Origin of the sequence: Hymenobacter sp. DG25A (genome assembly GCF_001280305.1) — a bacterium.
Lineage (GTDB): Bacteria > Bacteroidota > Bacteroidia > Cytophagales > Hymenobacteraceae > Hymenobacter.
This window is the reverse complement of record NZ_CP012623.1, coordinates 749,729-807,399: the sequence shown is the minus strand read 5'-3', so window position 1 is coordinate 807,399 and position 57,671 is coordinate 749,729. Positions and strand designations below refer to the sequence as shown.

The 57,671-nt window shown below is 55.8% G+C and carries 40 protein-coding genes, 3 tRNA genes and 3 rRNA genes (2 of these 46 running past the window's edge); 13 read left to right on the top strand and 33 right to left on the bottom strand.

Annotated features, from left to right (window positions below; translation table 11 throughout):
* Positions 1–1,364, top strand: partial view of a DEAD/DEAH box helicase gene (locus tag AM218_RS03360; protein ID WP_071843841.1) — the 3' portion only. The gene continues 232 nt to the left of window position 1, outside the view; the window shows 1,364 of its 1,596 coding nt (coding positions 233–1,596); the start codon falls outside the window, past its left edge; its stop codon occupies positions 1,362–1,364.
* Between the two features lie 74 nt (positions 1,365–1,438).
* Here AM218_RS03360 and AM218_RS03355 read toward each other — a convergent pair whose 3' ends face one another.
* From AM218_RS03355 to AM218_RS03280, 16 genes are all read right to left on the bottom strand, one after another.
* Complete coding sequence (locus AM218_RS03355) at positions 1,439–2,701, bottom strand: sugar MFS transporter (protein ID WP_054411846.1); 1,263 nt, start codon at positions 2,699–2,701, stop codon at positions 1,439–1,441.
* A gap of 118 nt (positions 2,702–2,819) precedes the next feature.
* The gene (locus AM218_RS03350; protein WP_054411844.1) at positions 2,820–4,265 is read right to left on the bottom strand and encodes a T9SS type A sorting domain-containing protein; all 1,446 of its coding nucleotides are present in this window, start codon (positions 4,263–4,265) and stop codon (positions 2,820–2,822) included.
* Positions 4,266–4,446: 181 nt separating this feature from the next.
* Positions 4,447–5,343, bottom strand: a complete 897-nt coding sequence (locus AM218_RS03345) for a glycoside hydrolase family 16 protein (protein WP_054411842.1) — start codon at positions 5,341–5,343, stop codon at positions 4,447–4,449.
* An 8-nt stretch (positions 5,344–5,351) separates the two neighbouring features.
* Positions 5,352–6,170, bottom strand: coding sequence for a sugar-binding protein (locus AM218_RS03340; protein WP_054411840.1), 819 nt, complete (start codon positions 6,168–6,170; stop codon positions 5,352–5,354).
* Between the two features lie 13 nt (positions 6,171–6,183).
* The gene (locus AM218_RS03335; protein WP_054411839.1) at positions 6,184–7,059 is read right to left on the bottom strand and encodes a glycoside hydrolase family 16 protein; all 876 of its coding nucleotides are present in this window, start codon (positions 7,057–7,059) and stop codon (positions 6,184–6,186) included.
* A 28-nt stretch (positions 7,060–7,087) separates the two neighbouring features.
* Positions 7,088–8,359 (bottom strand): PKD domain-containing protein, encoded by a 1,272-nt coding sequence (locus AM218_RS03330; RefSeq protein WP_082318044.1) that lies wholly within the window; start codon positions 8,357–8,359, stop codon positions 7,088–7,090.
* A gap of 16 nt (positions 8,360–8,375) precedes the next feature.
* Entirely contained in the window at positions 8,376–9,869 is a 1,494-nt protein-coding gene (locus tag AM218_RS03325; RefSeq protein WP_071843683.1) for a RagB/SusD family nutrient uptake outer membrane protein, read from the bottom strand.
* Positions 9,870–9,929: 60 nt separating this feature from the next.
* The gene (locus AM218_RS03320; RefSeq protein ID WP_054411836.1) at positions 9,930–13,067 is read right to left on the bottom strand and encodes a SusC/RagA family TonB-linked outer membrane protein; all 3,138 of its coding nucleotides are present in this window, start codon (positions 13,065–13,067) and stop codon (positions 9,930–9,932) included.
* A gap of 72 nt (positions 13,068–13,139) precedes the next feature.
* Positions 13,140–15,425: a beta-glucosidase family protein gene (locus tag AM218_RS03315; RefSeq protein WP_197274009.1), complete on the bottom strand. Its 2,286-nt coding sequence runs from the start codon at positions 15,423–15,425 to the stop codon at positions 13,140–13,142.
* A gap of 478 nt (positions 15,426–15,903) precedes the next feature.
* Positions 15,904–17,880, bottom strand: a complete 1,977-nt coding sequence (locus AM218_RS03310) for a 7TM diverse intracellular signaling domain-containing protein (protein WP_054411834.1) — start codon at positions 17,878–17,880, stop codon at positions 15,904–15,906.
* A 33-nt stretch (positions 17,881–17,913) separates the two neighbouring features.
* Positions 17,914–19,779: a cellulase family glycosylhydrolase gene (locus AM218_RS03305; RefSeq protein WP_082318042.1), complete on the bottom strand. Its 1,866-nt coding sequence runs from the start codon at positions 19,777–19,779 to the stop codon at positions 17,914–17,916.
* Positions 19,780–20,202: 423 nt separating this feature from the next.
* Positions 20,203–21,126, bottom strand: a complete 924-nt coding sequence (locus AM218_RS03300) for a 1,4-dihydroxy-2-naphthoate polyprenyltransferase (protein WP_054411831.1) — start codon at positions 21,124–21,126, stop codon at positions 20,203–20,205.
* Positions 21,127–21,257: 131 nt separating this feature from the next.
* Positions 21,258–21,848, bottom strand: a complete 591-nt coding sequence (locus tag AM218_RS03295; protein ID WP_054411830.1) for a glutathione peroxidase — start codon at positions 21,846–21,848, stop codon at positions 21,258–21,260.
* A gap of 119 nt (positions 21,849–21,967) precedes the next feature.
* The gene (locus tag AM218_RS03290) at positions 21,968–22,549 is read right to left on the bottom strand and encodes an LOG family protein (protein WP_054411829.1); all 582 of its coding nucleotides are present in this window, start codon (positions 22,547–22,549) and stop codon (positions 21,968–21,970) included.
* A gap of 69 nt (positions 22,550–22,618) precedes the next feature.
* Entirely contained in the window at positions 22,619–24,412 is a 1,794-nt protein-coding gene (gene argS, locus AM218_RS03285; protein WP_054411827.1) for an arginine--tRNA ligase, read from the bottom strand.
* 263 nt (positions 24,413–24,675) lie between these two features.
* A complete protein-coding gene (locus AM218_RS03280) occupies positions 24,676–25,650 on the bottom strand; it encodes an arginase (protein ID WP_054411825.1) in 975 nt (324 codons plus the stop codon).
* Between the two features lie 304 nt (positions 25,651–25,954).
* On the opposite strand from AM218_RS03280, the gene AM218_RS03275 reads away from it, so the two are divergent.
* Positions 25,955–27,355 (top strand): type III PLP-dependent enzyme domain-containing protein, encoded by a 1,401-nt coding sequence (locus AM218_RS03275; RefSeq protein ID WP_054411823.1) that lies wholly within the window; start codon positions 25,955–25,957, stop codon positions 27,353–27,355.
* Between the two features lie 91 nt (positions 27,356–27,446).
* Positions 27,447–27,599, top strand: a complete 153-nt coding sequence (locus AM218_RS16680) for a hypothetical protein (RefSeq protein ID WP_157547499.1) — start codon at positions 27,447–27,449, stop codon at positions 27,597–27,599.
* 432 nt (positions 27,600–28,031) lie between these two features.
* Here the strand turns inward: AM218_RS16680 and AM218_RS03270 are convergent, their stop codons facing one another.
* Positions 28,032–28,568, bottom strand: a complete 537-nt coding sequence (locus AM218_RS03270) for a D-glycero-alpha-D-manno-heptose-1,7-bisphosphate 7-phosphatase (protein WP_231717535.1) — start codon at positions 28,566–28,568, stop codon at positions 28,032–28,034.
* A 73-nt stretch (positions 28,569–28,641) separates the two neighbouring features.
* On the opposite strand from AM218_RS03270, the gene hemG reads away from it, so the two are divergent.
* Genes hemG through AM218_RS03255 form a run of 3 tightly spaced genes read left to right on the top strand, consistent with a single transcriptional unit; the run spans position 28,642 to position 31,815 of the window.
* Positions 28,642–29,979, top strand: coding sequence for a protoporphyrinogen oxidase (gene hemG, locus AM218_RS03265; protein ID WP_054411821.1), 1,338 nt, complete (start codon positions 28,642–28,644; stop codon positions 29,977–29,979).
* Positions 29,980–29,998: 19 nt separating this feature from the next.
* Positions 29,999–30,790 (top strand): polyprenol monophosphomannose synthase, encoded by a 792-nt coding sequence (locus tag AM218_RS03260; RefSeq protein ID WP_054415246.1) that lies wholly within the window; start codon positions 29,999–30,001, stop codon positions 30,788–30,790.
* 56 nt (positions 30,791–30,846) lie between these two features.
* The gene (locus AM218_RS03255) at positions 30,847–31,815 is read left to right on the top strand and encodes a TerC family protein (protein ID WP_054411819.1); all 969 of its coding nucleotides are present in this window, start codon (positions 30,847–30,849) and stop codon (positions 31,813–31,815) included.
* A gap of 73 nt (positions 31,816–31,888) precedes the next feature.
* Here the strand turns inward: AM218_RS03255 and AM218_RS03250 are convergent, their stop codons facing one another.
* Positions 31,889–34,018 carry a biosynthetic peptidoglycan transglycosylase gene (locus tag AM218_RS03250; RefSeq protein WP_157547498.1) on the bottom strand — a complete coding sequence of 710 codons (2,130 nt, stop codon included), beginning with the start codon at positions 34,016–34,018 and terminating at the stop codon, positions 31,889–31,891.
* Between the two features lie 157 nt (positions 34,019–34,175).
* On the opposite strand from AM218_RS03250, the gene purB reads away from it, so the two are divergent.
* Positions 34,176–35,540, top strand: coding sequence for an adenylosuccinate lyase (gene purB / locus AM218_RS03245; RefSeq protein ID WP_054411817.1), 1,365 nt, complete (start codon positions 34,176–34,178; stop codon positions 35,538–35,540).
* A 60-nt stretch (positions 35,541–35,600) separates the two neighbouring features.
* Positions 35,601–36,689 carry a glycosyltransferase family 9 protein gene (locus AM218_RS03240; protein WP_054411815.1) on the top strand — a complete coding sequence of 363 codons (1,089 nt, stop codon included), beginning with the start codon at positions 35,601–35,603 and terminating at the stop codon, positions 36,687–36,689.
* A 14-nt stretch (positions 36,690–36,703) separates the two neighbouring features.
* Here the strand turns inward: AM218_RS03240 and AM218_RS03235 are convergent, their stop codons facing one another.
* The 15 genes from AM218_RS03235 to AM218_RS03170 all read right to left on the bottom strand — a co-directional run bounded on the left by AM218_RS03235 (position 36,704) and on the right by AM218_RS03170 (position 53,100).
* A complete protein-coding gene (locus AM218_RS03235; RefSeq protein ID WP_054411813.1) occupies positions 36,704–37,840 on the bottom strand; it encodes a glycosyltransferase in 1,137 nt (378 codons plus the stop codon).
* Positions 37,841–37,880: 40 nt separating this feature from the next.
* The gene (locus AM218_RS03230) at positions 37,881–38,867 is read right to left on the bottom strand and encodes a glycosyltransferase family 2 protein (protein WP_054411812.1); all 987 of its coding nucleotides are present in this window, start codon (positions 38,865–38,867) and stop codon (positions 37,881–37,883) included.
* Complete coding sequence (locus AM218_RS03225; RefSeq protein ID WP_054411810.1) at positions 38,860–39,387, bottom strand: DUF4199 domain-containing protein; 528 nt, start codon at positions 39,385–39,387, stop codon at positions 38,860–38,862. The genes AM218_RS03230 and AM218_RS03225 overlap by 8 nt, the downstream gene beginning before the upstream one ends.
* Positions 39,388–39,432: 45 nt before the next feature.
* Entirely contained in the window at positions 39,433–39,966 is a 534-nt protein-coding gene (locus AM218_RS03220) for a DUF4199 domain-containing protein (protein ID WP_197274008.1), read from the bottom strand.
* Positions 39,967–40,016: 50 nt separating this feature from the next.
* Entirely contained in the window at positions 40,017–42,083 is a 2,067-nt protein-coding gene (locus tag AM218_RS03215) for a BatA domain-containing protein (RefSeq protein ID WP_071843681.1), read from the bottom strand.
* A gap of 289 nt (positions 42,084–42,372) precedes the next feature.
* Positions 42,373–42,484, bottom strand: a 5S ribosomal RNA gene (rrf, locus tag AM218_RS03210).
* A gap of 81 nt (positions 42,485–42,565) precedes the next feature.
* A 23S ribosomal RNA gene (locus AM218_RS03205) occupies positions 42,566–45,470 on the bottom strand.
* A gap of 198 nt (positions 45,471–45,668) precedes the next feature.
* A tRNA-Ala gene (locus tag AM218_RS03200) sits at positions 45,669–45,745 on the bottom strand.
* 37 nt (positions 45,746–45,782) lie between these two features.
* Positions 45,783–45,856: transfer RNA gene (locus tag AM218_RS03195), tRNA-Ile, on the bottom strand.
* 107 nt (positions 45,857–45,963) lie between these two features.
* Positions 45,964–47,478: ribosomal RNA gene (locus AM218_RS03190) — 16S ribosomal RNA — on the bottom strand.
* Together the 16S, 23S and 5S rRNA genes with 2 tRNA genes alongside form the textbook arrangement of a ribosomal RNA operon.
* Positions 47,479–47,796: 318 nt before the next feature.
* Positions 47,797–48,123: a hypothetical protein gene (locus tag AM218_RS16675; RefSeq protein WP_157547497.1), complete on the bottom strand. Its 327-nt coding sequence runs from the start codon at positions 48,121–48,123 to the stop codon at positions 47,797–47,799.
* Positions 48,124–48,665: 542 nt separating this feature from the next.
* The gene (locus tag AM218_RS03185) at positions 48,666–49,937 is read right to left on the bottom strand and encodes an adenylosuccinate synthase (RefSeq protein ID WP_054411804.1); all 1,272 of its coding nucleotides are present in this window, start codon (positions 49,935–49,937) and stop codon (positions 48,666–48,668) included.
* A complete protein-coding gene (locus tag AM218_RS03180; RefSeq protein ID WP_054411802.1) occupies positions 49,937–50,284 on the bottom strand; it encodes an STAS domain-containing protein in 348 nt (115 codons plus the stop codon). Before AM218_RS03180 ends, AM218_RS03185 begins: the two co-directional genes overlap by 1 nt.
* Positions 50,281–50,754 (bottom strand): Fur family transcriptional regulator, encoded by a 474-nt coding sequence (locus AM218_RS03175; RefSeq protein ID WP_054411800.1) that lies wholly within the window; start codon positions 50,752–50,754, stop codon positions 50,281–50,283. Before AM218_RS03175 ends, AM218_RS03180 begins: the two co-directional genes overlap by 4 nt.
* Positions 50,755–50,892: 138 nt before the next feature.
* Positions 50,893–53,100 carry a RelA/SpoT family protein gene (locus AM218_RS03170; protein ID WP_054411797.1) on the bottom strand — a complete coding sequence of 736 codons (2,208 nt, stop codon included), beginning with the start codon at positions 53,098–53,100 and terminating at the stop codon, positions 50,893–50,895.
* Positions 53,101–53,299: 199 nt separating this feature from the next.
* On the opposite strand from AM218_RS03170, the gene AM218_RS03165 reads away from it, so the two are divergent.
* The 5 genes from AM218_RS03165 to AM218_RS17000 all read left to right on the top strand — a co-directional run.
* Positions 53,300–53,381, top strand: a tRNA-Leu gene (locus tag AM218_RS03165).
* A gap of 146 nt (positions 53,382–53,527) precedes the next feature.
* Entirely contained in the window at positions 53,528–54,859 is a 1,332-nt protein-coding gene (tig, locus tag AM218_RS03160; protein ID WP_054411795.1) for a trigger factor, read from the top strand.
* A 109-nt stretch (positions 54,860–54,968) separates the two neighbouring features.
* Positions 54,969–55,679: an ATP-dependent Clp protease proteolytic subunit gene (locus tag AM218_RS03155; protein ID WP_262489780.1), complete on the top strand. Its 711-nt coding sequence runs from the start codon at positions 54,969–54,971 to the stop codon at positions 55,677–55,679.
* A 233-nt stretch (positions 55,680–55,912) separates the two neighbouring features.
* Positions 55,913–57,136 (top strand): ATP-dependent Clp protease ATP-binding subunit ClpX, encoded by a 1,224-nt coding sequence (clpX, locus tag AM218_RS03150; RefSeq protein WP_054411793.1) that lies wholly within the window; start codon positions 55,913–55,915, stop codon positions 57,134–57,136.
* Positions 57,137–57,608: 472 nt separating this feature from the next.
* A protein-coding gene (locus tag AM218_RS17000; RefSeq protein ID WP_231717534.1) for a SulP family inorganic anion transporter crosses the window boundary here: on the top strand, positions 57,609–57,671 show its 5' portion. Its footprint extends 2,313 nt past the window's final position; 63 of the gene's 2,376 nt are visible here — the first part of the coding sequence; it begins with the start codon at positions 57,609–57,611; the stop codon falls past the right edge of the window.

The window sequence follows — 57,671 nt, the reverse complement described above, 5'->3', positions numbered from 1 at the left end:
TTGTAGAAGCCAGCTCCATTGCCATTTATGGCGGTGGCAAAAGCGAGGGCTGGGAGCAGCAGAAGCGTGCCCTCACCTCCGGCGCCGACATCATCATTGCCACCCCCGGCCGCCTCATTGCCCACATGCAAATGGGCTATGTAAAGTTCGAGGACCTCAAGTACCTGGTGCTGGATGAGGCCGACAAGATGATGGACATGGGCTTTTCCGATGATATCCTGAACATTGTGCGCCAGTTGCCCAAGAAGCGGCAGACGCTGCTGTTCTCGGCTACCATGCCCAACAAAATCCGGGACTTCTCCAAGCAGATTCTTAACGAGCCTGAGGAAATCCGCCTGGCCGTATCCAAGCCCGCCGCCGGCATCGACCAGCAGCTGTATATGGCCTTCGACCGCCAGAAAATCTACATTCTGGAGCACATTCTGAAAACCCAGAACGTGCTGAGTATGGTGCTGTTCACCTCGCAGAAAGCGGCCGTGAGCGGCATTGTGCGCTCCATCAACAAGCTGGGCTACGTGGCGCAGGGCATCAGCTCCGACCGCACTCAGGAAGAGCGGGAGCAGATCATGCGCGACTTCAAAAACAAGGCGTTTCCTATTCTGGTAGCTACCGATGTTTTGAGCCGCGGTATTGATATCGACTCGCTGAGCCACGTGGTGAACTACGATATTCCCCGCGCCGCCGAGGATTACGTGCACCGCATTGGCCGCACGGCCCGCGCCGCCACCAAAGGCACGGCCATCACCTTCATTTCCGACCAGGACCAGGACCGGGTGGTGAAGATTGAGAAGCTGATTGAGCGCGAGCTGGAGAAAAAGAACATTACCGAGGAGTTGGGCCTGGGCGAAGCGCCCGAGTTTGACCCCAAGCGTTTTGCCGGCCTGCACGGTAAGATTGGTGGCCGCCCTGAGCGGGGTGGCCGGTCCGGCGGTGGCAGCCGCTCGGGTGGCGGCGGAGGCCGCGACCGGGGCCCGCGTACCGAAGGCAGCGGGGGCCGCGACGTCAACCGCCGCGACGCCCACGACCCCAAAGACCCCAAGCACATAGAGCGCATAGCCAAGGCCAACGCCGCCCTGGCCGCCCTGGATGCCGGCCACGCCCCAGCCCAGCCCTACCAGCGCCCACCGCGTGAGCCGCGCCCCGAGGGGGAAGCCCGTCCGCCCCGCGCGCCGCGGGAACCCCGGCCGGAAGGAGAAGCGAAGGACGGCGTAAGCCAGGCCCGCGCGCCCCGCGCCGAAGGTGACAAAGGCGAAGGCCAGGGTCGGCGTAACCGCGGCGGCCGCAACCGGAACCGTAGCAACCGCCCGGAAGGCTCCGGCGCTGAAGCTCCGCAAACCACACCGGTAGCTCCGAGCGCCGAGTAAGAACCCCAGTAAAAAGAGAAGCCCTCCGCTGCAGCTGCAGCGGAGGGCTTCTCTTTTTACTTTTTATCGAATCTCTACACGGTGCGCACGTGCCCTTTCAGGCCGTACCACAAAATGTAGAGGTAGCAGAGCACCGGCAGAATCAAAGCCATGCGCAGGGTGCTGGCATCGGCCACGGCCCCGAAGAGCATAGGCACCAGAGCACCACCCACAATGGCCACGTTCAGCAGCCCGGAGGCTTCTTCGGTATGGCGGCCCAAACCGGCTACGGCCAGCGTGAAAATAGTGGCGAACATGATGGAGTTCATCAGGCCCACGGCCAGCAGGCTCCACATGGCAATTTCGCCATGCGTGTTCATGGAAATCAGCACCAGCACTACAGCGCCCAGCGCATTGAAGGCCAAGAGACGACCGGGGTTTACTTTATTGAGCAGGTAAGCGCCTAAGAAGCGGCCTACCATAGCTCCTCCCCAGTAATAGGCCACCATAGAACCAGCCGCTTTAGGCGCCAGATTCATTACATCGGGCAGGTGCAGGTAAGAAACAATGTGTGAGCCAATGGCCACTTCGCCGCCTACGTATACAAAGATGCCCACCATACCCAGCACCAGGTGGCGGTAGTGCCATGGCTTGGAACGGGTGGTATCGGTATCAGGAGCATGCTCAATACGTGGTAGCTTCAGCATACCCAGTAACACACTGATAACGATAAGAACCCCACCGATAACTAGGTAAGGCACTTGTACGGCCCTTACATCAATAGCGGCGGCGGAAGCGGCAGTATCCAGATCCGGCAGGTTAGACAGAATCAGGGCCGCGCCCAGCAGCGGAGCCACCGTGGTACCCAGCGAGTTGAACGCCTGCGTGAGCGTGAGGCGGGCCGGGGCCGACTTAGCCGGGCCCAGAATAGCTACGTAGGGGTTGCCGGCTACCTGCAGCAGCACTACGCCCGTGGCCAGCACGAACAGGGCACCCAGAAACAAGCCATAAGAGCGGCTGTCGGCGGCGGGGTAAAACAGGAAGCAACCCAGCGCCGCTACTAGAAAGCCCAGCAGCATGCCGCCTTTATAGCCGATGCGCTGCACCACTTTGCCGGCCGGAATACCCATCACGAAGTAGGCACCAAAAAAGCAGAGGTTAATCAGGTTAGCCTGCGTGTAGCTGAGCTGGAAAATAGCCTTCAGATAGGGAATCAGAATGTCGTTCAGACACGTGATAAAGCCCATCATAAAGAATAATACCGTCAGCGAGGCCAGCGCCGAGGTGTAGCGCGGCTGCTCGCCAGGGGCATCGGCTAAGCCTGGAGGAGAAACAGAGGGTGCGGAGGAAAAGGCCATTCGGAACGGGAAAAAGAAGCAGAAAATGAGTAGAAACAACCAAGGAGTTACAGAAGCCGCCTAACTACTGGCTGGCAGTTTGGCTGAGCTAATGTAACTCCTCTCCTGGTTTTTTCTACTAGTGTTGCACGCTGAAGGGACGGCTAACCGTTTGTCCGGCCATTTCCAGCCTTACCTGGTATAGACCGGGCGCCAGCTGGGCCGTGGGGATATATACTAGGTTGCGGCCGGCAACCCGATGGGCGTGCTGCAGGATGGTGGCTATGCGCCGGCCCTGCAAATCAAAAACGGAAACGGTTACGGCCCCGGCTTTCACGAGCTGAAACTCTAAGTGGCTTTGGGTGTTGGCCGGGTTGGGCCACAGCGGAGCCAATGCCCCTACGGAAGCCCGGGAAGCTTTGGAGCTCTGCACTACCGCGAAGGCAGGCCCCGTCAGGTCGTCGAAATAGTACGTATCGCCATTGTTCGTGCCGGGGGCAATCAGCATCACCAGCATGTCAACGTCGGTGGGCAGAACCGTGGGGTCGTTGGCGCCGGGGTTATATTGGAACGTGAGGGTTTGCCAGGCATTAGCCACAGTGGTTTTGGCATCGAAAGTGCCGCCCAGATTACCATTGGGGTAGCCGGTAGCCGCTTTGGTTTTGTCCTGCAGCACCAGCTGTACCGGAACATCGGCCTTCGGGCTGTAGAATTTCATCGAAATTTTGGAAGTGCCGGCCAGGTAGCTGCTCACGTCGGCAAACCGTTTGGGGCCATTGGGAGCCATGGTAATAACGGCATACTGCGCCCCGGCAGCCCGGGTGTATTTACCCACTTTGGGGCTGTTGTTACCGTTGCCGCTGGCCGGGTTGGCGGCTCCCTGCTCAAAGTCGCCTTCTACGGCGGGGTACAGCACCAGCCGGGTGTCTTCGAAATTATCGTACAGGAAGGGCACTTTGGGGTCAACGGGCGTGCCGTTGGTCAGCTCCGGGCCTTTCAGGTCGTCGAAATAGTAGGTGCTGCCATCCTTATTGCCCAGGTTAATGAGCAGGGCCAGCTGGTCGATGTCCGTGGCCGTCACGCTGGCGTCGCTGCTACCCGGCCCCGGCGTGAAGGTGAACGTGAGGGTTTCCCAGGCATTGGCTACCGTAGTGGTGGCGTTGAAGGTGCCCGCGTAGTTGCCCTGGGGGTACACATAAGGCGTGGCCGCCGCCTTGGCCTTGTTCTGCAGCACCAGCTGCACCGGCACCCCGGCCATCGGGCTATAAAAGCTTAGGCTGATTTTCTTGGTCCCGGTGGTATAGGGCGTTACATCCTGGAGTCGGCGCGAGGCATCGGCCAGTGCAATGCTGATGGTGGCATATTGCTCCGCGGCGGCCCGTTCAAATTTGGCTACCGTAGTGCTGCCATTCACAGTGTTCTTAGCGGGGTTAGCCGCATCCTGCGTCAGCATGCCCTGTACATTGGGATAAGCTACCAGCCGCACCTGCTCAAAATCATCATACAGCGTTTGGGCGGCGGCGGCGTGGCCCAGCAGACCCAGCAGGCCGGTTGTCAGGAGAATTCGCGTAGAAGTTTTCATCATACAAGCGGGTTAAGTGAGTAAATAGATAAACGTTACTAAGTACTAAATTTCCAGCAGGGCCGACCCACTCCCCTTACAAACTGGGCCGGCCCCCGGAACCGTAGCGGCCGTGCCAGGCAGGACCGTAACGAGTACTAAATCAGGAAATAAGCCCAGAAATGGCCTTTTTCCCGCAGAAAAATTAATTGGCTTTCAGCCGATAAAACCGAACATAATCCACCAGCATCCGCTGGGGAAAGGCGGTTTCATCCACCCCCATCTTGCCACCCCAGTCGCCGCCCACGGCCACATTCAGCAGCAAATGGAACGGGTGGTCCCAGGGCCAGGCTTCCCAGCCCGTGTGCTCGTTGGTGCTGGTGAAGTAGGGCTTGTCATCCACGAAAGCCGTGATGGTTTCGGGCGTCCACTCCAGGGCGTACACGTGAAAGGCCGTAGTAGCATCTTCCACCCGAACGGAATCGGTTTTCTGGTTATTGGTGCGGAAGTAGTATTTGTGGCAGTGCGTAGAGGCCTGCACCACGCCGGGGCGGTAGCCTACGTACTCCATAATGTCAATCTCGCCGTTATCGGGCCAGCTTTTGTCGCCGTACTTCCAGTCGTCGGGCAGCATCCAGATGGCGGGCCAGGTGCCGCGCGCAGCGGGCAGCTGGGCACGTATCTCAAAGCGGCCATACGTCTGGCTTCCCCCCTTGCCCGGGCCACCGCGCGACACCAGCCGCGTGGAGGTGTACGGGTTGCCGGGAAAGAGCTGCTCGCGCCGGGCCTCAATAATGAGGTTGCCGTTTTCTACGCGGGCGTTTTCCAGGCGGGCTTTGGTATAGTACTGCAGCTCGTGGTTACCCCAGCCCTTGCCGCCTACATCGTAAGTCCATTTGGTGGAATCAGGCAGGCCGGGCTTGTTGAACTCATCCTGCCAGGCCAGCTCCTTAAAGCTGTAGCGTGGCTTGGCAGAGGTAGCCGCAGCAGAGGCATCGGCGGTGGTTTGCGGGGGGCGGGCCGAGTTGCAGGCCCCCAGCAGGAGGCCGGCAGCCAGTATCGCGGAGCGCGAAAGCCAGTCAGAAAGCGGAGAAGGAGTCATACAATAGCTTATGGCTTAGGCGCTGCCGACTCAACCGGCAGCAGCGTTCCAAAAATGGATGCATCAATCCAGCCCCGGTTTTTATCGGCGCCGGCCACGGGCACACTCCCGAAGAAGTTTTCCCGCTCCACGCTGGCATCGTTGTCGCAATAAGCCAGGGCAAAGCCGATGGGCGTATTGGCGCGGATAGTCTGCGGCTGGTTAGCGGCCGGGTTCTTTTCGTCGTAGGTATCGGGGTACAAAGCCACCGACGTTTCCCAGGTGGTGATGTTGCCGCGCTGGGTGTGGCTGCTTTGCACGTGGTCATCATACAGATGGCCTTTCTGATCGGTACCCATATCTACTACATGGCCATTAAGGGCCACGTGATAGGCCCAGGCATTGTAGTTGTACTGATGGTCGCCGCCGGATTGGTCCGGATCCACAAAAATTTCCAGGCAGTCATCATCCCACCAGGTTACCAGCGGGTCGGGGTGCGTATCACGCACTACGTCATCGGTGATTTCAGCCAGCACATACAGGCGCTCCGGCGTCCAGACCACTTTGTAGCGGCCTGAAAAATCGGTGGGGCTGGTGGCCGCACCTACCCAGCGCTGGTCCAGCGGGCGCCAGGGCGCCGCCGCCCAGCAGGCGTCGGTGGACTGCCCGTCAATGACTGGGGCCTGGGCCGCCAGCGGCGCCCGATACTCCGGGCGGGGCGGCTGCCGAAGCAGCATATAGGCTCCTGTGCCCAACAAAGCTATGGCCAGTAACCAGGCCAGTCGGGTGAAGCCGCCATGCTTTTCCTCTACGCTTGGTCCTTCTCCCAGCCGGTTACGGTCGCTCACTACTTCGGTTGGTTTATTTGTATTGATAAAAACGAACGTAATCCACGGTCATCCGCTGCGGAAACTGCGTGCTGGCATCGGGGTTGCCATCAAAGTTTCCCCCAACAGCCACGTTCAGAATCATGAAGAACGGATTGTTGAACGGGTACGGCGAGGCATCCGAGGGCGTGAAGGTGAAGAACTGCTTGCCATCCAGAAACACCCGAATCTGATCCTGGCTGCGCACTACGCTGTAGATGTGAAAGTCATCAGCATAAGTGCCGGAAGCCAGCACCTGCTCCGGACCAGATTTATAGCGGTGGTCAGAGGGGGTATTGCCAAAGTGCATGGTAGACAGCACCTTGCTGGGCTGACTGCCGCGCAGCTCCATAATGTCAATTTCCCCGCAGGCCGGCCAGCTTACCTGGTCAATATTGGAGCCCATCATCCAGATGGCGGGCCACACGCCTTTGCCTTTCGGCAGCTTGGCGCGCACATCAATGCGGCCGAACGTAAAGCTCTGCTTGCCTTTGGTGATTAGGCGGGCCGAGGTGTACGGGTTGGAGCCGCTTTGTTGCTGTTTGGCTTCAATAACCAGATTACCGCCCGTGAGGAAGGTATTTTCGTTGGAATTGGTGTAGGCCTGCAGCTCGTTGTTACCCCAGCCGCCGCCGCCCAGCTCATACGTCCACTTGGTTTGGTCCAGCGCGCCGGCGTCAAACTCGTCGCTCCACTTCAGCTCCGTGTACTGAGCGTAGTCGCGGGCTTCGGCATTTACCTCGGTGGGTTTGGGCGTGGGCTTAGGAACCACTTTGGCTTTCTCTTCCGTGCAGGCCAGGGTAGTCAGGGCCAGCGAAACGCTGGCCCCAATCCATAGTCCCCGCAGGGTAATATTGAATGGTACTGTCATAGTTAGTTTAGAGAAGATTTGCGGCAGGTTATTTCGCCACCAGCTTCATCTGGAACACCGTACCGCTAGGCTTGCCAGCCCGCAGCACCATATGGGTTTCATCAATGGAGATAATCCGGTAGGTCAGGTCCGGGGCATCGGTTACGCCAATGAAGGTACCGGGCTTGCTGAACTCAAACTGGGCCAGACCGGCGCCGTCGGCAGGGCCGAAGCTGAAGCTGGAAGTGCCGGAACGCGGCGCCTGGCAGGTGTAGTCACCGGCCACGAAGGTTTGATCCTTGGCGTTGTAGGTGAATACGTTGGCATCGGAGAAGGTGTACTCATCATCTGACTGGCAGGTAGGCAGCTCACCGGCTTTCACGCCTGGGAAGTACTGACCGGGGTTGCCCTCGGTGCCTACAATAATGGGGGCATCCACATCATTCTGCAGCAACCAGGTTTTGGAGCTGCCACCGGTCAGGAGCTGCTTCACGCGGTCCAGAGCAGAAAGCTGGGGCATGTAGGTGAGCACCGTGAAGGTGCCGTCCGGGTTTTCGCCCCGCAGCTTCAGCGTGGTAGCAGACGCTTCCAGGATGTCGTAGGTCTTGTTCTTCACGGAATCAGCCACGCCAATAAAGGCACCGTTGCGCTTCAGCACAATCTGCCCGCCGGTGGTGCCGGTTGGGCGGAAAATGAAGTCCGACGTGGTGGTTTTAGCCGTGCCGCAGGCGCCGTTCACGTACGTGCCGTCGCCGGCATTGTAGCTGTAGGTGAAGGTGCTGGTAAACGTCACTTCATCATCTGCCTGGCAATCGGGCAGGCTGCCCGCCGCCGACGATGATAATACCGTGGTGCCGTTGGCCGCCAGCTTGGTAATGGCGCCGGCCTTATTTGTGAGCACCCAGGCGCGGTTGCCGGTGGTGGTGCTGTTGGTGAGGCCCACGAAGGCCGTATTATCGGAAGCAGAAGGAATAACGACGTCTTTCTGCTGCGATACACCCGTACCGCCCCTACCTGCCGTAATCAGCTGCACCTTAAAGGTGCCGGGGCGCTTGTAGGTGTGCGTCACGTTCTGGCCTGAGGCCAGCGGCGAACCGTCGCCGAAGTCCCACTGGTACAGGAAAGCGTCTTTGCTGTTGTTGGTGAAGGTTACCACCGAAGGGTATTCAGTGGTGTTTACCTGGGCCGAAAAATCGGCGGTAGGTACGGGGCCTTCCAGCTTATAGTCTTCCTTTTCGCAGGAAGCCAGCAGCAGAGGAGCCGCCACGAGCAGCGCCAATAGTCGCCGCCCCGTGATATGGTGAAATGTCTGAGTCATCATTTATAGCGAATACGGCTTAGTAGCCGGGGTTTTGAGTAAGGTTAGGATTGGCATCACGCTCGGACTGCGGAATGGGCAGCAGCACGTTGAAGGCTTTTACGCCTTTGGCCTGCAGTGCGGGCAAAGTCAGCAGCTTGCCGGTACGCTTGAGGTCAAACCAACGGTCGTCTTCGAAAGCCAACTCATACCGACGCTCCCGTATCACGGCATCCGTGAAATTGGAGGTGTTGGCGGCCGTCAGGTCGTGGGAAGAAGGCGCATCAATAGCCTCACCGAAAGCGCGGCGGCGCACCATGTTCAGGTACTTGAAGCCATCGGCCGTAGGGCCCACGGCTTCAGCATAAATCAGGTACACTTCGGCCAGGCGCAGAACCGGAATGTTGAGCGGCGAATCCCACACGTTGGTGTTCACCTTGCCTACAAACCATTTCTTCACGTTGAAGCCGAAGGGCGAGCCTACCAGCTGCGCGGGCTGCGCAGCAACGGCACTACCGGCCGGATACGCGTCGCCGGGCTTCCAGATGGTTACGTCGCGGCGCTTGTCGCCATCCTCGTAGCCGTCTACAAACTCTTTCTCCGGAATGTTGAAGCCGTAGCCGCCCTGGGGCACCAGGCCCATACCGCGGGGCCCAAAGAACTCATTGCCTACAAAGCCCAGACCATCGAAGGTATACTCATTCTTACCATTGATGTACTGCACCTCGAAAATGGACTCTTTGCCGTTCTCGTTGGCTACTTTGAAGTTGTCGCCATAGTTGGCCCACAGGCTTTTGCCGCTGCCATTAATGACTTCCAGTGCCCGTTGGGCAGCCGCCGCTTTGTTGCCGCGCGTGATGTGCACTTTAGCCAGCAGGCCGGTGGCGGCCCACTTGGTAGCACGGCCCAGATCAACACCGCTATAGCTCTCCGGCAGGTTGCCGATGGCATCCGTCAGATCCTTTTCAATCTGCGCGTATACCTGCTCAGCCGGGGTGCGTGGAATGGCCACGTCGGCGGGGCTGGTAGGCGGTACGGTTACCAGCGGCACGTCGCCGTAGGCACGCACCAGGTCAAAGTAATACTTGGCCCGCAGGAACTGGGCTTCGCCCAGGCAGCGCTTCCGGATGCCTTCGTTCATGTTGGCAATGCCGGGCACTTTCTGCAGCACTAGGTTGGCGCGCCCAATGCCCACGTAGCAGCCACCCCACAGGCGGGTTGTCAGCGGGTTGCTGGTGGGGATGTTGAAGTTGTCGAGCTGCTGCTGCTCGGCGCCGTCGCCACCGCCCCCACCACCGGTGAAGGAGTTGTCCGACATGATGTCGCCGATACCCCACAGGGCGTAGTTGTACTGGCCACCCCGGCTTAGCTCAGCATACGCGGCATTTACGGCCAGAATGGCGTCGGTTTCTGTTTTGTAAAAGTTTTCGGTGGTTACAGAGTCGCGCGGCGACTCATCCAGGAAGCTCTCGCCGCAGCCTGCCAGCATTCCTGCCAGCAACATCGCGACAAGTACATTTTTGGAAGTATTCATTAGTGTAATTTTTGAGGGGAGTGCGCCTCTTGCCCAGGCAAGCGCGCAGGTGGAAAAGGGTTAGAAACCGATGTTCAGACCGGCCAGCAGCACGCGCGACTGAGGATAGATACCCCGGTCTACGCCGCCCTGTCCCAGTTCCGGGTCGAAGCCCGTGTACTTGGTCAGCGTCAGCAGGTTCTGCGCCGACACGTACACCCGCATTTGCTGGGAAGCCAGGCGGCTGAGTACCGTTTTGGGCAGGTTGTAGCCCAGCGTCAGCGTTTTGATGCGCAGGTAAGAGCCGTCTTCGATGAAGTAGCTGCTTACGCGCAGGTTCTGGTTGGGGTCGCCGGCAATGGCACGCGGCACATCGTTGCTGGTACCGGCACCGGTCCAGCGGCCCAGCACGCGGGTGCTGGAGTTACCGTTGCTATACAGGCCACCTTCCGTGTAGAAACGGTTCAGGTTGTAGATATCATTGCCCTGCGAGCCCTGAATGAACAGGTTTAGATCAAAACCCTTCCAGGTCAGCGTGTTGTTCAGGCCGTAGGTGAAGTCCGGGTTCGGGTTGCCGATGAAGGTACGGTCGGCATCGTTGATAACGCCGTCGTTGTTAATATCCTTGAAGCGGATGTCGCCGGGAGCCGTACCTGTTTGCTGGGTAGCGTGGCTGGTTACTTCTTCTTGGGTCTGGAACAGGCCATCGGCTACGTAGCCGTAGAAGGCGCCGAAGGGCTGGCCTTGGTCGTAGCGCACAATGGGTGAGCCCAGGCGGTTATTGAGGCCATTGAAAGGAACGGCCGTGCCCAGGTTTTCAATGTTGCTCTTGTACGTAGAGAAAATCAGGGAGCTGGTCCAGTTAAAGCCGGATTCGCCGCCAACGTAGTTACGGGTGGTAATAGACACGTCCAGACCCTTGTTCACGGCCGAAATGGCGTTGGTCGGCACTGACTCATAAGTACCGGACACCAGGGAAGGCGGTACGGAGCTGATCAGATTCGGCGACTTGCGGCTGTATACGTCAATGCTGGTCTCCAAGCGGTTACCCCACAAGCCCAGGTCAACGCCCAAGTTGGTCTGCTCGTTGTTTTCCCACTTCAGCTGCGTGTTCTGCTGACGCGTAGGAGCAGCACCGGCCACTACGGTTCCATCGGGACCAAATACATAGGTAATGCCCGAGTTTATACCCGCCAGATAAGCAAACTGACCAGCGTTCAGGGGGTTACCTACCCGGCCCCAGCCTGCGCGCAGCTTCAGGTTGCTGATGGCGCTGATATCTTTCACGAAATTCTCTTCCGAAAGTCTCCAGCCGGCCGAAACGCCGGGGAACCAACCGAATTTCTCACCCAGCGCAAAGGCTGAACTGCCATCGCGGCGCAGGGTGGCCGAGAGCAGATACTTGCCGGCGTAATCGTAGTTAACGCGGCCAAAGTAGCTGGCCAGACGGTTCTGGCTGCTGGTGCCGCCGTTGCCGAGGGCCGCATTAATGGGGCCGTTATTGATTTGCTGCAGATCGTTGTTGAGGTAGCCGGAACGGCCCGCCGACAGCGTGCTGTAGTTGAACTCCTGCGCCGACTGGCCCACCAGCACCGTTACCTGGTGCTTGTCAGCAAACAGCCGATCATAGGTCAGCGTGTTTTCAATCAGGTAGCTGGGGTTGTAGTTGTTGTAGGCCGCAGCACCTGCCACCGAGTAGCGCGGTGAGTTAGCACCGGCAGAAGGCGTGAAGGCGTTGTAGTTGTCGAAAACCAGGTCGGCGCCAATGTTGGTGCGGAAGCGCAGGCCTTTCAGCGGCTCCAGCTCAGCAAAGAACGTAGTAAGGGCGCGGTTGCGCACAAACTTCGACTTGGTAATCAGGGACTGCATCACCGGGTTAGGCTCCACATAGTTGTCGGCCGTGGCCGTGGGCTCATACCAGGAGCCATTCTCGTTGTATACCGGAATGGTAGGCGGGGCCTGCAACACGTTGCTGAGCACGCCAAACTCGCTGCCGCCGGTGTCTACCTGCCGGTCAGTGAGGTGCGTTAAGGACAGGCTGTTGCCTACTTTCAGTACCCGGTTCAGCTGCACATCCCCGTTCACGCGCAGCGTAAACCGGTCGAAGTGGGAGCCGTTCAGCGTACCATCCTGCTTGAAATAGCCCCCCGATACCGAGTAGCGCGCTTTCTCGCTGCCGCCCGAAGCCGACAGGTTGTAGCTCTGAATAGCAGCCTTACGGAATACCTGGTCCTGCCAATCGGTGCCTTCGCCCAGGGCCTGCGGGTTGCGCAGGGCCGGCAGTGTGGCGTCGCCTTTGGCTAGGCGGCTTTCGTTGTTGATGACGGCATACTCTTCGGCGTTCAGCAAATCCAGCTTGCGCCAAACTTCCTGCACCCCACGGTACACGTCCAGGTTTACATTGGAAGTACCGGCCTTACCGCGCTTGGTGGTGATGATTACCACACCGTTGGCGGCCCGCAGACCATAGATAGCCGTGGCCGAAGCATCCTTCAGCACATCAATGCTCTCAATATCATTGGGGTTGATGGCGTTCAGCTGGTTCTCGATGCTGTTGCCGTTGGCGTCGCTGGAAGGCAGCGGATAGCCATCAATTACATACAGCGGCGAGTTATTGCCGGCAGAGGTGATACCACGTACCCGAACCGACGTACCGCCGGCTCCCCCGGGTGCCCCGGAGTTTTGCGTTACCGTAACACCGGCAGCGCGGCCCTGCAAGGCCTGCGTAGGATCAGCTACTGGCTGCGAGGCAATATCTTTTCCGGAAATCGAAGACACGGCACCGGTTACCGAAGTACGCTCCTGCGTACCGTAACCCACTACTACTACTTCGTTCAGCGCCTGGAGGTCTTCTAGAAGCGTCACGTTCAAGCTGGCGTTAGCGCCCGTAATAGGCACCTCCTGGCGCTGATAGCCTACGTAGCTGAAAATAAGGGTGCTGCCTTCCGGCGCCACAATTGTGAAGTTGCCGTTAGAGTTGGTAGAGGTACCACGGGTGGTACCTTTTACCACAATCGTTACGCCGGGCAACCCGTCACCATTTGGCTGGGTTACGCGTCCGGACACGGTCACATCGGCCGCCGATGCCTGCACCAGCGCCGCAGGGCTTAGGCTGGCAGGTAGCGCTGCCTGAGCCGGCACTACCAGGGTGGGCCACCCGCAGGCGGCCACCAGAGCGGCTCGCCGGAGCAGCAGATAAGAAGTAGAGGGTTGGGACATTTACGTGGGATTGGGATTGGTAAGGGAAATCAAAAAAAGTATACCCGTCGGGGCCGGGCAGCACCAAGCGTGCTAGTTGGCAGTGGAGCCGGCCCGGGGAGTGGGGTCAGCCGGAGCAGAAGCGCGGGCCGCTGGGTCCGCGTAGCGAAAGCGAGCGGTCTGGTCGCCTACGCGTAAAGTGAAGTAGCCATTTTCCAACTGGGGGCGGCTCTGAGCATCGGGGTAACTCAGGTGCTGTCTGGGGTTGATGATAAAAGTCATTTCCCGACTCTGTCCAGGTGTAAACACCTGCTTGTCAAAATGTTTCAGCAAGCGCACCGGGCGGGCAATGCGGCCCACCTCATCCGTCAGAAACCAGAGCACGGCCTCTTTACCCGCCTGCTGGCCGGTATTGGTTACGCGCACCGTAGCGCGTACCGTACCAGCGCTGCTGATTACCGAATCAGAGAGCAGCAGATTACTGTACTGGTAGGTAGTATAGCTCAGGCCCTGGCCAAACTCTGTGAGCATGGCAGGCTTAAATTTAGCCCCCCGGTTTTCGAAGCCGGCGCCAAAATCACTCAGCTCCAGGCTATTCTCGTTGTTGTCGTGGTGGTAGTTGGAGATGTGGCCGGCAAACTGCGGATACGTGAACGGCAGCTTGCCGCTGAAATTGGCCCGGCCACTCAGCAGCGCAGCCAGGGCCTCTCCCCCACCAAAGCCCGGCAGCCCGCCCCATATAATGGCCGCCGACTTTTCAGCCACCCCCCGGATGATGCTGGGCCGGCCACCAATAACGACCAGTATGGTGGGGCGGCCGCTGGCCTGGGTGGTTTGCACCAGCTGCACTTGGTCTTCGGGCAGCGTCAGGTCGCTGGTGTTGCCCAGGCCCTCGGTGTATGGCTTCTCGCCAATGGCTACTACTATGGCATCGGCGCGGCGGGCCGCGGCCGCAATGCCGGCCAGTTGCAGCTGACCTTTGGCATTGCGGTACGGTACCATTTCCACCTTTGCACTCGGATATTCACGCTGCAGGGCGCCCACAATCGTTTGCACCTCGCGCGGGTATTCATTTTCAGGGCGGCCCTGCCAGGCCAGCGTCCAGCCCCCGGCCAGGTTGGCGCGGGAATCAGCCGAAGGCCCTACAACCAGCAGGCGCTTTACTTTTGCCTTGCTTAAGGGCAGCGTGTTCTGCTCGTTTTTGAGCAACACAAACGTTTCCGTAGCAGCAGCCACTGCCTGTTGCTTGAGGGCGGGGTCGCCGATGCGGTTGAGCCGGTCGGCGCGGGGCATGGGGTTTTCAAACAAGCCCAGATCGTCCTTCAGCTGCAGCACGCGGCCTGCGGAAAGGTTGATGCGCTCCTCAGTCAGGCGGCCTTCCTGCACCAGCTCTTTTACCAGGCGGCAGAAGTCGGTGGTGTAGGGTGTCATGGCCATATCCACACCTGCATCCACGGCCATAAAGGTGGCCTCCTTCTCATCGGCGGCTACCTTCTGCACCCGCACCAGGCGAATGATGTCTTCCCAGTCGGTAACGGCTACGCCCTTGAACCCCATTTGCGTGCGCAGCAAATCCGTGAGAATGGCTTTGGAAGCATGCACCGGCTCGCCGTTAATTTCGCCGGAGTTGATCATGATGGTTTTCAGCCCGGCATCCATTGCTGCCTGAAAAGAGGGGCGGAAAAACTCCTGCAGGCGCTGGTCCGAAATCATGGCATTAGTCCGGTCCCAGCCGTTGCGTGGGTCGGAGTAGCCCAGGAAGTGCTTGCCGCAGGCGGCTACTTTATAAGGAAGGATATCTTTGTTTTCCTGCAGCTCCCGCACAAAGGCTACGCCCATGGCAGAGGCTACCAAGGGGTCTTCGCCGTAGGTTTCGTACAGGCGTGGCCAGTAGGCATTCACGCCCAAGTCCAGCACCGGGGCAAACACCCAGTGGTGCCCCAAATCGGCGGACTCCAGTACCGTGGCGCGGGCCGTTTGCCGGGCCAGCTCCGGGTTGAAGGAGGCACCCAGGTTGAGGTTATGCGGAAAAATGGCGGTACCGGCTACGTAGCTGGCCCCGTGCATATGGTCGATGCCGTAGATAATAGGGATGTGCAGGCGCGACTCCCGCATGGCAATGCGCTGCAATGCCATAGAATATGCCAGCCACTGCCGGGCAGGCACTGCCTCCCCGTTCAGGAAAGAGCCAATATGAAACTGCCGGATAAGCGCCGTTACCTTGGCGGAATCCAGCACCACATCCCGCTGTACACCGGTTGTATTAATAACGGTGTTGGCGAGCTGAGTCATTTGCCCGATTTTCTCCTCCAGCGTCATCTGGCTCAGCAGTTGCTGCACGCGGGGGCTCCATTGAGGAGCAGCAGCCGGAGCGGCCACGGGAGTTGTAGTAGAATTGGCGGTAATAGTAGTAGCAACCGGAAGGGCTGGCCGCTGGCATGCCTCCAACCCACCAGTGCAAAGAGCCAGTGCGACAAGATGCCGGGAAGATGTGTGCAAGCGGAAGCGGGAGCCCGACAAAAGCCGGCGACCACTCCAAAGCACTGACTTGTGGGGAGTCAAGGAAGGCTTCATAGGTAGGTGAGGACAACCAAATATACCAGAGCTTGTATGGCAAATGCAAGCCTTAAAACCTCTTAATCAAGCCAGAAACGGCGTTTTTTAGTTTACATCACAAAAAATCGTTACGCTTATAGCACACGCTTACTTACCCATTATTTCCTTTAATTGGCTTGCCAGGTGCGTTTTCTGGCTGTGGGTAGCACGGCTAAAAAACAATAAAAAAAAGGCGGCCTTTACCCAATTTTTTTACTTTTTTTTCCTGTACTATCCTAAGCAGTATGCTTTTCCTGCTTTTTCATCCCTGCTCCTCCTCTACCGGCACGGAGTCATCCAGCAGAACGTGGGTCCAGCCTTCGTTCACATCATAATCCGGAACCTGCCGCCGCCGCTGCATAGCTTCCAATACTTTCTGCTGAAAGCTCCAGCAGGTAGCCTGCCGCAGGTCCAGCACCCGCGACAATTCCTGCGATGAATAGTTGCCTTTATGGGTATGAATCAGAAACACCGCATACAAGGCCTTCACAATGGAGAACTTGCACTTCTGAAACAGTGTGTAGGCAGTGGCTGACTCTACATAGCGGCACCGCGTGCAACGGCGCGAATAAGGCTCTCGACCGTCGCAGAACTTCTCGTGCCCACATTTGCGGCAGTGGTAGCCCCGCGCCCATTTCAAATCGGCTAAGTACACCAGGCAGGCATCCTTATCGGGGTAAATGCGGCTGAACTCCCCAAAATCCACTTCTTTGGAAAGCACCCGGGCCGTCTGGCTTTGGTGCAGGTCGCGCTGCAGGTCGGTGTTCAGCTTCTCAATGGCAGCTGACTGCAAGGCCAGTAGCCCATTGGCCTGCAGCAACTCGCGGTTTTGCGCACTGATGGTATCACTCTGCCGGCGCAGTTCCTCGGTGCGGCGGGCCACCTCCCCTTCCAGCTCGGTGTTCAACTGGTCTTTCAGTTCCTGATTCTGCCTCAGCTGCTCTACCAGCCGGTTTTGGGCCTGATGCTTTTTGTGCAGCTGCTTTACCAGCTTGGCCTGCGCCCGAATGGTGGCATCCTTAATGGCCTTGATCTTTTCACCCAGGGCATAGGATAGCACTACTACTTCTATCACGAAGGCCGCATTCATGCTGTACACCGTGATGGTATTAGTAAAGGTGTTAATACCTAGCTTGCGCAAAATCAGGAAGCCCACACTAAGGGCCACCAGCGCATGCGCTAGCAGGAAAAAGCGGGCGGCCCGCATCCCCATCCGCCATACCCGGAAAGCGGCATAGTACAACATGCCATAGGGAAGCAGGTAAAGCCAGAAGCCCCACCCCAAGTGCAGCCAGACGGCATCCAGCAGAAGGACGAACACACTTACCAGCACCACAATGCGCAGCCACTTATCGTAGCGGGGCAGTCGCTGCGGGGCATCCAGAAACTGCCGGGCATAGTAGCTGAAAGTGAGCAGCAACAGGATGGGCGAGCCCAGAATAACCACTTGGTTCAGCTCGGGCTGATTAGGCCAGAGGTACTGAAAGCCTAACCCGTCTTCAGACAGAAATAGCAAGCTGCAGCTTCCCACATAGAGCACGTAGCGCAGGTAGGTCTGCTCGCCAATGAACAGGTAAATGCACAGATTATAGATGACCATAATCAGTAGCACCCCATAGAAAGCGCCCAACAGACCGTATTCGGCCTGAAAATGATCGGCTAAGGACTGCTCTGTGCGGAGCCGACTCAGGAAGCTGGTTTTGGACGTTGACTTCAGCCGCAGATAATAGGTTTGGGTTTCATTAGCCTGCAGCGGCAGAAAAAACAGGAAGTTTTTGTAGGGCAGCTTGCGGGTCGTCAGCGGCAGGTCGGCGCCGGTATAGACCACCAGCGTGGGGTCGGCGGCCGGGAAGAAGGCCACCTCATTGATGTGAGAATCAAACAATTCAAGGTACCAATGCCGGCGCACTGCCCCCTCCGCCTGCACCTGCACCCGCAACCAATAGGCAGAGTTGGTATGCTCTATGTTGGTGGCTATTTTATCGCCGCGCACAAACCGCCGGGCATTGGCCGGCTGCTGCACCTGGGCCAGCGTAAGCTCACCAGTGGGGTCTTCCAGCACACCATAACACGCCGGTTCCACATAAAGCTCTTCCAGACCGGTGCGCACCCGCAGGGGATTTATCTGGGCTGCCACCGGATTTTCCAGAGTTAATACCAGCAGAAGCAGCAGGCTCAGCCAGCCACCGGAAAGCCAGCGCCCCGAGAATGAAGAAAGGAAGTGGTGAAAGCTGTGCATGGGACTTCCAAGATACAAAAATGCCTGTTCAGCTTATTCCACTGCCGGGGTTGAGCTGCCTTCTATGAACCGCAACCAGCTTATTTGTTCTACCGGCTGGTCTACCATCAGCTGTACTGTATGCTGCCCTGCCGGGAGCGGGGAAGTGCTCAGTGCTATGGTAGTCCAGGTGGGGACGCCGTTGGCCGGCGGCACCATGGCTGTGGCTATTACGGCATCACCCAGCCGGAAAGTAAGCCTGCCCGGCGTGGCGGCGGGCTTAAGCCCCACCTGCAGGGTATATGTCCCGGCCGTGGCAACCTCCACCGTATAGCGCAGCCACTCTCCTGGTTCCAGGCTACTCACCGCATAGCCGTTGGATGGCTGATCAGAGGTGCGTTCAATATCCACTCCATCGTTGCGGTAGGCATCTCCCTGGTTCACGGGGGCGGTATTGCGGTAATCTATCCGGGCTGCGTAGGTATCCTGATAGGCAATGCCGGCGCGGCCCATATCATAATCTACCGCGTGAATGGTGCCCGGTATACGAAGGGCCATAAAGGGGGTCCGGGCATCGGCCGGCCGGGTAAGAGCCGTCACCACATCTTTATTTACTTGGCAATGGTGGAATGCTACCTGCTGCAAAAGCTTACTCCGGCCACCGGCCGTTAGAATGCTGCCGTAGGGCTTTGCCCGCAACAGGCTGCTGGTGGCATCCACCCGTTTCAGGTTCCAGTGGCACCAGCCGATGTTCTGGTCGTTCAGACCCTGCACGGCGGTGGCAAACCAGTCGTTGGAGTTTTCGCCGGTTTCGCCCACCCAAACGGGCACCTGGTGCTGGTCGCGGAAAGCCGCTAGGTTATGGATCAGGTTGATTTGATTGGGATTAGGATCGGTGGCATCGGGGCTGTTGGAGCACCAATAGCGGTGGGCATTATACACGAGGTTGGGGCGCAGCTCGGTGGGCAGTTTATCAGGCGTAAGGTTGGTGTACTCGTTGCCGTAGCCGTTGCCTTCCAGCAGCACCAGGTGGTTGTCCTGCTGGCCCCGCACGGCTTGCAGCAGCCGTACATACAGGGTCCGCAACTCCTGGTTATCATTACTCAGGCCATTCGCCGCATTCAGGTTATGCGGCTCATTGATAAGGTCATACATGGCCACGCGGGCATCGGTACGGTAGCGGGCCGCCAGCTGCTCCCATAGGCGCACAATGGCATCCTGATACACCAGGCGGCCGCGGGCATCCTGGCGCTTCCAGAGGTCTAGCGGCACCATATTATCGTTGATGTTGCGGTCGGTGCCCTGGCCGCCGGGGGCTGCGTGCAGGTCCAGCACCACATACAGGCCACGGGCCCCGCACCAGCGCAGCACATCATCTATATAGCGGTAGCCATCCAGCTGGCGGGCCGTAAACAGTTGGCCGCGGTCGTTCCAGGCAGCCAGAGAATCGGCGTAGGCAGCAACGGCAGCGGGGTTTTGCAGCGCCCGGAACCGGGTGAGGCGCTGCTTGGGGGTCAGGAATAAATCATAGTGCAGCGGCAGGCGCACACAATTGAAACCCTGATCAGCCAGAAAATCAATATCCGCCTTGGAAACAAAGCGGGCCCGGTAGCGGTGGTAGAATTTCTCCACTTGCTTAGGCGACATGGTCCGCAGCAGCGCGGCCTGAATGCGGCCCTGTGAATTCAGAGTATCAGTACCCAGAATATAGCTTTCCTGCAGCAGCCAGCCGCCCACGTTTACGCCCCGCAGCACTACTTTCTGGCCGGAGGCATTCACCAGATCAGGACCTTGCGCCCGCAGAAATTGCTGGGCGGTAGCATTTCCTATCAGCAGGCTCAGGAGCCAGGCTCCAATAAGACTACCTATTCGTCGGCGAAAGCTGGATGAAACTTCAGATAAACAATAGCGGAAGGCCATATCGGTACTGTGCTTTACCTAGCAACGGCAAACCTATCCCGGGCAGAGGCTGAAAAAGCACCCGCAGCAAAGGAGAGATTGGAAATAAGGGGAGTTCCGCTACCGGGTAAGCTGCTGCCACTGGCTCTTTCCATTGGTACTATCCAAGGAGTAAAAGCCAGGCAGCCACCTGGTAAGGGCAGCAGTCAAATTTAACACTCTGTGTGTGGGAAATACAAGCAAAAATCAGCCAAAGCAATATCAGGAAGGGCTTTGCACTTACATCACCATTCCATTTAATACACTTACGCCACAATCTGCACCGTCCTTTTCAGTCTCTAATGCCGCTTTTTTTGCTTGACTGCATTCCGGAATTGGGCCGATAAAAAACAATGCCGCGCTGGTGGGCGCGGCATTGTTTTTTGAGATGTAAACTTCTGTCAGCTATAGTATCTGGCCTAGTCCAAACAGCAGCGTAAAGGCCAGGGTGCTCATGGCCATTTGCTTTAATAAGGGGTCGAGCTGCATAGACTCCTGCCGCAGCCACACCTGGCGGGCATTGAAGAAGAACAGCGGCAGGGAAAGCAAAAACAGCCACTGCCAGGGCGAGTGATACGTGAAAGCCACAAACAGCACCGCGCAGCTAAAACCCAACACCAGCAGCAGCCAGTGGTAGCGGCGCGCCCGCACCGGGCCCAACCGCACGGGCACAGTAATTTTACCGGCCAGCTCATCGGAGCGGATGTCGCGGATGTTGTTGACGTTTAGCACTGCCGTGGCAAAGCAGCCCAGCGCGGCGGCGGGCAGCAGTACGGCTAAAGGTAAGGTGCGCGTATGCAGGTAATAGGTGCCACACACGCCCACCAGCCCAAAGAAGATAAACACGGATAAGTCGCCGAGGCCGGCGTAGCCGTAGGGCTTGGAGCCAGCCGTGTAGTTAACGGCCGCCCAGATAGCCGACAGGCCCATTATAAAAAAGGCCAGGAACACCCAGGCGCCGGCGGTACCCAGCGCCACCCACAGCAGCGCCACCCCCGAAATCAAGGAGGCTACGCCAAATACGGCCATGCCGTGCTTCATTTGCTGCGGCGTAATGGCCCCGCTCTGCACGGCCCGCTGCGGCCCTTCGCGGTGCACGCTGTCGGCGCCGTTCTGGGAGTCGCCGTAATCGTTGGCCAGGTTGCTTAGTATCTGGAGGAGAATGGTGGTGAGGGCTGCCAGCGCCAGCACCAGCCAGCTAAACGAGCCGACCGACCTGGCCAGAAAGCTGCCCATGAAAATGCTGGCCAGCGCCAGCGGCAACGTGCGCGGCCGGAAAGCGGAAACCCAGGCCTGGGCCGGGTTGATGGAAGCAGAAGAGGTATTCATACCAAACAAAAGAACGTCATGCTGAGCGAAGTCGGAGCATCTCGCTAGAGTGGCAATAAATTAGCACCACAACATTAGCACGCGAAATGCTTCGACTTCGCTCAGCATGACGTTCGAAATAAATCGAAGGTCTACTTCAGAATATCGGCCACCAGCTCTTCGCTCATGGGCTTTACTTTAGAAGGGTAGAATTTGAGGACGTGGCCCTGCTCATCTACCAGGTATTTGCAGAAATTCCAGGAAGGGGCCTCCCCTACTGCGCCGTTTTTCGACTTATCGGAGAGATACTTGAACAGCGGCTCGGTGTCATCACCCTTCACGGAAACCTTGGAGAACAGCGGGAAAGTAACGCCGTAGTTCTTCTCGCAGAAGGTGGCAATTTCCTGGTTGGAGCCGGGCTCCTGGCCCCCGAAATTGTTGGCGGGGAAGCCTAGCACGGTTACCCGGTCGCCGTACTTCTTATTCAGCTCTTCCAGCTCCTTGTACTGAGGCGTGTAACCGCACTCCGAGGCCGTATTTACGATGAGCAGCTTCTTGCCTTTATACTGGCCGAGGCTGACATCTTTGCCATTAATATCCTTCACGGTGTAATCATACACGGTGCCTTGTGCGGTAGCTTCGGTCATGGTAGCAGGAGCAGTAGTGGCGGTTTTAGACGCAGTAGAAGAAGAAAAACCGCAGGCGGCCATACCGCCCAGCGCAACTAAGAAAAAAGCTTTCATACGAATAGGGAGTTCGGTACAGGTCTACGTGAATTTGAATTGTTCTTCCGGCCAACCAGCAACAGCAAGATATTGTTTTTTCCAGGGAAAGAACAGGGTTTGCGCCGGCGTTTAAGCCCTTAGGTACGGGGCACCGTCAGCCATTTCTCCAGGTTGGTGGGCTGGTAGGCCAGCATCTTATCAATCAGGCCGGCGGGCGTATCGTCCTGCTGCAGCTGGGCGCGGTTTTCGGGGCGCAGAAAGCCTTCGTCCACCATCTTATCCAGGAATTGCAGTTGGTGGTTGTAGAAGCCATTCACGTTGAAAACACCGCTGGGCTTCTGGTGCAGGCCCAGCTGGCCCCAGGTCAGCACTTCAAACAGCTCTTCCAGCGTGCCGAAACCGCCCGGCATGGCAATAAAGCCTTCGGCCAGGTCGGCCATCAGCAGCTTCCGCTCGTGCATGCTTTTCACTACGTGCAGCTCCGTGAGGCCCATATGCGCCAGCTCCTTATCGGCCAAAAAGTCGGGAATAACCCCAATGGACTTGCCGCCATTCCGGATTACACTATCGGCTACGGCGCCCATCAGGCCTACCCGGCCGCCGCCGTACACCAGCGTGAGGCCCCGCCGTACCAGCTCCTGGCCCATAAGGTCGGCTTGCTGGCGGTAAATTTCATTGAACCCGGAGCTTGCCCCACAGTACACGGCAACGCTTTTCATATCAATCGTTTTTGAAGAATAGAGGAAAGAAAAACTCCCCTGCTGGTTAGAAGAGGAGTTTTTTTATTTTTACATCCGCTCGGGCACCGCAATGCCCAGCAGGCCCATACTGGCCTTAATGGTGCGGGCCGTTTGCGCCGACAACGCCACGCGGAAAGCTTTCTTCACTGGGTCTGACTCCACAAAAATGGGTACCTCGGTGTAGAAGCGGTTGTAGGCCTTGGCAATGTCGTAGGCGTATTGCGCCACCACGGCCGGGGAGAAGTTGCGGGCGGCCTCGGCCACCACGGCCGCGTAGCGACCCAGCTCCTGCACCAGCTCCTGCTCGGTTTCGTGCAGGCTGGTGAGGGTGCTCAAATCAGTATCTTCCGAAACGCCCTGCTCCAGGGCCTTGCGGCGGATGGCCGAAATACGGGCGTGCGAATACTGAATGAACGGTCCCGTGTGCCCTTCCAGGCTCACGGACTCCTCGGGGTTGAAGAGCATGCGCTTCTTGGGGTCCACCTTCAGCAGGTAGTACTTCAGGGCACCCAGGCCCAGCATGTGGTAGAGCTGTTCAGCCTTCTCTTCGGTCAGGCCTTCGGTCTTGCCTTTTTCCAGCGTCGCGGCTTTGGCGGCTTCCACTACTTCGCGCACCAGCTCGTCGGCGTCTACCACGGTGCCTTCGCGGCTCTTCATCTTGCCCGAGGGCAGATCCACCATGCCGTAGCTGAGGTGATGGATGGCCTCGGCGTAGGGCTTGCCCAGCTTGTGCAGCACAGCCTTCAGCACCTGCATGTGGTAGTTCTGCTCGTCGGCAATAACGTACACCGAGAGGTCGTAGTGGTAGTCCTGGTACTTCAGCTCGGCGGTGCCCAGGTCCTGGGTGATGTACACCGAGGTGCCATCGGCGCGGAGCAGGAGCTTTTCGTCGAGGCCTTCTTCTTTCAGATCCACCCACACGGAGCCATTTTCCTTCTTGAAGAACACGCCTTTCTGCAGGCCTTCCTCCACCCGCTCCTTGCCCAGCAGGTAGGTTTCGGACTCGTAGTAATACTGGTCGAAATCAACGCCGATGTTCCTGTAGGTTTCGTCGAAGCCCTCGTACACCCAACCGTTCATCTGCTTCCAGAGGCTGATAACTTCTTCGTCGCCCTGCTCCCACTGCTGCAGCATGGTTTGCGCCGCCAGCATCAGCGGAGCCTGCTTCTTGGCCACATCAGTAGCTACACCTTCGGCTTCCAGCTGCTTTATCTCCTCGCGGTAGTGCTTCTCGAACAGCACGTAGTACTTGCCCGCCAGATGGTCGCCCTTAATACCGGCCGATTGCGGGGTTTCGCCGTGCCCGAAGCGCTGGTACGCCAGCATCGACTTGCAAATATGAATGCCCCGGTCGTTGACCAGGTTGGCCTTGGTAACGGTAGCGCCGGTAGCCTTCAGAATCTCGGCCACGGAGTAGCCCAGGAAGTTGTTACGCAGGTGGCCCAGGTGCAGGGGCTTGTTGGTGTTGGGCGAGGAATACTCCACCACCACATCCTGCGGGCCGCCAGTGGGTACTGGTGCGCCATCGGGCTGCTGGCGGAGCTGCTCGAACAGGGCCAGCCACTGGGCATCGGCAATTTCCAGGTTCAGGAAGCCTTTCACCACGTTAAAGCCTTTCACTTTGGGCTCATTGGCTACCAGCCACTCGCCCAGTGCCTGCCCAATCTGCTCGGGGCCTTTGCCCAGCATTTTGGTCAGCGAAAAGGTGACCAGCGTGAACGAGCCGGCAAATTCCTTGCGGGTAGGCTGAATGGTAAGTTGATCCGGAGCTACGGAAGCCCCAAAAGCTTGCTGAATGGCGGTGCTGAGGGCGGCTTTAATCGACTGTTCGAGTTGTTGCACGGGGTGCGGAATAAAGGAACCGACCCATCGGCTCCGGAGTGGACAGCGTAAGTATGAAGCAACAAAAGTAGCGGAACCCACGCCGGGGACCAACAAGCTGGGCAATGAACAGCCGTTTGAAGCCGTTTTGCGGCTTGCAACCACTAACGCCAGTCATGTCGAGCGCAGCCGAGACATCTCGCTAGTGTGGTGAATAGTGATTAGCACCACAACATCAGCACGCGAGATGTCTCGGCTGCGCTCGACATGACTGGCTTTTACAGCTACCGGCTCGTCACTTCCTCCATCCGGAGGCGGTTTTGAATGGCATCCGTAGCGGCTTCCAGAATATCGAAGGCATTGGTGGCCATGGTGTTTTCGGAGTCCAGGGTGGGGTTAATTTCCACCATTTCAAAGCACACCACCCGGTCGTTTTCCAGCAGGGCACGGCACAGGCTAATGGCTTCTTCCACGTTCAGGCCATCCACTACGGGCGTGCCGGTGCCTTTGCTGAAGCGGGAGTCCAAGGAGTCCACATCGAAGCTGATGTACACCAGGTCGCAGAAGCGCAGGCGCTCATATATTTCGCGGGCTATGCGGCGGGTGCCTTTGGCCTTTACCTCGTCCAGCTTGTAGTTTTTGATGCCCAGGCGCTCAATAATGGCGTTTTCCTCCGGCTCCGTATCGCGCACTACTACATACACCAGGTGTTCGGCAGTGACTTTGGGGCCGGGCTCGCCCAGGTCTTTGAGGCGCTTCCAGAAAAACTCAGTTTCCGGCTCAATGACATTGCGCTGGCACTCCAGGTTGTCGTCGCCCAGGCTGATGGCCAGCGGCATGCCGTGCATGTTGCCGGAAGGCGTGGTGTAGGGCGAGTGAATGTCGGCGTGGGCATCAACCCAAACTACGCCCAGCGTTTTGTGCGGGTAAGCGGCTTTAATACCCGCAATGGTGGCGGCGGCGCTGCTATGGTCGCCGGCCAGTACCAAGGGGAACTCCCCAAAGCGCAGGGTTTGCTCTACCGTGTTGGCAATGCCTTTTTGCACGGTGTAAATGGAATCAATGTGCTTGGCCTTCGGAAAATGATTTTTGTCGAAGAGCACATGGTTCAGATCCGGGATGGCCACGGAGTTGAACCGGCGAAAGTAATCGGACCCTTTGTTGAGGCAGGCCACTTTGAGGGCATCTACCCCCAGGCTGGCGCCACGGGTACCGGCTCCGAGTTCGGAGCGTACTTCCAGAAGCTTTATGCGTCGCATATTACATGGGCAGGAAAAAGGTTAAAGGTGGTTTTAATGCTTGCCGATTGAGCAGCTGCGAGCCACTCAGGCTTGACGCACCCGGACCTTCCGGCGCAACCAACGAACAAAGCACAACCAAAACCCCGCGGGCGGGGTATCTTTGCGAGCACTAAGTTCGGGATTTTCGTTGTCGGTTTTGGTTTTTCGCGGTCCAATTTTCACTTCAGCCTGCTTTTGGCGCTGATTTTGAAAACAACACCCGCTTTTCCAGCTTACCAACCACGGAAAACTATCCTGATCCAAGAAAAACCCAAGTTCCTGAATGGATACCTATCAAGACCTCATCAGCCAGACATTTGACTGGCCTACCCCCGATTTTCATGTGGAAAGCAACGAGCTGCGCTTCCACGATATTGACCTGATGGCCCTGATTGAGAAGCACGGCACCCCGCTGCGCCTCACGTATCTGCCCAAAATCAGCAGCCAGATTCAGCGCGCCAAGCAGTGGTTTGCGGACGGCATTGAGAAAACCGGCTACAAAGGCCGCTACTCCTATGCTTATTGCACCAAGGCCTCGCACTTCAGCTTTGTAGTAGAAGAGGCGCTGAAGAATGATGTGCACATCGAAACCTCTTCCTGGTTTGATATCAGCATCATCCGGGCCATGCACAAGAAAGGCAAGGTCTCGAAGGACACCTATATTATCTGCAACGGCTTCAAGACGGAAGAATACAAGCGGGAAATCACGAACCTCATCAATGATGGTTTTGTGAACTGCATGCCCATTCTGGACTCGCCCAACGAGGCCGACTACTACCACGATAACGTGCGCGAAAAGTGCAACGTGGGTATGCGCCTGGCCTCCGATGAGGAGCCGCGCTTCCAGTTCTACACCTCGCGCCTGGGTATTCGCTACGCCGATGCCATTCCGCTGTATGAGCAGAAAATCAAAGACGACCCGCGCTTTGAGCTCACCATGCTGCACTACTTCATCAACACCGGCATCAAGGATACCTCCTATTACTGGTCGGAGTTGAGCCGCTTTGTGCATAAGTACACGGAGCTGCGCAAAGTGTGCCCCACGCTGACGACCATTGATATTGGCGGTGGCCTGCCCATCCAGACCTCGGTGCAGCCGGAGTACGACTATCCTTATATGATTGAAGAGGTGCTGCGTACGGTGCAGCGCATCTGTCAGGAAGAAGGTGTGCCGGAGCCGGATATCTTCACGGAATTTGGCATTTTCACCGTAGGCGAGTCCGGGGCGGTTATTTACTCCATTCTGGATGAGAAGCTGCAGAACGACAAGGAGCTGTGGTACATGATTGACGGCTCGTTTATCACGAACCTGCCCGATACCTGGGCCCTGAACCAGCGTTTTATTATGCTGGCCGTGAATGGCTGGGAGAAGAAGTACAAGAAGATTCAGCTGGGCGGCCTCACCTGCGACTCCCAGGATTACTACAACGCGGAAAAGCACATTTACCAGGTATTCCTGCCCGAGCGCAAGCCCGTAGACCAAAAGCCGCTGTATGTGGGCTTCTTCCACACGGGGGCTTACCAGGAAAGCCTTTCCGGCTACGGCGGCGTAAAGCACTGCCTGATTCCGGCCCCCAAAATGGTGATTCTGGACCGCGCCGAGGACGGTACCCTCACCGACTATGTCTTTGCCGAGGAGCAAAGCGGCGAGTCGATGATGCGCATACTGGGCTATACCTCGTAGGGAATTCTGCGGCGGCTGTTGGTACGGCCGCCGCGAAGCTGTACTTTTGATATCTTCGTTTTCTCCACTTTTCTACTTCTGTCTCTTCGTTATGAAAAAATTCCTACTGCTGGCCTCGGTAGCCACGTTTGCCCTGGCTAGCTGCAATAAGAGCAAGTGCCCTACGTATAGCAGCACGAAATCTGCCAACCGCGTTTCGTCTCCCATTATGGCCAGCACCGCTAGCACCATCAGCCACCAGTAGATTTTTTCTGTAGCTGGAATTTTTGGCCGGTTTCCTGTGTATTCAGGAAACCGGCTTTTTTATTGACTTTTTTAGATACTGATTCAGCCGCATACTAGAAAGTAAAATCTTGCGTTTCTTTGTATTAGGACGCGCTTTTCCCGCACATCAAGCATTTATACATCCATTCATTTTTTGCACTAAAGCATGAAGAAAGTTTTGCTATTGACAGTGGTAGGTTTAGCGGGGTTGGCGTCATGCAAGACCAAATGCCCTGCGTATTCAGAAGCCAAGCCTGCCACGCAGGTAGCCTCGCCCGTGGCCGCTACCAGCCAGCTTCCCCCCTCTGAGCAGCAATAGCCGCTTACAACCCCTCAAAAAGAGAAGCCGCCTTTCCCTAACCAGGCAGGCGGCTTCTCTTTTGTACCGTGTTCTGTTCTTCAGGCTTGAACTCTATAGTGCCAAAATAAGGTCAGTGGCGGCCAGCAGGTTGGGGGCGGAGCGGGTGTATTCTACCTGCTCAGTGCTGCCAATCATAATACCCTGCACGCCTACGCGGGCACCGGCTTCCATGTCGCGCAGCCTGTCCCCCACCATCCAGCACTCATCCGGGTCCAGCTTAAACCGGGCCATAGCCTTTTCCAGCATCAGAGAATCCGGCTTGCGCATCAATGACTCTGATACCGACGGGTGCGCCGAGGCAAAGTAAAACGCGTCTATCAGGTTACCGCAGGCATCCTGCAGCTTTTGATGGCAGGCGTGTACATCGGTGGCCGTATATAGGCCTTTGGCAATGCCAGCCTGGTTGGTCACCACCACCAGATAATAGCCCGCCGCTTTCAGCCGCGCCAGGGCCTCGGGCACGCCTGCCAGCACCACAAATTCCTCGGGGTGCCACACATAGTGGCCTATTTCTTCATTCAGTACCCCGTCGCGGTCCAGGAACACGGCTTTGTTAAGGGTAGAAGGCGAAGTTTTCATCTGATTCATCGGTTCAAAACTACTGATTCCTGCGGGGTATGGGTGTAATTTGCGGCTTCCTTCCGAGTCTGTTTTTCTGAATATGCGCATTGCCATTCTGGGTGGCGGTATCACCGGCCTCACCACTGCCTACTACCTGCACCGGGCAGGCATTTCGTTTGATTTGTTTGAGGCCGGTGATGATCCGGGCGGGACCATGCGCACCCGCTGCGAAGGCCCTTATCTGGTAGAGCTGGGGCCCAACTCATTGCTGCTTTCCACCGAGCTGGAGGAGCTGCTGCAGGACCTGAACCTTACCGCTCAGATACAGGAGCCGGCCGCCACCAGCGCCAACCGCTACGTGCTGCGCGGCGGGCGCTACCGCAAGCTGCCCGGCTCACCGCAGGGTTTGCTGCTATCCGGGTTTTTCAGTCTGAAAGCCAGGCTGGCTATTCTGCAGGAGCTGTTCCGGCCGGCCGGCCCCGTAAACCCCAAGGAAACCATTGCCGCCTTTTTCCGCCGCCGCTTCAACCAGGAAATTGTTGATTACGCCGTTAATCCGTTTGTATCCGGCATCTATGCCGGCGACCCGGACCAGCTCCTCCTCCAGGCCACCTTTCCCAGGCTGGCCGAGCTGGAGCAGCAGTATGGCTCCGTGCTGCGCGGCCTGGCCAAGTCGGGCACCGGCCAGCGCCGCCGCACCATTTCACTGCGCAACGGCCTGCACACCCTCCCCGACGCCTTGGCCTCCCAGTTGGCTGGCCACCTGTTCCTGCACCAGCCCGTACGGGAGCTTACTCGCAACGGCGAAGGCCGCTTTCACGTGCACACACCCAGCGGTGCCTTCTCCGACCGCGCCTACGACCGGGTGGTAGTGGCCCTGCCCACGGCCGCCACGGCTGATATACTGGCCGGTCTGTTCCCCTCGGAGGCAGCCGCCATTCGCCCGGTGTATTACCCTACCATGTGTGCCGTGCATACCGCCTACCGCCGCGCCGATGTTCAGCATCCCTTGGAAGGATTCGGCGCGCTGCATCCCAAAGTAGAGGGAGCTTACGCGGCCGGCAGCATCTGGAGCAGTTCCCTGTTCCCGGACCGCTGCCCCGCCGACGAGGTTCTGTTCACCACGTTTGTGGGTGGTGCCCTGTCGCAGGAAGCTGCCCATGAGCCGGAAACCGAGATGCTGCTGAAAGTACACCAGGAAATGGGCCGGCTGTACGGCATTAAGGCAGCGCGGCCCCAGTGGCAGCGTCGCTTTGTGTGGGAGCGGGCCATTCCTCAGTTTGATGAGCGCATCCTCCCGGCCCGCGAAGCAGCGGCCCGGCTGGCAACATTTGGGGTAGATGTGGTGTCTAATTGGCAGGCGGGCGTAGCCGTGCCCGACTGCATCCGCTACGCCCGCCAAACCGCCGAAAAGATTTCGGCGGGCAAGACGCGCTGACCTGCTATATTTGACCAACATGAACGACTCGCTCGTTATCATACCGACCTACAACGAGCGGGAAAACGCTGAGCTCATCATTCGCAAAGTGTTTTCGTTGCCCAAGCCATTCGATGTGCTCATCATCGATGACGGCTCCCCCGATGGTACCGCTCAGATTGTGCGCGACCTGCAGGCCGAGTTTCCCGGACGTTTGTTTCTGGAGGAGCGGGCCGGCAAGCAGGGCCTGGGCACAGCCTATATCCATGGCTTTAAGTGGGGATTGAGCCACGGCTATTCTTACATCTTTGAGATGGATGCCGACTTTTCCCACAACCCCGAAGACCTGATTCGCCTGTATGAGGCCTGTGCCGTGGAAGGCCATGATATGGCCATTGGCTCCCGGTACATTCACGGCGTGAACGTGGTTAACTGGCCCATGAACCGGGTGCTTATGTCCTGGTTTGCCTCGGCCTACGTGCGCTTTATTACGGGCATGCCTATCATGGATGCGACGGCCGGCTTCAAGTGCTACACGGCGCAGGTGCTGCGGGTAATTCCGCTCAATCGGATCCGGTTTATCGGCTATGCCTTCCAGATTGAGATGAAGTGGCTGGCCTACAAATATGGCTTCCGCCTCAAGGAGGTGCCTATTATCTTCACCGACCGGACCCGGGGCGCATCTAAAATGAGCAAGGGTATCTTTAAGGAAGCTTTTTTTGGAGTGGTGCAAATGAAGGTGAGCAGTTGGTTCCGCCGCTTCGACCGTTACCCCACTTCCGCCCGCCCGGTTTCAGCTACGGCCGCAACCTCCGCGCCCGAAACACGGTAGGCGCTTTACCCCCTTATGCGAGGGGTTCTCTCTTGTGTGGTTCCTGATGCCGTTGCATGGAAAATACTCCCCTGTTTTGGGTTGCCTTTGTCACCTTTGTGCTGGCAATGCTCTTGCTCGATCTGCTCGTGTTCAACCGCAAGGCCCACGTAGTAAAAATGCGCGAGGCCCTGGGCTGGAGTGCCTTCTGGATCCTGCTGTCGTTGTCGTTCAACTACCTGGTGCTGCGCACCATGGGCAAGCAGCCGGCCCTGGAGTTTCTGACCGGCTACCTCATTGAGAAGTCGCTGAGCGTAGACAATCTTTTCGTTTTCCTGCTCATTTTCAGCTACTTCCGGGTACCACAGGAGTACCAGCATAAAATCCTGTTCTGGGGTATTATCGGGGCGCTGGTGCTGCGGGCCATATTTATTCTGGCCGGCGCGGCCCTGCTGGCCAAGTTTCACTTTCTGCTGTATGTGCTGGGGGCTTTTCTGGTCTACACCGGCGTTAAAATGGCCACCTCGGCCGGAGAGCCGGAAATTGACCCCGATGCTAACCCGGTGGTGAAATTTCTCAGCCGCCACCTGCCCATTACCAGCAAGCTGGAGGGCGGCAAGTTCTTCGTGCGGAAAGAGAAGCTGCTGTTTGCCACGCCTCTGTTTGTGGTGCTGGTGATGGTAGAAACCACCGATGTGGTTTTTGCCGCTGACTCTATCCCGGCTATTCTGGCCGTCTCGCGCGACACGTTTATTGTGTTTACCTCCAACGTGTTTGCTTTGCTGGGTTTGCGGGCACTCTATTTTGCCTTGGAAGGCCTCATGCGCCTGTTCCACTATCTGCACTATGGCCTGTCCCTTATCCTGATTTTTATTGGGGTGAAGCTGCTCATATCCGAGCTATATGAGTTGCCCATGGCCATTTCTCTCGGGGTGGTGGGCTTTATTTTGGTCATGTCGGTGGTGCTGTCGCTGTTACTACCCAAGGCCAAGGAAGAATTGCAGCTACCCACGGCAGATGATTCTGCGGATGATTCCAGCCTATAACCCAAACCAGACTTCATAAAAAAGCCCCACCGGCCATGGCCGGTGGGGCTTTTTTATGAAGTCTGTACGCTGGCTATTGCTTGGGCGGGGCCGGTGGCTCCGTAGTTTCCGGCACGTTGGTATTCACGCCCTCGTCTTGGCCGCCGCCCAGCAGGTCAATCAGGTTGAGCGGCTCAAACTGCGCCGAGTCGGCGGGTGATACGGTGCGTACCGTGTCCCGTACGGCCCGTACAATGTATTTGCGCGCCGGCCCATTAAAGTTCAGGTGGTAACCCAGGCTTTCGTACTCGCCCTGCGAGATGTAGCCTTTGCGGGCCATCAGCTGCGCAATGAGGCGTTGGAAGTAGCGGGCGCTACTCATCATCTCCCCGTACTGGTTAAAGCCGTTCTTATAGTATTTGGGCCGCGGAATAATGCTGGCCAGGTACAGGCTTTCGGATAAGCTCAGGTTGGCGGGCTGCTTATCAAAGTAGAATTGGGCAGCCTCTTTTACTCCGTAAATCTTCGGGCCCCATTCAATGATGTTCAGGTACACTTCCATCATCCGCTCTTTAGTGGCGATGTGCGTGTTTTCAATCAGCCAGACAATCAGCGCCTCTTCTATCTTGCGCGTCACGGTTTTCTGACGGGTCAGAAACACGTTTTTCACCAGCTGCATAGAAAGCGTGCTGCCGCCGCGGGCAAAGCGCTTCTCCTTAATATTCTGAATAATGGATTTCACGAAGGCCTTTTCCATAAAGCCTTTGTGCGTGAAGAAGCGCGGGTCTTCCGCCGTCAGAATAGCATACTTTAGGTACGGCGACACCTGATTGAAAGGCACGAATTTGGGGTTGGGCGGTCCGACCTGGAAGGTCTTGATGGAGTCGCCTTTATCATTGTAGGCAGTGTAATAGAAGGGCGTGTTCAGCTTGCTCAGGTCCTCGCGGCCAAAGCGCGTAATCCGGAAATTCTTGCCTTTCAGCGAGGAGTTGAACTTGAGGCTATCCAGCTTATTCATGTCCAGATCCGCACTCAGACGGTAGGTAAGGGTACCTTCGCCTTGCATGCCTTCCAGGGTGCTGAACATGCCTTCCGGCAAGGCATTGAAAAAGTCGTTGGCCGGCGTTTCACCGGACTCTATCAGGGCTTTCACCTGCAGGCCGGCCAGCATCTCATCCCGGGACTTCACGCCGTTGATTTCCCCAATTACCCGCTTGTTGCGGGGCAGCTTGCGCACGCTGAGCTGCGGGAAAACCTCCATCTGGTTCAGGGTGACTTTAGTGCCTTTTTCCAGGGCGGCGTAGGCCTTACCCAACGTGGCTACATAGTCAATGCCGGCGCGGGGGAAGCGCACATCGTGGTCGGCCAGCTTGGGGTGGTGCACCACAAAGTTGCGCGCCCAGGCCGTGCCTTTCACCGTCAACTCATCATTGTTCAGGTCTTTGCCCGTCAGGCTCACCCGCACGGTATCAAACTGCACCCGGGCGCCGTAGCGGCGCTGCACGTAGGGCATCACCACAGGGCGCCCATCCAGCCCATACACGTTGGCCGTGAGGGAGTAGTCACTGGGCTCTACGTGGCCCTGCAGGCCAAACCGGTTAACCACGGAGTCGATATCCGCCGTGAGCTGGCCCTGGATGTCGCCATCCTCAATAGCGAAGCGCGGCATGGTGATGGTAGCGTTATGCTCCGGGCTACGGTAGGTGACCAGGAAGCTGCGGAAATCAGCCTCCCCGGGAATATTGTCAAAAACCGTTTCCAGCAGCTGATTCACCATCAGGCCATAGTTGGCTCCCTGGGTGGTGTCGCGCTTAACAGTGGTCTTCTGTTTCTTGAAGAGGAAGGAATAGTTGTCCGTGGTGGCCGTTTTGTGAGCAGTGAGGCGGGCGCTGTCAATCTGGAGGCCGCTAAACACGGGGCGCCGGGCAAACAGAGACTTCAGGCTGATAGACGCATTGATGCGCCGGGCCTGCAGCAGCGTATCGGGGCGGGCGGTAGGCACCAGGCTTACGCCATCTATACGGACGGTATTCAGGTCCACAAACCGGGCGGGGCCCAAGGCCAGCGTTACCGGATATTTGGCTTCCACCTTCGCTTTTACCTGCCGCAGTGCATACTGCAACAACTCCTGGCGCTTGAGAAGAAATATGCCTAATGCCAATGCCAACAGCACCAACAGGCTACCCAGGGCAATGGCTATTCTTTTTTTTGTAGTTGAAGTCACGCGCAAACAGAGGAGAGAAGTTGCGGCCGGGCATAGCTAGATTCATGCCGAACCCATTGCCGCTCGGAAGACAAAGGTAGTGAAAAGCACCGCGTGCCCTGTCGGGCAGAGCGGGCATTCCTTACCTTTGGTCCACCGGTCCAACTTCCCTATACGCATGTCTGCCTCAACCGATACGACTTCTTTCTCCGCCCTCACCGCCGTTTCGCCGCTGGATGGGCGCTACCGTCGCCAAACGGCGCCGCTGGCTGCCTTCTTTTCCGAGCTTGCCCTGATTCGCTACCGGGTGCTGGTAGAAGTGGAGTACTTTATTGCCCTGCGCCAGCTGCCGCTGCCCCAGCTGGAAACGGTTTCAGAGGAAGTTATCGGGGCGCTGCGTCAGATCTACCTGGATTTTTCACCGGAAGATGCGGAGGCCGTAAAAGCCCACGAGCGGGTAACCAACCACGATGTGAAGGCCGTGGAATATTTCCTGCGGGATAAATTCATGGCGCTGGGGCTACAGCAATACGTGGAGTTTATTCACTTCGGGCTCACCTCCCAGGACATCAACAACACCGCTATTCCGCTGAGCTTGCAGCACGCCGTAGTCAAGGTGCTGCTGCCCGCTTACGCTACGGTGCGCAACCACCTGGCCGACCGGGCTACCAGCTGGGCCGCGGTGCCCATGCTGGCGCGTACCCACGGCCAGCCCGCCTCCCCTACCCGCCTAGGCAAAGAAATTCAGGTGTTTGTGGCCCGCCTCGATGCCCAGGTAGACCTGCTGGCGCAAGTGCCCTTTGCGGCCAAGTTTGGCGGCGCTACCGGCAACTTCAACGCCCACCACGTAGCTTATCCAAACATCGACTGGCACGAGTTCGGACAGCATTTCGTGACCGACCGGCTGGGCCTGCACCGCTCCTTCCCCACCACTCAGATTGAGCACTATGACCACCTGGCCGCCCTTTGCGACGGCCTAAAGCGCCTCAACAATATTCTTATTGATCTGGCCCGCGACGTGTGGCAGTATATTTCGATGGGGTATTTCCGCCAGACCATTAAAGCGGGTGAAGTAGGCTCCTCCGCCATGCCGCACAAGGTAAACCCCATCGATTTTGAAAATGCCGAAGGCAACCTGGGCCTGGCCAATGCCGTGCTGGAGCACCTGGCGGCTAAGCTGCCCATCAGCCGCCTGCAGCGCGACCTGACCGACTCTACCGTGCTCCGCAACCTAGGCGTGCCTCTGGGCCATACGCTCATTGCCCTTACGGCGCTGCAGCGCGGCCTGGATAAGCTGGCGCTGGACGAGGAAGCCCTCCGCCGTGACCTGGAAGCCAACTGGCCAGTAGTGGCCGAGGCCATCCAGACCATTCTGCGCCGCGAAAACTACCCCGACCCCTATAACGCCCTCAAGGCTCTTACGCGCACGCATGGCCCCATCACGCAGCAAACCATCAGCGAGTTTATCGGCACGCTGAATGTGAGTGATGCTGTTAAAGCGGAGCTGCGCGCTATTACGCCGATGAACTACGTGGGCATCTAAAAAGTCGGCTTCCCTCCCTTTACTAAGTAGGGCTTTCTTTCAGCCCAAAATATTCTCCCAATGCCCGAGCTTAACGGCATCACCGTTCATCCCGACTGCCGCCATTTTCGCGGTGATATTCCCTGCCGCCCGAATAAAGAACACGGCTATCAGTGTGGCGGCTGCCCCGTGTACGCGCCCGTGCTGCAGCGGATTCTGATTATCAAGCTGGGAGCCATTGGGGATGTTATCCGGACGACACCCCTGCTGCGTCGGCTGCGGCTGGAATATCCGGCGGCAAAAATTACGTGGCTCACGCTCACGCCGGCCATTCTGCCCCAGGGAGAAATTGATGAGGTGCTGAAGCTGGAGCTGGCCTCGGTGCTGCACTTGCAGGCGCGGGAGTTTGATATTCTGTTTAACCTCGACAAAGACAAAGAGGCTTGCGCCCTGCATGATTCTATCCGGGCGACGCAGAAGTTTGGCTACACGCTGCACCCCAACGGCGTGGCCTGGCCCAGCAATACGCTGGCTAACCACAAGTTTCTCACGGGCGTGTTCGATGAGCTCAGCCAGCAGAATGAGAAGCCCTACGTGCAGGAGATTTTTGAGCTGTGCGGCTATGAGTTCCGGGGCGAGGAATATGTATTCGACAATCACCAAGACAAAGGCTACGATTGGTCGGCGCTGCCGACGGGCAAGCCGCGCATTGGCCTGAATACCGGCTGCGGCGACCGGTGGACCACGCGCCTGTGGTCAGATGAGAAATGGGTGGCGCTGATCACGCAGCTGCAGCAGGCCGGGTATGCCCCTGTCCTGCTGGGTGGCACCGCCGAGGATGAGCGCAACCGGCGCTTGCAAGCCGTTACTGGTGCGGCCTACCTGGGCACCTTCCCGCTGGAGCAGTTCATCAACCTCATGCACCAGATGGACCTCATTGTAACGCAGGTAACCATGGCCATGCACATCAGCATCGCCCTGCAGAAGCCCACGGTGCTCATGAACAACATCTTCAACCCCTACGAATTCGACCTATACGGGCGCGGCCAACTGGTGCAGCCCGACCGTCAGTGCGTGTGTTTCTACCGGGGCACTTGCAAGCTGGGCACCAGCTGCATGGAGGATTTGCCGGCGGACAAGGTATTTGCCGCTGTGCAGGCCAGCTTATAAGGTCAGAAAAGACCCTAAGGCTGCTTCTCCTGGGCCACGTCTTTCAGGGCGTGTACCATCTCACTCCAGGAGAACTGTTTTTTTCGCTCCCAAACTCCCGTGGTAAACTCGGCCTCACGCTGATGCTCGTAGAAATCTACCAGCGCATCGGCAATGGCTTTGGGGGTGGGCTTTACCACGTAGCCCACTTCGCCGTTGGGAATCAGCTCGGCTAGGCCGCCGACATCGGTAACCAGCATGGGCCGCTCAAAATGATAGGCAATCTGTGAGACGCCGCTTTGCGTGGCGTTTTTGTAGGGCTGCACCACCATATCGGCCGCGCAAAAGTAGTCTACCACCTTCTCATTGGGAATGAAGTCGGTGGCGCGCACCAGGCGGCTTCCCAGGTTGTATTTCTGAATGAGCTCTTCGTAGGGCGCGGAGTCTTCGTAATACTCGCCGGCTACTATCAGCTTCACCGGCAGGCGGGCCAGCCGCTCATCGGCAAAAGCTTCCAGCAATATATCCAGCCCCTTGTAAGCCCGGATAAACCCGAAAAACAGCAGATAGCCAAACTTTTCATCCAGCCCCAACGCCCGTAGGGCTTCGGCTTTGGATTTCAGGGGGCCGAAGTTGTCATAGAGCGGATGCGGCTGGTAGCGGGCGGGCTGCTTGAAATGCAGCAGGCGCAAATCGGCCAGCACCGCCCGCGACATGGTGACAAAGCCATGACAAGCCGAGAGGAAGTACCGCGTAAGGGGCCGGTCGCCAGGGCGCTTTTCGTGGGGGATTACATTATCGGTAATGGCCACAATGCGCGTGTGGCGGTTGCGGCGGATGCGGCGGGCTATAAACCCCAGCGCGGGCCCCATAAAGGGCAGCCAGAACCGAAAAATCACCAGATCCGGCTTTTCCCGACGCAGCTTCTCCCCTACCCGCAGCCAGGAAAGCGGGTTTATGGAGTTAATACTGACTTCAATATCCAGATCTGCGGGGCCAGCCTCGGTGCTGAACTGCGTTTGGCCGGGAAACAGAAAGTCGGGATACTGCAATGAAAATGTCACCAATCGTACTTCGTCGCCGGCTTCGCGGAAGGCCCGCGCCAGTCGTTCGTTGTAGGTGGCCAAGCCACCCCGCAATGGATATGCAGGCCCGATGATAACGACTTTCATAAGCATACCCAGGGCCCATAATTTACCCCGGCTGTTTTAGCTACTCCAGATTAAGCTTATCCCGCACCAGATACTGATTCTTCCGGGGGCCGTTCAGCTGTACCATTTCGGCCAGAAAACCGCCCACAAACACTTGTACGCCTACAATAACGGCGGCCAGCGCCAGGAAGAACAGGGGCTGATCGGTAACGTCGCGCGCTTTCAGGTTCTGGGAGGCCAGGTACACCTTTTCTCCCACCAGCCACAGCGTAATCAAAATACCCGTTAAAAACGAAAGCATGCCCACCGTGCCGAAGAAGTGCATAGGGCGCTTCTTGAAGCGGCTCACAAAGGTGATGCTCAGCAAATCCAGAAAGCCGTATACGAACCGCTCCAGGCCGAACTTGGTGACGCCATACTTGCGCTCCTGGTGCTGCACTACCTTCTCGCCAATACGCCGGAAACCGGCCCATTTAGCAATAACCGGAATGTAGCGGTGCATCTCCCCGTACACTTCAATGGACTTCACTACGCGGTGGTTATAAGCCTTCAGCCCGCAGTTGAAGTCGTGCAGTTGAATACCCGAAATCCAGCGCGTCACGCCGTTAAAGAGCTTGGTAGGAATGGTTTTGCTGAGTGGATCAAAGCGCTTTTTCTTCCAGCCGCTTACCAGGTCATACCCATCATGGGTAATCATCTGGTAAAGGTCCGGCAGCTCTTCCGGCGAGTCCTGCAGGTCGGCGTCCATGGTGCACACCACGCGGCCCACCGCGGCTTTAAAGCCCACGTTTAACGCCGCCGATTTGCCGTAATTCCGGTTAAAGCGGATGCCCCGCAAATGAATATCCTCCTGCGACAAATCCTCGATTACCTCCCAGGAGGCATCCGTAGAGCCATCATCTATCAGAATAACCTCATAGGTGAGCCCATGCGCAGAAAGCACGCGGTGAATCCACCGCGTGAGTTCCGGCAAAGACTCAGCTTCGTTGAGCAGGGGAATAACAATAGACAGCTCAACGGGAAAATGCTGCGGCAAACGCTTACTCAAACTCGGGGCGGGTATTTTTAGTGATGGCCGAAATGATTAGGGAAAGAATCAGCCCGATTAATACCGCAAATACAATGGCAATGACCAAACCTACCGGGCCAACGCTGAATTTCTGCGACATAGCAACCGCCTGATCAATCTGCTCGTCGCTCAGATTACCTTGCTGCTCCATTTTGGTTCGTGCTAAATCTACTCCACGCTGCACGGCAGCAGGGTCAATGAACTCCATATAGACATAGCGGAAGATAGCGCCCATCACCCCGGATACCAACGAGAGGATCATCCCAATGGTCAGGCCCTGCCCATAGGACATAAAGCCTTCATTGTTGGCTTTGTAATACTTATGAGCCATCCAGATACCACCTATCCAAATCACAAAGGCCAGAAGGCCAAGCGGGGTGTTTCCTTCCTGACGGGTAGCCAGCAGAATAAAGGTGTAGATAATGGACACTAAGCCCGTTAATACTCCGTAGCGAATACCAACAGATGCAGGCGTAACAGTAGTAGCGGTGTTTTCCATAAGATGAATTGGATTGGGAGAAAAGAAAAAAACAGGAATGCGCACTTATTTCCGGAAGAAAACGGCTCCCGGCAATACAAATAATACTCCTAGAATCAACTTTTTGTAGAACTCATCCAGCGCCAGCTCACTTGGCTGTGGGTTATGCTGCAGCGCTTTTTCTTCTAGCTGAAAGCGCTTGGCGCCATCTCGCTGCTTTAGATAAATATCCCGGCCGGCTTGTAAAATAGCGCGCATTTCAGCCCCATTTTTTTCAATCAGCTCCGGCCCGGCCGCGCGGGCGAAACCATACAGCCCGGCCGCGGAAATAGCCGAGGCAAATAACACAGTCAGAATGCCTGTTAACACAGCCCGTCCCAACCCGGGGCCATTAGGCTGAAAATAGCGCCGCACATACCACTGACATAGCACCGCGGCAAAAGGCAATAGCACCGTAGACATCAGCCGTTTAGGACCGTACGGGTTATGCCCGGCCATATACAGATATAACAACCAAACAAGGGACAGCAACCCTACCCCCGCGCCAAAAAGCAGGGCGGTGCGTAGAATGCGCTGAGAAAAAGAAAGCGGAGTTGACACAGGCAAAAACTGAAAGCGGAAAGATAGAGGCTTTTCCGCAAACGCGGTTCTTATGCCACAGGAACTACCTGGGGAGCTGCCGCCTTAGCTTTACCCCAAAAACGCAATAGCAGCACTTCCAGTAACAGCGAAATCAATGCCGCTGCTAGGCAATATTGCCACAAGGGAGTACCAACCCGTTGCGCCTTATACTGCGCCGCTACAGACTGGCCCTCGTTCACATCATATAAATGAATATTAGGATGGGTGGTGCCTATTAGCTGACGTAGCTCTTCCACAGAGTAGCTGGCCAACTCTGATTCGCGCTTATCCTGATTAAATGCCAGCGTAGTAATTGGCCGGCCCTGTTGGGTGAGGGTATAAAAACCAGGCATCTTCATACCCACTGGTACTGTCAGAACCACTTCCCCCACTTGTACACGCTGCGCAGGGATAAAAGTGTTACTATCCTGCTGTAGCTTGAATACGGCCTTATCGCCAATATTTTTCGTTGATGCAGTTGGCACCGGCAGCGTCACCGTTTCTTGGGTAAGCCGATACGCGGGCAGTTGGGTAGCCTGATAGCTCTGCATAGCCAACCGATACATCACCGGCACAAATAAGGCATGAGTGCTAAAGTCAGAATAAGCCCCCAGCAGGGGGGCGGCAAGTAGATATACCTTGCCGGCTCCACTAGGGAACTCCCCCAGGTAGCCATCACCATCCCGCATTTTCAGAATATCCTGCCCGGAACGTGCCCACCGTACTATGGGCGCCGCCTTCGGCATAGTGCCCGGCCGGCTTTGCCTGGCAAATACTTCCCGAAAAAATGGGTTCTGCTGATTAGGTGCCGCTAACTCCCGTTGTACGGGTGATCCCTCTCCCACTGAGTTCCACTGTATAGGTCCAACGCCTAGTTCACGAAAAAGAAGGGTATAAGACGCACGGGCATTTACTTCTGCCGGCGGAATTATCAACACACTCCCCCCCTGCGACACCCGGCGCTTGAGAGCTTCCACCAGTCCACTGGGAACTTGCGCCAGTTCCTGTACTACCGTTAAATCACTACCGGCAACACCCTGATAGTTTAATCTATCAGATGGGGAGACAGAATAATCAAAAAGCGGTTCGTTGCCATACACCTGCTGGGTTGGCGTTTGGCCAGCCACAATGTCTACAATGCGAATCCTGGTGGATGGCTGCAGAGTGAAGTAGTAAGTATTGTCAAAGGCAATTGGCTCATCCTCAACCTGAATTCGGCACTGCTGTACATCCGGAGAGGAAAGCCGAATCCTAACAGTAGTTATGGCTATATCAGCAGCCTGTATATCGGCCTGGTAGGCACTAACCAATTGCTGGCCTACAAACACTTTCACCTGAACACCATTGGCAGCCTCATTGCCACCATTCCTCAGCCTGATCTTAATAGGAATATCAACTCCGGTCCGAATAAAAGCATCATCCAGAATGACACTATCTACATAAACATTAGCTGCCGCCTGCCGCCGCAGAGGAACAAGAAATACCTGCTGAGTAGAATCAAAAGAGGAAAGGAACTGAGGTGCTAATGCAGACTTCTGAAAGTCTGAAAATAGAAATAGTTGTTTAAAGGATGCATTACCACGGCGAGACTGATTTATAGCAGGCGTAAGTCCTAAATTATGCCCCGAAATAGTTAATTCCTCAATCCTCTGCCGAAAAGAAGCTAGGTCGAGTGGTTGAGAATTAATGCCAGGAAGATAAAACTGAGTAGTTGGCGGCAAGAATGAGGTCAAACCATTACTCAGTTCAGTTGCTTTGTCTAACAGAAGCACATCACCTTGGGTGCTCCCCTGCATACTTGGTGAAGTATCTATTAATACACCTATAGAGTTGCTATTAATATCTTGCTTTTCAGGCGCGGGAATAAATGGTTGGCAAAATAACAGTACCAGAAAAAACAAGAAGCAAAGCCTGGCAATAAGAACTAAAAGATGCCGCAACTTACGTTGCCGTGCAGAGATAATCTTTACTTCCCGTATGAAGCTAACATTGGTAAAAACTATGCGTTGAACCCGACGCAGTTCAAAGAAATGTATAACTATAGGAATAGCTAAGGAAAGCAGTCCTATTAAAAACCAAGGATAGAGTAAAGCCATATTTGTCGAATCTTCAAGTAAAGATAGCCACAAAATCTCCTCAGATTAAGTTATTCTTGATCTAAACAAATGCATTATATGGTGCAAAGCAATAATAAAAGCATCGGTTATTTATAATAATATACCTTTAAATACAAGTTAAAACCATCATTCCCCACGCTCAGGCGGAAACCGGGCAGCACTTGGTTTCCGGCATCCCTTGGCCCTCGTCTAACCTGCAATAACGCTTTAAACGGCAGAAGCCCCCTTCCGCAGCACAAGGTCGCAGAGGGGGGCTTCTGATCAAAAAGGTTGGCGGCGACCTACTCTCCCACCGGTGAAGGCAGTACCATGGGCGCTACGGGGCTTAACTGCTCTGTTCGGAATGGGAAGAGGTGAACACCCGTGCTAAAGCCACCATTAAGGTGTCAGCTAGTACGTGAAACGTATGCTGTCAAATCGTTGACGCAGGTAACGGGTAAGAAAAAGGAGTTGAGCTATTTCACAAGAAGCGTTCGAGTCATTAGTACACCTCGGCTGTGCTATTTCTAGCTTTAGACCTAGTGCCTATCAACGTGGTCATCTACCACGACTCTTAGTATGGGATATCTCATCTTGAGGTGAGTTTCGCACTTAGATGCTTTCAGCGCTTATCTCATCCCAGCGTAGCTACCCGGCGCTGCAGCTGGCGCCACAACCGGTGCACTAGCGGCTGGTCCATCCCGGTCCTCTCGTACTAAGGACAGGTCCTCTCAAATATCCAACGCCCACCACAGATAGGGACCGAACTGTCTCACGACGTTCTGAACCCAGCTCGCGTGCCACTTTAATCGGCGAACAGCCGAACCCTTGGGACCTTCTCCAGCCCCAGGACGTGACGAGCCGACATCGAGGTGCCAAACCTCCCCGTCGATATGAGCTCTTGGGGGAGATCAGCCTGTTATCCCCGGCGTACCTTTTATCCTTTGAGCGATGGCCCTTCCATGCGGAACCACCGGATCACTATATCCGTCTTTCGACCCTGCTCGGCTTGTCGGCCTCACAGTCAAGCCCGCTTCTGCTATTGCGCTCTGCGTACGGTTACCAAGCGTACTGAGCGGACCTTTGAAAGCCTCCGATACTTTTTTGGAGGCGACCACCCCAGTCAAACTACCCAGCAGACACTGTCTCCCTTTCAAGATTAGGCACCAAGCAACACAAGGGTGGTATTTCAACGTTGGCTCCCCAACGGCTGGCGCCGCTGGCTCATAGCCTCCCACCTATCCTACACATGTGTTACCCAGCGTCAATGTCAACCTATAGTAAAGGTGCACGGGGTCTTTCCGTCCCGTGGCGGGTACTCGGCATCTTCACCGAGACTACAATTTCACCGAGCTCATGGCTGAGACAGCGCCCAGATCGTTACACCATTCGTGCAGGTCGGAACTTACCCGACAAGGAATTTCGCTACCTTAGGACCGTTATAGTTACGGCCGCCGTTTACCGGGGCTTCGATTCAAACCTTCGCCTTGCGACTAAGTTCCCCTCTTAACCTTCCGGCACCGGGCAGGTGTCAGGCCTTATACTTCCGCTTGCGCGTTCGCAAAGCCATGTGTTTTTGTTAAACAGTCGCCTGGGCCTTTTCACTGCGGCTTCTCCATCGCTGGAGGAAGCGTCCCTTCTCCCGAAGTTACAGGACCATTTTGCCGAGTTCCTTGGCCATGATTCACTCGAGCGCCTCAGGATTCTCTCCTTGACTACCTGTGTCGGTTTGCGGTACGGGTTATAAAGCAGTAAACGCTTAGCAGGTTTTCTTGGCAGTCTGATTAGGTACACTATCCCCGTGGCCGAAGCCGTGGGGTACTATCATGTTTCAGCTAGGTCAGCGGATTTGCCTACTGTCCCAATACCTACGCACTTTAACGGGCACTTCCGTCCGCCCGCGGTACTTTCACTTCTGCGTCACTGCATCACTCTACTTCATAAGTGCTGGAATATCAACCAGCTGTCCATCGGTGTTCGCCCTTCGGCTTACCCTTAGGTCCCGACTAACCCTGCTCCGATTAGCGTTGAGCAGGAAACCTTAGTCTATCGGCGGGCCGGTTTCTCACCGGCCTTATCGTTACTCATGCCTACATTTGCTTTTCTAGCCGCTCCAGCACCCCTGACAGGATACCTTCACCGCTGCTAGAATGCTCCCCTACCACTTGCACATAGTGCAAATCCATCGCTTCGGTACCGGACTTGATGCCCGCGTATTATCGATGCCCTGTCGCTCGACCAGTGAGCTGTTACGCACTCTTTAAATGAATGGCTGCTTCCAAGCCAACATCCTGGCTGTCAAAGCAACTGGACCTCCTTTGTTCAACTTAGTCCGAATTTAGGGACCTTAGCGGATGGTCTGGGTTCTTTCCCTCTCGGCCTGGGACCTTAGCACCCCAAGCCTCACTGCCGAGTATATTTCCAGGCATTCGGAGTTCGTCAGGATTCGGTAGGCTGTGACACCCCCTAGTCCTATCGGTAGCTCTACCTCCTGGAAACTTCACCTCGACGCTGTACCTAAATACATTTCGGGGAGTACGAGCTATTTCTCAGTTTGATTGGCCTTTCACCCCTACCCACAGGTCATCCAAATCCTTTTCAACGGAAACTGGTTCGGGCCTCCAGTTGGTTTTACCCAACCTTCACCCTGCCCATGGGTAGATCACAAAGTTTCGCGTCTACCCCCTCTGACTCTACGCCCTATTCAGACTCGCTTTCGCTGCGGCTCCATGCGTCCACGCATTTAACCTTGCCAGAGAGGAGTAACTCGTAGGCTCATTATGCAAAAGGCACGCCGTCACCCCACTAAAGGGCTCCGACCGCTTGTAAGCACACGGTTTCAGGTTCTTTTCACTCCGGTATTCCCGGTTCTTTTCACCTTTCCCTCACGGTACTAGTTCACTATCGGTCTCTCAGGAGTATGTAGCCTTAGCGGATGGTACCGCTGGATTCAGACGGGATTTCTCTGGTCCCGCCCTACTCAGGAATCCACTACCGTACCTAATCAGGTCGCTTACCGGGCTCTCACCGTCTATGGCCGACTTTCCCACGTCGTTCAGCTAAGATTAGATAATCAGATGTTGTGGTCCTACAACCCCACGGTGGCCGTAACCACCCTAGTTTGGGCTAGTCCCCGTTCGCTCGCCACTACTTGGGGAATCATTAGTTATTTTCTTTTCCTCCGGGTACTTAGATGTTTCAGTTCCCCGGGTTTGCCCCTGGTGCTATATGCACGAGGTCTTACAGCTTCACTGTAAGGGGTTGCCCCATTCGGAAATGCTAGGATCAATTGGTATGTGCCCATCCCCTAGCCTTATCGCAGCTTATCACGTCCTTCATCGCCTCTGAGAGCCTAGGCATCCCCCGTGTGCCCTTGCTTACTTCTTGTAGCTCTCTATTGCTAGAGAGGGCTCGGGTGACTAACCATAGGTTAATCACTCTTTATTACTTTTTCTTACTCGTTACACTACGTCAAAGAACGTTTGTTTTCCCAGTTGGAAAACAACGTAGTACTGTCCTGTTACCAGAAACACTACTATATGTTGGTATTCTCACCGAAGACGACCCGAATGGTCTGTCTCGTGTTGGTGGAGAATAACGGAGTCGAACCGTTGACCCCCTGCGTGCAAGGCAGGTGCTCTAGCCAGCTGAGCTAATCCCCCATTTTCGTGTTCCGTTGGCCTACCCAACTGTGAACAGTGGGCCTGCCTGGACTCGAACCAGGGACCTCTACATTATCAGTGTAGCGCTCTAACCACCTGAGCTACAAGCCCGGGTTTCGATGAGGGCATCGAATCCGTGAATATCTTGAATGAAGGAATGACAAATTTGATAGTCCAAAGGTAACGCGAGCAACAACTCACGAGTCGGACCGCTCCAGAAAGGAGGTGATCCAGCCGCACCTTCCGGTACGGCTACCTTGTTACGACTTAGCCCCAGTTACCTGTTCTACCCTAACTGGCTTCTATTACGAGCACCAGCTTCAGGTCTACCAGACTTCCATGGCTTGACGGGCGGTGTGTACAAGGCCCGGGAACGTATTCACCGCGTCATTGCTGATACGCGATTACTAGTGATTCCAGCTTCACGAAGTCGAGTTGCAGACTTCGATCCGAACTGAGAACGGTTTTTTGAGATTGGCGTCACATCACTGTGTAGCGACCCTCTGTACCGTCCATTGTAGCACGTGTGTAGCCCTAGGCGTAAGGGCCATGATGACCTGACGTCGTCCCCGCCTTCCTCACTGCTTGCGCAGGCAGTCCATCTAGAGTCCCCGGCATAATCCGCTGGCAACTAAATGTAGGGGTTGCGCTCGTTGCGGGACTTAACCCAACACCTCACGGCACGAGCTGACGACGGCCATGCAGCACCTTGCTTTGTGTCCCGAAGGAAAGGTTCATCTCTGAACCGGTCACGCGCATTCTAGCCTAGGTAAGGTTCCTCGCGTATCATCGAATTAAACCACATGCTCCACCACTTGTGCGGGCCCCCGTCAATTCCTTTGAGTTTCACCCTTGCGGGCGTACTCCCCAGGTGGGATACTTAACGCTTTCGCTAAGTCACTAACTGTATATCGCTAGCAACGAGTATCCATCGTTTACGGCGTGGACTACCAGGGTATCTAATCCTGTTCGCTCCCCACGCTTTCGTGCCTCAGTGTCAGTACCAGCCTAGTCAGCTGCCTACGCAATCGGGGTTCTGGATGGTATCTATGCATTTCACCGCTACACCATCCATTCCGCCAACCTCGTCTGGACTCAAGCCTTGCAGTATCCATGGCAGTTCTCTCGTTAAGCGAGAGGCTTTCACCACGGACTTACAAGGCCACCTACGCACCCTTTAAACCCAATAAATCCGGACAACGCTTGCACCCTCCGTATTACCGCGGCTGCTGGCACGGAGTTAGCCGGTGCTTATTCCTCAGGTACCGTCAGTGTACCACGCATGGTCTTTTTCTTCCCTGAGAAAAGCCGTTTACAACCCAGAAGGCCTTCATCCGGCACGCGGCATGGCTGGGTCAGGCTCTCGCCCATTGCCCAATATTCCCTACTGCTGCCTCCCGTAGGAGTCTGGCCCGTATCTCAGTGCCAGTGTGGGGGATCACCCTCTCAGGTCCCCTAGACATCGTCGCCTTGGTGGGCCGTTACCCCGCCAACAAGCTAATGTCACGCAACCCCATCCTTGACCAATAAATCTTTACCAATTGCCTGATGCCAGGCTGTTGGTTTATGCGGTATTAATCCGCCTTTCGGCGGGCTATCCCCCAGTCAAGGGCAGGTTGGTTACGCGTTACGCACCCGTGCGCCACTAGTGGTATTGCTACCACCCGTTCGACTTGCATGTATTAGGCCTGCCGCTAGCGTTCATCCTGAGCCAGGATCAAACTCTCCATTGTAAAATTACTTGCTACTCTCTTCGAAAAGAGAGCCATGTCGAGTGCTGATCCGACCCGTATTAACGAGCTATTATTCGTTTGTTACGCTTGGTTGGTTTCAAAGCCGAAGCTCGAAAACCGCTTACCAAATTTGTCAATTCCAATCATTCAAAGAACGTGTGCTCTCGTCGTTTCGAGAACCGTGTGCTAGCCAGGCTAGCGGGGTGTTTTAGTTAGTCTGTCCGGGCTTCCATTCGAAGCGGGATGCAAAGGTAAACAACCTTTTCTGTTTAACAAGCGAAAAGCGAAATAATTTTGAAGCTTTCGTTTTCGTCTGCCTTACTTGTTTTCCCCTTCCGTTTGAAGCGGGATGCAAAGGTAAGTAACTTTTCTGCTGCTTTCCAAATCCGGTTTCGAAGTTTTTTTCGAAGCGGGTTGGGCTTGTTTCACTCTCAAGCGCTTCCGGTTGAAGCGGGTTGCAAAGGTAAGCAACCTTTTTCGTTTCGCAAGCGAAGTAGGAAATTTCTTTTTTGAACTTTTCCGTGCTGCTTGCTGGCTTCCGGTCGAAGCGGGTGGCAAAGGTACGCTTTTCTTTTCTTCGTTTGCAAGCCCGAAAACAACTTTTTTTTCGGATTGTACCCGGCTTCCGGTTGAAGCGGGCTGCAAAGATAGTAGAACCTTTCCCAGATTTCCAACTTCTTTTTCAAAACTTTCTCCAGGAGCCTCTCAGCTGCTTGCCCTGCCGCGTTCCGGTTTGGGAGTGCAAAAGTGCGACTCTTCTCCCCTATTTCCTAACCCACTTCTGAAGAAATTTAGAGATTGGGTTGCTAGGACAATTATCGCTTTTGCTACCGCACTGAGGCCTAACCATTTGACGACTTCCTTTAGTTCACCATCTTCCTAAAAAAACTTAGGCCTTTCACTTATCAACCTTGGAGAGGCTCCTAATACGGCTTTGTGGTCTTTAAACAGCCCTTATATATAGGAGTGCTTAATACCGAGGATAAGCAGGGAATACTTCCATTTCCGTTTGACCTGCCTATTCCTGCTAACAGGAAAGCACTCTATTCTCATTAAGGCGCTTCACTTTATATGTGTGAGTACACCTTATATATAGGGCCACTTCGCACTCCTTATATATAAAGTGTACATGGAGCTAATCAAAAAGGCGAGTATCGCGCTTTGAAATACTCGCCTTTCAGAAGGTCTTAGTTAAGATGCAGGGTGCTTACCCTATCTGGTCCGACGCTGACGATACGGATGGGAACATCTAATTGCTGCTCCAAGAACTGTACATAGGCTTTCAACTCTGCGGGCAGCGCTGCAGGATCGGTTATATCCTGCAGAACGGTGTGCCAACCGGGCATGCTTACATACACAGGGGTCATGTATTGCAGCTCGCCAAAGTCTGGGAAACGGTCGGTTTGCTGGCCATCGGGGGTTTGGTAATGCGTGCAAACCCTGATTTCATCGAACTCATCGAGTACGTCCGCCTTCATCAGGTGGATTTCGGTGACGCCGTTGAGCATGATGCTATAGCGCAGGGCGGGCAGATCAATCCAGCCGCAGCGACGCGGGCGGCCGGTGGTGGCGCCGAACTCGCGGCCGGCTTTGCGAATCTCCTCCCCTACTTCATCCAGCAACTCTGTTGGAAAAGGGCCGCTGCCTACGCGAGTGCAGTACGCTTTGCTGATACCATATACCTTATCTATATGGCGCGGGGCAATACCCAGGCCGGTGCAGGCGCCGGCGACGATAGTGCTGGAGGAGGTAACGAATGGATAGGTGCCGAAATCAATATCCAGCAAGGAGCCCTGCGCGCCTTCAGCCAGAATATTCTTGCCTTCGCTGAGCAGCTTATTTAATAAGTACTCTGTGTCGGTGAGCTTCAGGGTGCGCAGGAACTCTACAGCGGAGAAGAAATCTGCTTCAAACGCTTCAATTTCCAGCTCTTTGCCGTGGAAAGCAGCCAGCGTGGCGTGCCGGGCAACGGTTTCCTGGTAGCGTTCCTGGAAGTCAGCCAACAGGATGTCTCCTACGCGCAGGCCGGTGCGGCCAATTTTATCCTGGTACGTGGGACCGATGCCTTTGAGGGTGGAGCCGATTTTGCTGCCGCCACGCGCTTCTTCGCTGATGCGGTCTAGGGCGCGGTGCGAGGGAAGAATAAGCTGGGCTTTTTTGGAAACGTAGAGGTTCTGGCTCCAATCAACGCCCCGATCAGTGAGCTTTTGTAGCTCCTGCCGGAAAACGGCGGGGTCCAGCACTACACCGTTGCCGACAACGTTGAGGATGTGCGGATGAAAAATACCCGATGGAACCTGGTGCAGAACGTGCTTAATACCATCGAAGGTGAGGGTATGGCCGGCGTTGGGGCCTCCCTGAAAACGGGCCACTACATCATAGGTGGGCGCTAGCACGTCTACGATTTTACCTTTCCCTTCGTCGCCCCACTGTAATCCGACTAGTACGTCAACTGGCATTAGCTTACGGCTTTCAATTGTTCAGCAGCTTCCGCATCGGAGGCTGCAATGGTGAAAATGGCGTTGAGTTTAGTAATGAGTAACAACTTTCGGATGTGCTCCGAAGGGTTAATCAGGACCAGCTCGCCGCCTTGATTGCGAAATTTGGTGAGGATGGATACCAGGACTCCAATACCGGTGCTGTTGATAAACCGTACGTTTGACAAATCCACGGCGCAGAGGATAACGTCGTCGCCGAGGTGGTTGTTGATGGTTTGGAGGAGAGGCTGGGTATCGGGAGAACCGATCAGGTCGCCGCTAAGGCGCACGTAGAGGATGCCGTTCTGGACGGTGGCTTCAGTTTTCATTCAGCTTGAGAACGGGCGGCGGCTTGCGCTCGGCAGTCGCCGCACACACCGTACAGATTTAAAGAGTGATGCAAGATATGGAAGTTGAGTAACTCGCCTACCATGGTTTGAATGCCGTGGATGCGCGGGTCGCAGAACTCAACAACTTTGTGGCATTCGGTGCAGATGACGTGGTCGTGCTGGCGGTAACCGTAGCTTTTTTCATACTGCGCCAAGTTGCGGCCAAACTGGTGCTTGCTCACCAGGCCGTGCTCTACCAGCAAATCGAGGGTATTATATACGGTAGCCCGGCTGACCTGCAGGCCCTGCGTTTTCATGCCGGCAAACAGCTCCTCTACATCGAAGTGCCCGGTTCGGGAGTAGATTTCCTCCAGAATAGCATACCGCTCGGAGGTCTTCCGCAGGCCTTTGTTTTCTAAGTACGCCGTGAAGATTTTCTTCACTTCTTCAAACTTCTCCTGATCCAGCATGCGCTACCTATATATAAGGAGTGACAAAAGTACGGAGTAAGTGCCGGATGTGCCCGGCTTCAGCCAAGCAAAGCCCCACAAGCATTACTCTACCCTTATACCTCTTATACTCATTTAAACTCTGAATACTGTTTTATACTAAGAGGCGAAGCGCTCTACCTGCAAAACACCGTTTACCTTCGATAGACGGTGCATTAGCTTGTTCAGGTGGTCGGTGTCATTCACGAAAACCATTATCTGGCCCTCGAACAGACCATCGTCTGAATCAATGGTGATAGAGCGCATGTTCACTTTAAGGGAGTTGGAAATGATTTTGGTGACATCATTTACCAGCCCTACCCTATCGGAACCTTTGATGCGGATACCGGCCAGGAAAGCCAGCTCCAACTGATCCGTCCATTTGGCGCGCACAATACGGTTGCCGTAGTTCGACATCAGCTCCACCGCTTTGGGGCAAGAAGTACGGTGAATTACAATGCCCTTGTCGGTTTCAAAGCCGAACACGTCGTCGCCGGGAATGGGGTTGCAGCAGGGCGCAATGGTGTAGTCGAACTTCTCGGTCTGCTCACCGATAACGAGCAGGTTGGCATTCACACCCCGAATCTTCTGCACTTCGTGGTCGAAGGCTTTGGGCTCCAGGATGGAAGGCACGCGCGGCAGCTCCACGGCCGGATCGAAAATGCTTTCTTTGATTTCGCGTCCGTCTATCTGACCAATGGCCAGACGGTAGTAGAAATCCTGGATGTTGTAGGTGTTGAAGTGGGCCAGCAGCCGGTTCAGGTTATCCTGATTGGGCTCGACACCCAGCATTTCCAGGCGCTTTTCTACCAGGAAGCGGCCGTCCTCGGCTTTGTTGCGCTTGTCATCGCGCAGGTAATCCTTGATTTTGGAGCGGGCCTTGGAGGTGATGACGTATTTAAGCCATTCCTCGGTGGGGCGCTGCTTTTGCGAAGTCAGGATTTCTACCTGGTCGCCGTTGTGGAGCTGGTAGCTGAGCGGCTGCAGCTTCTGGTTTACTTTGGCGCCAAGGCACTGCAGGCCGATGTGGGTGTGAATATCGAAGGCAAAATCCAGCGCGGTGGCTTTGTCCGGCAGGATAATGAGCTTGCCTTTGGGCGTAAAGGCGTAGACCTCCTTTACGAAGAGGTTCTGGCGGAATTCGTCCATGAACTCCAGGGCGCTGGAGTTATTGGTTTCGAGCATCTCGCGCACCTTATTTATCCAGGCTTCCAGGCTGGACTCGGGCAATATGGAGCCGGTGTCTTTGTATTTCCAGTGGGCGGCGTAGCCTTTCTCAGCAATATCATCCATGCGGCGCGAGCGGATCTGCACTTCCACCCACTGGCCCGTGCGGGACATAACGGTTGTGTGCAGGCTTTCGTAGCCGTTGGCTTTGGGCGTGCTTACCCAGTCGCGGAGGCGGTCGGGGTTGGGCTGGTAGAAATCCGTTACCACAGAATACACCTGCCAGCAGGCGGCTTTTTCCTGCTCAAAGGGCACATCCAGAATAATCCGAATGGCAAACAGGTCATACACCTCATCGAAGGTGATGTTCTGCTTGCGCATCTTTTTCAGAATGGAATAGATGCTTTTGGGGCGGCCTTTGATTTCGTAGCTGAAGCCCTGGGCTTTCAGCTCGTCATCAATAGGCATCACAAACTCCTTAATAAAGCGGTTGCGGGCGCTGCGGCTTTGCCGCACTTTCGTCACCAGCTCGTTGTAGACCTCGGTATCGGTGTATTTCAGATACAGGTCTTCCAGCTCGCTTTTAATGGCGTACAGGCCTAGGCGGTGGGCCAGCGGCGCGTAGAGGTAAATGGTTTCGGAAGCAATTTTGAGCTGCTTGTGGCGCGGCATCGAGTCGAGCGTGCGCATGTTGTGCAGACGGTCGGCTATTTTGATGAGGATGACGCGCACATCTTCCGAGAGCGTGAGCAGCATCTTGCGGAAGTTCTCGGCCTGCTCGGAGGTGCCGTACTCGAAAACGCCCGAAATTTTGGTGAGGCCGTCTACAATGCGGGCCACTTTGCCGCCAAACTCCCGCTCTACGTCGGCAATTTCCCAGGGCGTATCCTCTACTACATCGTGCAGTAGGGCCGCCACAATGCTGGTGGTGCCCAGTCCGATTTCCTCTACCACAATCTGCGCCACGGCCAGCGGGTGCAGAATATACGGCTCCCCGGATTTACGCCGCATGTCCTTGTGGGCCTCCAGGGAAGTATTGAAGGCCTTTTTGATCAGCTTGGCATCGTTGCCGTGCAAATAGGGTTTGGCGGTGCGAAGCAGGCGGCGGTAGGCGCGCAGAATTTCGTTGCGTTCTACCTCGGGGTCTATGTGAGTGGCCATGTATGCGGAGCGGTACCGGGGCACCGCGGAAAGACTAGGAATGCGAAAGTACGAATCCGGAGCCGGGTTTCGGGCGGCAACCGGCTGAAATAGGGCCCTTTGCCGCTATCTGTACATACTACGCACACATTTACCGAAAGCGTTTGAATTTCCGACCAGCTTGCGTAGCTTTGCGGCCCCGAGGCAAACGGCTTCGCAAGCGGATGTGGCGAAATTGGTAGACGTGCCAGACTTAGGATCTGGTGCCGCAAGGCGTGTGGGTTCGAGTCCCTCCATCCGCACAAAGTATTTTTCTTCCCTCCTCTCATACCCTCAACCCAACCAGTTGGGGGTTTGTTTTTCAAGGACGTCCCGCATGCGTAGGAACGGACGTCTGACCAGGCTGAAGCTTACGCATTCTTACGTTTACCCTTAACCGACGACCGTTTTGGACATTACCCTTAACAAGAACGACGACCAGCTGAGTGCCATCCTGACAGTAAAAATCACGGAGGCCGACTATGCTCCCGCCGTAGAGAGCAAGCTGAAGGAATACAGCAAAAAGGCGCAGATCAAAGGCTTCCGCCCGGGTAAAGTACCGGCTACGCTGGTGCGCAAGATGTATGGCAAGAGCATTCTGGCCGATGAGCTGAATGCCATGCTGAGCAAAGCGGTAGACAGCTACATCAAAGAAAACAATATCAAAATTCTGGGCGAGCCCCTGCCCGTGGCTACAAACGTGGATTTTGACTCCCAGAAAGAGTTTGAATTTCCCTTCGAGCTGGGCCTGCTGCCCGATTTCGAGCTGCCCGCCGACCAGGCTATTTCCGTAGACCGCCACAAGGTAGACCTCGACGAGGCCACCCTGCAGGAAACCTACGACCAGATTGGCCGCCAGTTTGGCGAAACCACCAACCCCGAGTCATCCGAAGCCAGCGACTACCTGTTTGGTAAGCTGAAGAAGGCTGATGAGGAAGGCGAAGGCCGCGCCGTGCTGCTGCCCATCAACAAAGTAACCAACGGTGCTGACAAGTTTGTAGGCGTGAAGCCCGGCGACTCTATCACCTTCGATCTGAAAGATGCTTTCGGAGGCGATGCTTCGGCTATTGCCAACTTCTCGGGCATGACCAAGGATGAGGCCAAGGAAGTAAGCGGCGAGTACGTGCTGAACGTGGAGAAAATCACGCGCACGGCCCACGCTGAGCACAACCAGGACCTGTTCGACAAAGTATTCGGCAAAGACGCGGTGACTTCGAAAGAAGATTTCGACGCGAAAGTGCGTGGCACAGTGCAGGAGAACTACGACCGGGAGTCTGACAATTTGGTTAACCGCCAGATCATCGACAAGCTGATTGATTCAGTTTCGATTGAAGTACCCAAGGAGTTCTTCAAGAAGTGGCTGCTGCGTGCCAACGAAGGCAAGCTGACCGCCGAGCAGGTTGAAGAGCACTACAATGACTATGAGCGCGAGCTGAAGTGGTCTATGATCCGCAACAAAGTAGTTGAGGAACAGGGCCTGAAGGTTTCAAACGACGAAATCATTGACCGTACCCTGGAGAAAATCATGGGCCAGTTTAACCTGCCCGAGGTAACCGACGAGATGCGCGAGTCGATGCGTGGTTTCGCTGACAACTACCTGCGTCAGGAAAACGGCAAAAACTACGTAAACGAGTACGAAGCCATTCTGGCAGAGAAAGTACTTGAAAACCTCCGCGGCAAAGTTGTTGTTAACGACAAACCGATTTCGGCTGAGGACTTCCGCAATCAGGCAGCGAGCTAATCCCTCACTGCCCGGTTTTCAAACCAACAAAAAAGCCCTTACTTGCCGTATGGGCTTTTTTGTTGCCCAGCGGTTTCGCTTTAACACATCTACTTCCCTCTTTTCTATCATGCTGAATAAACAAGAATTCCGCAAGTTTGCCGTGAAGGGCCAGGGCCTCAGCGGCCTGGGTGTTGACCAATATCTGCAACACGTGGAAGGCCAGGTGCGCGGCGGCCTGATTATGCCTACCGGCATGACCCGCTCCGTAATTGAGGAACGCCCTACGCGCTTTGCTGAAATTGACGTTTTCTCCCGCCTGATCATGGACCGCATCGTGTTCTTGGGTACGGCCGTGGACGACTATATTGCCAACATCATCACGGCCCAGCTGCTGTTTTTGGAGTCGGTAGATGCCAAGAAGGACATTCTGCTGTACATCAACTCCCCCGGTGGCTCGGTATATGCCGGCCTGGGTATTTATGATACCATGCAGTATGTGAATCCCGATGTGGCCACCATCTGCACCGGTTTGGCGGCATCTATGGGTGCCGTACTGCTGGCGGGTGGTGCCAAAGACAAGCGCTCCGCTCTCCCCCACGCCCGCGTCATGATTCACCAGCCCTCGGGTGGTGCGCAAGGCCAGTCGTCGGATATCGAAATTACGGCCCGCGAGATTCTGAAGCTCAAGAAAGAGCTGTACGATATCCTGGCGCAGCACACCGGCAAAACCTACCAGGAAATTCACGACAACTCCGACCGTGACTACTGGATGCGTGCCGATGAGGCCAAGGAGTACGGCCTGATTGACGAAGTGCTGGAGAAGAAGTCGGCTGCGTAAGTTGATTTTTATCACCTGGACGAGGGGCTTTTGCCTCCTGTATCAGAACCAGACTATATAAAAAAAGCCCGCTATTGGCCTGAAAACCAATGGTGGGCTTTTTTTCTTTATAGTAGAAAGGTGCTGAGTCGGCACTTTTTTTCGTGCAGAGGGCGTTTCCGTTTTCGTACCTTTGGGCCTGCTCCCTGAAAAGCGGAGCAAACTATCCCCCTATCCTGAGAGTCCTTCAACCAATGGCAGATATCACGTGCTCCTTCTGCGGTAAGAGCAAAAAAGACGTCTCGGTCATGATTTCCGGCATCAATGCCCACATCTGCGAGCGGTGTGTGGGTCAGGCCCAGCAAATCCTGAACGAGGAGAATAAGATTCGGTCGAACTCGAAAGCGCCGAAGTTCAACCTCGTGAAGCCGCGCGAGATGAAGGAGTACCTTGATCAGTATGTAGTAGGTCAGGACGAAGCCAAAAAGGTGATGTCCGTAGCCGTATACAACCATTACAAGCGCCTGATGCAGAAACCGCAGAAGGACGACGTGGTGATTGAGAAATCGAACATCATCATGGTAGGTGAAACCGGTACCGGTAAAACCTTCCTCACGCGCATGCTGGCCAACATTCTGCAGGTTCCCTTCTGCATTGCCGATGCTACGGTACTGACCGAGGCCGGCTACGTAGGCGAAGATGTGGAAAGCATTCTGACGCGCCTGCTGCAGGCCGCCGACTATAATGTGGAAGCGGCTGAGCGCGGCATCGTCTACATAGATGAGATTGACAAGATTGCCCGCAAGAGCGACAACCCCAGCATCACGCGCGACGTGAGCGGCGAAGGCGTGCAGCAGGCTATGCTGAAGCTGCTGGAAGGCACCACCGTAAACGTGCCCCCGCACGGCGGCCGCAAGCACCCCGAGCAGAAGATGATTACGGTGAACACCGAGAACATTCTCTTCATCTGCGGCGGCGCCTTCGTAGGCATTGAGCGCATCATTAAGAGCCGTCTGAACACGAAGCCCATGGGCTTTGCCAAAACGCAGCTGGAGGATAAGATTGATACCGACAACTTCCTGCGCTATGTAACGGCCATGGACCTAAAGGCTTTCGGTCTGATTCCGGAGCTGATTGGCCGCCTGCCCGTGCTCACGCACCTCAACCCGCTGGACCACGCTACTCTGCGCAAAATCCTGACGGAGCCCAAGAACTCCATTGTAAAGCAGTACCAGCGCCTTTTCGATATGGAAGGCGTAGAGCTTTCTTTCTCGGAAGAAGCCCTAGAGTACATTGTGGTGAAAGCTGACGAGTACCGCCTGGGTGCCCGCGGCCTGCGCAGCATCTGCGAAAGCATCATGACCGATGCCATGTTCGATATGCCTTCGGAAGAAGGCGTGAAAGAGCTGGTGATTGATCTGGAATACGCCCGCAGCAAGTTTGATAGTTCTCCCTTAAAGCAGCTGCGCGCAGCGTAACTGGTTATAGAATTAAAAAGGAAAGCCCCGGCAGATGATTCTGCCGGGGCTTTCCTTTTTAATGGTCTTTCCTGAGTGGGTTGCGGACCGTTGTGCAAAAGCAGCCCAAAGCACGTCATGTTTCGCACTACTCTGTATGACGTCCGAAGTTCGATAACAAGCATAAACAGCCCATCCTATGGGATGTTTATGGCCAGATTAAGCTCTAATCGTTTTCTAATATCTCTTTAACCAAAATCTAATAAGCTTATAATCTGGCTTTAATTCCGGCCATTGGGTTGGGCTCTACCTTTGTAGCAGAAAAATAACCTCATGATTCCGAAGCACCTGCTGCCCGCGGAATTGCCCTAGAAGCCTCTGCTTCATGCACGGGCGGCGCTATGCCGCTGGTCGGGGCTGCTCTTCCTGCCTGCCGTTTATTCGCTTCGCTGCTTTTGGCAGCGCCGGAATCCTCATGCCATTTTCAAAGCCTATGTCTACTACATCTGAAAAACGCAGTACCTGGGATTTTTCTTACTTCAAAAGTGACCTCCAG

Bases quoted from the DNA above. Each gene is read 5' to 3' on its own strand.
- AM218_RS03255 (WP_054411819.1), top strand. From the start codon at position 30,847: ATGGAAAATACTCCCCTGTTTTGGGTTGCCTTTGTCACCTTTGTGCTG.
- AM218_RS03215 (WP_071843681.1), bottom strand. From the start codon at position 42,083: ATGGCTTTACTCTATCCTTGGTTTTTAATAGGACTGCTTTCCTTAGCT.
- AM218_RS03240 (WP_054411815.1), top strand. From the start codon at position 35,601: ATGCCCGAGCTTAACGGCATCACCGTTCATCCCGACTGCCGCCATTTT.
- AM218_RS03235 (WP_054411813.1), bottom strand. From the start codon at position 37,840: ATGAAAGTCGTTATCATCGGGCCTGCATATCCATTGCGGGGTGGCTTG.
- AM218_RS03325 (WP_071843683.1), bottom strand. From the start codon at position 9,869: ATGAATACTTCCAAAAATGTACTTGTCGCGATGTTGCTGGCAGGAATG.
- AM218_RS03185 (WP_054411804.1), bottom strand. From the start codon at position 49,937: ATGCCAGTTGACGTACTAGTCGGATTACAGTGGGGCGACGAAGGGAAA.
- purB (WP_054411817.1), top strand. From the start codon at position 34,176: ATGTCTGCCTCAACCGATACGACTTCTTTCTCCGCCCTCACCGCCGTT.
- AM218_RS03330 (WP_082318044.1), bottom strand. From the start codon at position 8,359: ATGATGACTCAGACATTTCACCATATCACGGGGCGGCGACTATTGGCG.
- AM218_RS03290 (WP_054411829.1), bottom strand. From the start codon at position 22,549: ATGAAAAGCGTTGCCGTGTACTGTGGGGCAAGCTCCGGGTTCAATGAA.
- AM218_RS03260 (WP_054415246.1), top strand. From the start codon at position 29,999: ATGAACGACTCGCTCGTTATCATACCGACCTACAACGAGCGGGAAAAC.
- AM218_RS03345 (WP_054411842.1), bottom strand. From the start codon at position 5,343: ATGACTCCTTCTCCGCTTTCTGACTGGCTTTCGCGCTCCGCGATACTG.
- AM218_RS16680 (WP_157547499.1), top strand. From the start codon at position 27,447: ATGAAAAAATTCCTACTGCTGGCCTCGGTAGCCACGTTTGCCCTGGCT.
- AM218_RS03310 (WP_054411834.1), bottom strand. From the start codon at position 17,880: ATGCACAGCTTTCACCACTTCCTTTCTTCATTCTCGGGGCGCTGGCTT.
- AM218_RS03300 (WP_054411831.1), bottom strand. From the start codon at position 21,126: ATGAATACCTCTTCTGCTTCCATCAACCCGGCCCAGGCCTGGGTTTCC.
- AM218_RS03355 (WP_054411846.1), bottom strand. From the start codon at position 2,701: ATGGCCTTTTCCTCCGCACCCTCTGTTTCTCCTCCAGGCTTAGCCGAT.
- AM218_RS03320 (WP_054411836.1), bottom strand. From the start codon at position 13,067: ATGTCCCAACCCTCTACTTCTTATCTGCTGCTCCGGCGAGCCGCTCTG.
- AM218_RS03350 (WP_054411844.1), bottom strand. From the start codon at position 4,265: ATGATGAAAACTTCTACGCGAATTCTCCTGACAACCGGCCTGCTGGGT.
- AM218_RS03295 (WP_054411830.1), bottom strand. From the start codon at position 21,848: ATGAAAGCTTTTTTCTTAGTTGCGCTGGGCGGTATGGCCGCCTGCGGT.
- AM218_RS03155 (WP_262489780.1), top strand. From the start codon at position 54,969: ATGCTGAATAAACAAGAATTCCGCAAGTTTGCCGTGAAGGGCCAGGGC.
- AM218_RS03335 (WP_054411839.1), bottom strand. From the start codon at position 7,059: ATGACAGTACCATTCAATATTACCCTGCGGGGACTATGGATTGGGGCC.
- AM218_RS03225 (WP_054411810.1), bottom strand. From the start codon at position 39,387: ATGGAAAACACCGCTACTACTGTTACGCCTGCATCTGTTGGTATTCGC.
- hemG (WP_054411821.1), top strand. From the start codon at position 28,642: ATGCGCATTGCCATTCTGGGTGGCGGTATCACCGGCCTCACCACTGCC.
- AM218_RS03170 (WP_054411797.1), bottom strand. From the start codon at position 53,100: ATGGCCACTCACATAGACCCCGAGGTAGAACGCAACGAAATTCTGCGC.
- AM218_RS03270 (WP_231717535.1), bottom strand. From the start codon at position 28,568: ATGAATCAGATGAAAACTTCGCCTTCTACCCTTAACAAAGCCGTGTTC.
- AM218_RS03280 (WP_054411825.1), bottom strand. From the start codon at position 25,650: ATGCGACGCATAAAGCTTCTGGAAGTACGCTCCGAACTCGGAGCCGGT.
- AM218_RS03175 (WP_054411800.1), bottom strand. From the start codon at position 50,754: ATGCTGGATCAGGAGAAGTTTGAAGAAGTGAAGAAAATCTTCACGGCG.
- AM218_RS03180 (WP_054411802.1), bottom strand. From the start codon at position 50,284: ATGAAAACTGAAGCCACCGTCCAGAACGGCATCCTCTACGTGCGCCTT.
- clpX (WP_054411793.1), top strand. From the start codon at position 55,913: ATGGCAGATATCACGTGCTCCTTCTGCGGTAAGAGCAAAAAAGACGTC.
- AM218_RS03305 (WP_082318042.1), bottom strand. From the start codon at position 19,779: ATGGCCTTCCGCTATTGTTTATCTGAAGTTTCATCCAGCTTTCGCCGA.
- AM218_RS03275 (WP_054411823.1), top strand. From the start codon at position 25,955: ATGGATACCTATCAAGACCTCATCAGCCAGACATTTGACTGGCCTACC.